The following is a 42828-nucleotide window of genomic DNA, read 5'->3' as shown; positions in this document are numbered from 1 at the left end:
TGTGGCTTCTCCTCACCGCCCCTCAAAGTCAGCCGAAGGAACTCGAAGCCTGATCCCTCTCATTGTTCACGGCCGACGAAATACGTTCAAATCATTCTGTCCATGGGGGAACACCGGCCCTCGTAGGCGGCGACGAGAAGGTCGAAGTCGACTTCGCCCGCCCCGGTCCAGCCGGCATGCAAAGAACTAAACTACGCCCCCGCCCGGACGATCACCAGATTTCTCATGCCCGAGCCCTCCGGCAAAGGCCGACACTTCTGCGGCCGCTGGCGTGACTTGTCGACGGTTCAAAGGCCTCCGGGCGGATCGTAGCACCAGATCGCTCGTTTCTAGCCAGGAGATCGATCTGAGATGGCATGAATGCGTTTCAGAGCTCCCACGCCGGCGCCGCGCAGCTTGGTACGAAGCTGCGGAGAAACAACGCCTACAACTTCCAGGCAAAATCTCGCAACGAGCACTGGATCCAATATCCATGCAAGCAGATGAAACAGTGTCCTACCCAGCGGCGCTGTCCGCCTGTGCCGATAGGCAATCGCGACGAGGTGTTTTACCCGCCTCGACAATTCGAAAGCGTTCGCGGTAGAGCCGTCGGGATTCTGCCAAGCCAATCGTTCGGAGTTTGGCAATCGCACCGAGCGCGCCGGATGGTCACGGCTGTATAGTATCGCGTTGGGCGCGTGAACAAACGGCCCGAGAATGGCCATCTCGGCCAGAAGCGCACAGTCGGACCCATAATAAGGCTTATGCAATGTCGTTTTGAGCAGAGAATCTCGGCGCCAAAGGCCAAACATGGCCGCATCCCATCCGTGCGCGGCAACCACCTGCCGGAAGCGGGACGCGGGCGACGATCCTCCCATATCCGGCCGCACCCGTTCGACAGAGGAAGTTAGCTGACCGGTCTCGTCGATCCCCAGCAGTCGCGGGTAGGCAATGACGTGGCGGGCATTCGCGTCAAGCGCACGCACGCAGTCTGTCAAGAAACCACCGCTCAAGAGGTCATCGTGCGCGCACCATTTGAAATATTCGCCTGTGCTCAGCTGGAAAGCTCGATTGAAATTGGCACCGGCGCCCAAATTGCGAACGTTTCGGACATAGCGTATGCGCCTGTCCCGCTGCGCAAATTCCAGACATATATCCGCTGTCCTGTCCGTCGAAGCATTATCGGTGATGACAAGTTCGAAATCGCCGAAATCCTGCTCGAGGATCGACTGAATCGCATCGGACAGGAAATTCTCGCCGTTGTAGACGGGTAAACCAAGGGATACCTTTGGCGAATTGGAATGTTCCATTTCCAGGCTCCTTCTGGGTGGACCTCAGACCGCGACGACTTCCGGCCGCAGGTCCAGTGCAATCAAGGATTGCGCCACTTCATTCAGGTATATCGGGTTCATGACGATGACGAGATCAGGCGGAGTGTCCAACAGGTCGCCTGGCGCGATGACCGGGTGACCGGTGCCGGGCGTAAACTTGCCTTGCTTGTACGGGTTGATGTCGACTGCTGCCCAGACTTCGTCTCCAAGTTGCAAGGTCGTCAGGAACGACACTGCCTTGGAGCCGCCGCCCCACAGGACGACCCGCCGGCCGGCGGCGTATGCGGCGCGAATGCGCTCCTGCCAGGAATTCTGAGCGGCTCGCACGCGGGCGGGAAAGGTTTCCGCCAAACGGTGCATCACTTCCAGATCGTGCTCGAGCGGTAGTCTCGGGGTCGTCCGGCCGGTCGACGGCCGGGCGTACTGAACGATGTACTGGTTGTCATAGACGAGTTCCAGATCGGTAACGTCGAAACCTTCCTGGCGAAACAGGCGTGCGTGCGCGCCAGGACTGAAATAGGAGCAATGCTCGTAGTAAATGTCCCAGAACGCGCTCTCTACGAGCACACGTTTTGCATCAGGCGTTTCGAAGACGGCCCAGTCCTGGGTCCTTTTGCCGATCATCTTGCGGATCAGCTGCACGAAACTCGACACCGAGCTTACGTGTTCGAGCGTGTGGCGACAGAGGACCGTATCCGCCTGGAGATGCTGGTAGTCTGGCCCGAAATAGTCGACGATGATCTTGACGTCGCCGTACTCATCATTGCGGCCTTTGTCGGCTCGATAGGCTGGATCAATACCGAGCCCGGTGGCGCCGCCCGATATGCAAAGTTCGCGGAGAAATTCACCCTTGCCGCAGCCGATCTCCAACACGTGCTTGCCGCCTATCGCACATTTTTGTGCGATCTCGCGTGCAAGTCCCTTCGCGAAACTGTTGAAGGTGCTGGAAAAATGCTGGGATTCCTCGAAATTGGTCGAGTAACCAATAATCGTTTCGTCAAAGGCCCTGTTGAATATGAATCCGCATGCCTCGCAGAATGCGAGGTCAAGGTCGCGGCGGGGAAAGTCGTGCGCTTCTCGGGCCGAGTTCAGCAGGACGCAACTATGCACCGGGATGGATTCGACCCGGTAGATTGACCGGCTGACTGGCGCCGAGCAGCACGGGCACGCGGCCGGTCCAAGCGCTTTTTTGTTGCTTGCGATGTGAAGGTCAAATGAGTTCATTGTAGAATTGGCTCGACAAGAGAACCGGTGATATCGCGCGTCGAGCTCTCGGCTCCGACGAGTTCATTGTACTCGGTTGCGCGAGCGAGTTGGACAGACTGGGCCAGGCCAAGGGCGTCGAGTATCGCCAGGTCGAACCTTTCCTCGGAGAACCGGGTCGCGTTCATGCGACAGGCGTGCGGCGTGATGGACAGCGCATTTTTCTCGAACAGATCAATGGCCCCAGCTACGGAATCGATGGTCTGACGGTCGAAGAGCACACCTGTCGGATGGGCGCTCTCGCCAAGCGGTCGGACGATGTCGCGCGCGCCGCCGCGGCCGAAGGCGATCAATGGCGTGCCGCACGCCTGGGCCTCGGCAAGCGTTATCCCGAAATCCTCACATCCAGCGAACACCATCGCACGAGCATTGGCGATTTTTTCGACGTATTCATGCCGCGGCAGATAACCGGTGAAGACTATGTTGGGGCCGGCAAGCGATCGCAGATGCTTGGATTGTACTTCGTCGCCGACAACAACCAGGCGACGCGACGGCGTTTTGCTGAACGCCTCGATTATCAGATCCGTACGTTTGTACGGGGCGTGGAACGCAGCCGTGACGTAGTAGTCACCCTTGTTGACGACGAGTTCAAGATCCTCGATGGCGACGGGCGGATGGACCACCCGCGCGTCGCGGCCGTAAATCCGCTCGATTCGTGAGCGGACATAATTCGAGTTTGCCAGCATCAGGTCGGGACCGTGCGCCGTTCTCGTGTCCCAGGTGCGCAGCCTGTGAAGCATGTAGCGAAAGGCAAGACCCTTCGGGCCAAATCCCAAGCCGGCCTGCTGCAAATAGGAGAATTGTTCGTCCCACGCATATCGCACCGGACTGTGCACATAGCACAAATGTGGTTGGTCTGGGCGGGTCAGAACGCCTCGCGAGAATGCGGCCGAAGACGAAATTACCGCGTCATAACCTGTGACATCAAACTGTTCGATCATGAACGGACAGAGAAAAAACAGTGACCTGTAGTACTTTTTCACGAACGGAAGTCGATTCATGCCGGAAACGTGGAAAATTACGCCTCGAAAATACTCTTCCTTGATCTCTTTCGGGAGAAAATCAAACAGGGTGAAGACCTCGGCTCTCGGAAAAATCCTGCATATCCGGGCAAGGACCTGCTCCCCTCCCCGAAAGTTCGGGCACCAATCATGCACGACGGCGATGCGCGCATTGCGGTCGATGGCGGCAAATGGCGTCTTGCTGATGGACCGCAACTGTTTGGCATCACGGCCCACCATGGTGGTTGCTTTCGGCTGTCGCACATGGCGCATGCATTGCCCTCCAGGAATGTTGGCACCTTTTTCCGGAATTCTTGTTGCCCGGATGCTCAGCGACTGTGTGTCGTCCACCCCGTCCAAACAAGCTGCCTATCGGGTTAAGCGCCGCACGCTCCTGAGGCCCGATGTACTCCAACGGGGTACGCCTCCTACTTCGATGGGCCTAAGCACGCATCGACGCTAACCTTATGCGCAGGCTGTATCGGCGCGCTTGGTGGATTACGATGCTGGTGCTCCGATTTCGGAAGCCATCGTGAAAGAGTTACTTAATCTACTGGCCTGGACGGAGAGTTAACTGCCGGGAGCCACACTATGTTCGGGAATCCAGTGTAGAGGTAAAAATGCACGAACTGTCTTTTTTAGTCGAGAACGGTACTTGCTCAAGTAATCGAGCCCGCTGCGGGGATACCCTGACCAATCGGCGCGACGCCTGTCGCCTTCTCCACGTGGTTTTGTCGGCGGGGCTAGGCTTGGCCTGTATGTTGAGTACTTCGGCTGCGAATGCCAAAGAGTATGTACTCGGGCCGCAGGATAAGATCCGCATCAAGGTCTACGAATGGCGGGCATCGCGCGACACGATTTTTGCCTGGGCTGCTCTCAACGACGTCTACACGGTCGGTCCCAACGGCTCCGTTTCGCTGCCGCTGGTCGGCGAAATCAAGGCTGTCGGTCTCACGGCCGGACAAGTTGCGAATTCGATCGGCGACAACCTTATGAAAAGCGTCGGCCTTGCCCGAAAACCGAACACCGCTGTTGAAATCGTCCAGTTCCGACCGTTCTATGTTGTCGGCAAGGTGACGCAGTCGGGAGAATTCGCATACCGGCCTGGTCTGACCGTCTTGCAGGCATTGAGTATCGCGGGCGGGTTGCGGACTCGAGAGGACAGGGATGCCAGGTTCGAGCGCGAAGTGATCCAGGGCCAAGGCGATGTGAGCCTGCTTAGACTGAGCGAGGCCAGTCTCCTCGCTCGCAAGGCACGACTCGAGGCGGAACTCTCGCATGCCAGCGACATCCAGTTTCCGGCCCAATTGACATCGCGCATTCAGGACGACGTCTTTGCCGTGCTCTTGAAGCAGGAACGCTTGATCTTCCAAGCGCGCAGCGAGGGACTGGACACTCAGGTCAAGGCGCTTCGTGGTCTGCGCGAATTCCTCGAGAAGGAACTTGCCTCGCTGGAAGCGCAACTCGTTTTCCTCGACAAGCAAATCGGCTCAATCCAGAAAGAATTGACAGCGGTTTCGGCGCTTGTCGCCAAAGGTCTTGCGGCGGCGCCGCGCGAGTTTTCTCTGGAGCGGGCCCTTGCCCAGGCGCAGAGCGAGAGATTGTCGGCGGAAACCAGTCTGCTGCGCGGGCGTCAGGAAATCAGTAAAACTGACATATCAATTCTCGAGCTCCAGGACGGGCGCAAAAATGAGGTAACGATCGACCTGCGTCAAACGCAAGCTGAGCTCGATGCTCTCGAAAGCAAGACAGAGACGACAAGGCGGCTATTGTACGAGTCCGCGGTATCTGCCCCGACCCTTCTTGCCCGCCGAGCTGACGCGGAGCTGGCTGCGCCGATCTACACGATTTTCCGGGCGTCGGCGGATGGTGCGACAGTGCAAATCCAAGCGAACGAAACGAGCGCCGTCGAGCCCGGAGACACGATCAAGGTTGAAATACCACTGGCTGCGGATGAAACGGGCGCGCTGGACCTGACATCGAGCGAGCGGCACGAGGCGCCGGGAATAGAACTCAAGGCAGAAACCGCCGGCGATACTGTAGGCATTCCGTAGCCGTGCGGACTTTGCTAGCTAGTGTCCGTCCATAAACAGTAATTTTTCGAAGTATTTATTGTGGCCGCCCATGTCGATTCGCGGTATTTCTGACTGTTTGGTGGTTCTATCTGCACGAAGCGTTAGAAGAGAAGTAGAGGTCTCTCGCCGTCCGCTAGTTGGCCCATGGTTGAACCGCCCAGCTGGGCGCCGGGTAGGCTTTTGCGAAGTCGGCGGTGGGTCAGTTCGACTTGATGCGGGCGAAGAGGGCGAGATTGTAGGCCACCACCGAGGACCGGACATAGGTCTTGAAGTGGTCGAGCCCGCGCCAGGTGCAGCGGTCCAGGCCAAAAGCGCGCTTCAAACATGAGACGCCGGCCTCGATGCCGGCACGGAAGTTGCGCAGCTTGCGATACACCCAGCGGCTCTTGGCTGGGCAGAGTCCCCGATTATGCGCCCACTCCCGTACTTGGCGGCGCTTGACTCCGGGGACGTTCGCGAGGGGATTCGCATGACCGCCGCCGACCCGCCCGTGGGCGTGTTCCTCCATGTCGCCACCCTGGGTCGCTACCAGGAAGTGGCGGACGAGGTGCTGAGCGCGGTGAGGGACTCGGGCCTGCTCGATCGGGCGGCTTTCATCGAAGTAAGCGTCGTGGGGACGGGGCCGGTGACCGTGCCGATCAACGACCCCAAGCTGCGCGTCGAGCGCCGAGCCGAGGACGTGACCGTGTTCGAGCACCCCACCCTCGACTCGATCCGGGCCCATTGCCTGGAGCGACCGGACCTGCGAGTCCTCTATCTCAACTGCCTGGGCGGCCGGCACGTCGGGCCGCAATGGACGTTGCGCGCGGAATGGCGACGGCTTGTCCACCTGCTGCTGGTGGAGGGCGCCCCGCGCTGCCTGGAACTGCTCGAAAGCCACGACGTGGTCGGCGTCGACTGGAGCGAACGCCCCATGCCGCACATGACCAGCAACAACTGGTGGGCGCGCGCGGACTACGTGGCCGGCCTGCCGACGCTGGCCGAGGCGACCGAGCAGGTGAGGACGGCGGACCTGTCCGCCTACCGCCACCTGTGGCGCGACGAGGCGATGAAGCTGCGCCACACGGGCGAGTTCTGGATCGGCATGGGCGCGCCGCGGGCGTTCGCCCTCTTCCCGCTCGGTGCGCTGGGCCTGCCCGTAGGCGAGACGGGCTCCGTCCCCTGGTGGGGGCTGCCCGGCGTCGAGTGGAGCTATCTCGCGCGGCGCGCGGCGGGCGGGCCGCGCAATTGGCGAAGCGAGCTGGCGTTCCTGCGCCGCCGCGCCTTCGCCAATGCACTGTTCTTCGCGCGCGGCCTGAAGAAGCGCCTGCGTGGCTGAGCGAGGCCGCGACGGCGGGAACATCACCCAGCCGTAATCAGCGTTCCGCAGACGCCACGGACAAAAGCTGGCGGACCTCCTCCGAGAACCGTGCGGGCGAGCAGATCTCCGCCACACGGGCCAGAGCCGCCGCCCGAACCGATCCCCAGAGGCCCGCGTCGCCGTAGAGGCGCGCGCACTGGCGGGCGAAGGTCTCGGCGTCGTCGGCTGCAAGCACCTCGCGCATCAATGCGCAACTCATCGACGCGGCCACCAACTCCCACATCTGGGGCGACCGCTTCGATCGCGACCTCGCCGATGTCTTCGCCCTCCAAGATGAGATTGTCGCAAGAATCGTCGAGGCTCTTTCTGGGGCATTGCCGGGTGCGAGACAGATCACCCATCGACGCACGGCCAGCCTGGAGGCTTATGACCTGTTCATCCGCGGCAAGGCCCAAATTGCCCAAGCGTCTGAGAGCACGGCGACCGGTCGCGACCTCCTGCTCGGTGCCATCCGCCTCGACCCGTCATTTGCAGATGCCTATGCATGGCTCGCGCACGCTCTTCGTGTCGCCTGGATTTACGGTGGTGAGCCGGAAGCCGCGCTCCGTCCTAAGGCACGCGATGCGGCGCAACGGGCCCACCTCGTCTGACTGGTTGAAGGTGTGCTTGAGGATCGCCCGCCCCGGGGAGAGTGGTGCGGCATCCTTGCCGCGCTTGCCATTAGCAGCGATGTCGGCGAGCACGAAGAACTTGCGATGTGCATGCACCCAGCACAGCGCCTGGGTCAACGGACCGGGGCCACGACGTGATCACTTCGATCTGATGCTTCGTCACAGGCTACTCCTAATGCCTGCGCTAGGATTGGCAGCCGTCAGCCTAGCTCAGCGAGCCGGCCGTCACCGTGGGGATATGGCGCCCGAGTATCGCGGCTGTCTTCAACAACCAGGACCCGGCTGACAAGAACGACAGCAAGGGGAACCAAGAAGATAATACCGGGGTCGGCGCTGCCACCTGTCAGCGACCCCGCGACAAGCGTCGACAAGGCGCAAGCCCGAACACTCGAAGCAATTGCGTCGACCTCTCGATCGACGGGACCTCGCCCCGACAGCCCCCGCACCAGCATTGCCAACAGGATCGCCATCATTGCGGTGCCGAATAGCCCCAACTGGGAAAGCAGCGCTATCGGCCAACTCGAGGCCCGCGAACTCCCCAGTCCGATCCCCAGCCCGCCCGTATCGAAGAAGGACTGCAGACTTTTATAATTCCAGTAGCTGCGCTCCTGACCTGACGCTGACGTAGCTTTGTTGATCACCGTGCTGTCGACAAGCTGCAATACAGGATCGAAGACATGAGGGTAAAACAGAATTGCGGCCAGCCCGGAGAGGAGCAGCAGCGGTAGAAACGCGACAAGCAGTGCCTCCTCCGATCTCAGCCGACCTGAAGCGAGCGACTTCACGATGGAAATGACTACAGGCACGCTCACGATCGCAAGACCGACGTAGGCGGTCGATGACGTCGACAGCAGCAGTAGAATAAACAGGGACGTTGCTAGTGCCAATGCAAGCTTTGATCCGGTCTTTCGCCAATAGGTAAAAGTAAACGCGAGTCCCCCAAGCGATACTCCGCCAAACGCCGATGCCTCCGAAAAAGCCCCTGCAATCCGCCAAAACCCGGCTTCCGTAACATGGGTCAGCATGCTGTAGTTGGCGGTGCGGATCGGGGCAAGGATGTCACTGGCGCCACTCATCTTGCCTAGCAAATCCAACATGCCCATTGATGCGTGCAATGTGAACCAAAGAAAGAACCCCCGCTTGATATCAGCCAGCGTGCCGCTGCGCAGGAGCACCAGGCAGACCGCCAGGAAGGTGAGCCCTCCGAGAATGAAATATCCCGTTTGGGAGATATTGGCGGACACCGGCGCCAAGGCCGCTTCGTAGACGCCCCTGCCCGTGCGGGACGAGATGAAGGCGCTCGTCTGCCCTGCAAAGAGCCTCGGAAACAACAGCGCTCCGATGCAGACATAGATCATCAGCGCGCAGACGATCCATGCGGCACCTATACGAACAAAGACCGCTCCTATTTCCCTCCAGATTCCCCGTCGAGCCAGCGCGGCTGGTATCACGAGCATAGCAAAGACGGTAAAGATAAGCGGTGATGAACCGCCAAGCGAGGTTATTGTCCCGATTGCCGTCGCACCAAACGCCAGAGAGGCAATCAGCGCAGTGATCATCGACCAGCGCATATAGATGACGAGGGCCAGAATTCCCGTGCAAATCAGTGCCCCAACGACGGAAACCTGCATTTCACACTCCGACGATCAATGATCCAGACCCTGACTGCGCCGCCGGAACCGCCGAGCTAAGGTTAGGCTTCACAAAAACGAGCGACTCTGATTTCCTTGGGACAGGGTTCGTCTGCGCGGTGTCGATTGACCCTGGGAGGAGGTCGCCGTGTTGCTTGCCATTGTCGGCGTTGCCGGTCTTGCCCTGGCAATAGGGTTTACGCTGCGCGCGCCGGCGCTGATCGTGGCGACCTTGGTGGTGATCGTCGGCAGCGTCGCTGTAGGCAGTTTTCTTCACCTGTCTGTTCCAAACACCATCCGCTCGACGTTTTATCTTGTTGTCGTCACCCAAATTGCCTACCTGGTCGGCCTCGCAGTTGCTGTGCTGCGTCATCGCCCAAGGCGACAATAGAGTGGGACGACAATCCCTTGTGGGCGACAATCGCTTGAGCCCGTTTCCGCGCCCTGACATAGCCAAGGTCAGGAGGTCTGGTCGAACTTCATCATGGCCGGTATCGTCCGCATCAGGATCGAAAGATCGCGGCGTAGAGACCATGTCCGAACGTATTGCGTATCCAGCAATACGCGATGCGAATATACGGTCGTGTTTCTCCCGTTTATCTGCCAGAGGCCGGTCAGTCCTGGCCGTGTCTTCAAATATTCATGCGATGCGGCGCCATAACGTTGCAATTCGTCGGCAACGACAGGACGCGGGCCGACGCAACTCATGTCGCCCCGCAAAATGTTGAACAACTGCGGCAGCTCATCCAGGCTCGATTTGCGAAGCATCTTTCCGAAAAACAGGATACGCGGATCGCAGCTCAGCTTCTGATTGGCCGCCCACTCCTGGGCGGCTTGTGGATTGCAGCTCAGATGCTGTTCGAGCACCTCCTCGGCATTCGGCACCATGGTGCGGAACTTGTAGCAGTCGAAGGCCTTTCCATTGAATCCAATGCGCCGGTGAACGAACAGCACCGGACCGCTTGTGGTCGCCTTGATCAGAAGCGGGATTAGAACCAGGATCGGACCGGCCAGGATGAGCGCTGTCGAGGCTATCATCAGATCCAGCAGCCTCTTGGCCCAACCGCCGAGCGGCTGTCGGCTTTCGCTCCGCGCATCGTCGTCAATGCTAGCCGTGCCTATATCCGGCTCAAACGGAACGGCGCCATGGTCATGGCTTGCGTTGAGTTGAGGCGACGACAGGTCTGGCGTATTCGATCTCGCGGCCGCGTCGCTTTCACGCCGAAGAAGCGAAGTCGCGGCGGGCCTGGCTCCGACCGGTAGAGCCCAGCCTTCAATAGCCAGGTCTTCGCACTGCCGCAGGTTGCTTTCGATCACGTTGGACATCTTCCGAATTTTCAACTTGTCGTTTGCATCTTGTCGACGACGGATGATCTCCGGCAAGCAAGGAAAAGGTGGTAGATCGGGGGTGTTTGGCAGCGTGGGCTACCCCTTAGTTGCTAGGCCGGGTTCGGACGAATGGCTGCTCCGTCCAATGCCTGGCACGATATCGGAATCGATTGTTCTACTCGCGACGCCCTGAAGGGGCGCGGAGTCACTTTGACAGGCAAGTGTCGGATTGACGGAGCGGTGTCGAGACTTGCCGCTGGGCTCTAAAGCGCGTCGCGTATGAACGGATGCATGCGACGCGCTTTAAGTTCTTGTTTTGATGAATGTCGTCATCGCAAAACCGCTGCGCACCCTCGGTTCAAGCCTTGGATCAGGCCCGAGGGCATGCTTTTGCGCGACATGCATTAGCTCGACGCCACCGCGAGGAGGACGTCGACGTCAGCGCGGCGCCTGACCTGCGCGCTTCCGGTAACGCCGAGCCGAAACAGTACGAACACGTGTCATCAACACGCCAAGGACGGAGGAATTGGTGGTTTTGAGTGTCTGCGTCAGGTCTTCCAGTTGATCAAGCGACGTCACGCCCCACTGCGCCACCACAATCACGCCATCAAGAAGCGGGCAGAGAGCAAGCCCTTCGGCTCCTGAACTAAACGGTGGGAGTTCAACAATGACGAAACTGTAACCACCAACCTCGCCCAGCAATTTCTCCATATTATCGGGAACAAGCAAATTCACCGAATTCGACGCATCGTTCTTCAGGTAATAAAACGATGTCTTTTCAATGAATCGGATTTGCTTGCCGATGTCTTTGGGGCTGCCGGAATCCCGATCGATCATATTGAAATCGGCGGAAAAGAGACATTCGTTGGTCAGTGCCGACTTATCGTCGGCGTTGATCACGAGGGTCGCAGTGCCCGCTCTCCCACACAGCGCCGCCAGATTGCTTACGACTGTGCTCTTTCCGTCACCGGGGGACACGGATGTAATTCCGATGCGACGCCTTGAAGGGGTGGCCCCGGCCAGGCCCATGATCGCCTTGACGCTCCTGAGGCTGCCGCTGAATGAAGAGTCCGGATTCCTGAGCACCTCGTCAAGCCGCCCAAAACCACCCCGCCTGAAACTGACCGGCGGCAATTCTCCAATACAGGCCAGGCCCAGTTCGCGACGGATCTGACGCGGGGTCCTCACGTTCCGATCGAGCCCGCGTCGCGCCACGGCGAACCCGATGCCAGCCGCCATTCCGGCAAGTGCGCCAAAGGCGAGGATCAGCGTCTTGCGCGGCCGACTTGCGTTCTTGGGGCTCGTGGCGGACGTGATGACGCGAGCATCGGCGATCAGATGAGGCTGTTGGTCGACCGAGTTTGTATATGCCGCGAGCAGGCTCTCGTACATCTTTCTATAAGTGTCGGCGGTAACCTCCAACTGCTCCAGCGTAATCTGGTGTGTTGGCTGTCCTTCGCTGTGTGCGAGGTCCTGTCCGGCGACGGACGTCTCGTCCTGACCGATGCTGTAGTCGTGTTTTGCGCGAAACTGCTGGGCGACCCGGGTCGCCCGGTTCATCTGATCACCGACCTCCCGCATCCGCCTTTCCAACCATGCGATGCCTTGTCTAGCCGTTGCTGTTGTTGTTTCCACTTGCTCGCGCACGAACGCTTCCGCCGTGGCGTTCGCGATGCGTGCCGCCAATGCCGGATCCTGAGACTTGAATGTAATGTCCATTGCATAGGAGACACCGACACGCTGGACATCCAGGCCATCGCTGAACATCTCCACCGCGTGACGCCAACGTTCGGATTCCAGTTGCGGGCTGTTCGCCTCCATTCGATCCGGCCAGGGCAGCACGCGATGGAAGAAATCCGTCAGCGCAGTATTGCCGGCATGGAGTCCGCCGGCATCAACGATGCTCATCCAGGCTCTGCGAAATCTCTCGCCGATGGTCGGACCGCCCAAACCCCTGAAGGTTGGATTGTCCATGAGTCCAAGGTCATCGATCACCATCATCGCGATCTTCTGGGAGCGCAGAACTGCAAGTTGGCTCTCGACCTGAGCGGTATCGAGCGACAGGGTCACTTCGGCTGGTTGCTGCTGAAGGTTTCTGGGTATCTTCGGTTCGATCAGGATCTGGGTGCGCGCCGAATAAACAGGATCCGAGGTAGCAAAGTAGAACGTGGCGCAAACGATACCGGCGACGACGAACGCAAGAATCGAGAAAAGATACTGCCTAGCAAACGAGACAACGTCAGCGAGGCTGATAAAGTCCTGCGGTGCATCCGCCTCGAGCCATGGCTTGTGAGCAATTGCCACCGACGGTCGGTCTAGCATGGCTTCAATCCATATCTGCAACAAAAAGAGCGGCGGCGGACTGCAACGGTCGAGCAGCATCGCCACCGATGGACCCCGGTTCGAGCATGCAGCCGCACCACTGGTATGATGACAACCGTTTAGCTCGATCGGCCCAACAGATGGGCGCCAGGAAACATCTCATTGAGCTTGTAGACGACCTCCGTCCTGTTCGTCGCCTTCAGCTTTTTCATGATGTTGCGGATATGGACCTTGACCGTGCTCTCTCGAAGGTTGAGCTCATGAGCGATTATCTTGTTCGCCTTCCCACGCCTGAGAGCCTGGACGACCTCTTCTTGCCGCTCCGTGAAGACACTCGCCATCGGCCTTGTCAACTCGACGGTTGTGTCGATTGCCTTGTGCTGGGCAATCACGCTGCTTGCAGGGACAAATGTGCCACCGGCAAGGACAAGATTTACGGCTTCAACACAGATCTCGAACCGGATCGATGAAGGGATGTAGGCTTTTGCGCCATAATTCAACGCCTTCAGAATCTGCTCCAGATCGTCGGTATCGGCCAAAATCACCACCGGAACCGGGTGGGCCTCATTCACAAGATCGGCAATTTCGCTGCCGGTCCTTGCATCTGTCACCTTTCGGCTGCCCACGTTCAGCAGAATGGCCGATATCGACAGTGCATTCTCTTGATGCCGCCACTCTTCGATCGAACCGAACGACAGGATTTCCTTCCCGATGCCATAGGCGGTCAGGCATTGCGCAAGACATTGTCGGTCAAGCACTCGCTCGTCCAGCAGAGCCAGGCAGGATTCGGTCAAGCCATGTCTATGAAGATGTATTCCATTCCCGGCCTTGCGCGATACGAATTCCAGTGCACCGGGTGATTTGCTATCCAGTTGAATTGTCGGAACCATGAACTTACTCCCCAAACTCTACCCAACGTTTCGAGATCAGTACGATATGTACTGCAGGCAAATACAATTTCCCGCAAACGATGCTCTGTTCGCGTCGCCTTCACTATAACTTCGGGATTTTCCCAAGCCCCAACTTGGACAGCACTACCCCGTCAATAATGTTTATCGCCTAAAAGGTGTGCCTTCACTAATTTAGGTTAATAAAACGTAAAAAATTTTTACTCCTTCACTTGGCCCTAGCAATTTGGTCTAGGAGGGAGGGTAGCCAGAGAGCACACCGACTGGAACCTGGGCCTCGCGTTGTTTGCCTGGGGCGGGTGGTCCGCCGCTAAAGACAGCCGGCGTCGCCGATGGCAGTGCGGCTTCAAGGCGCGTCGCGCCGCCTTTGCATCGAGCGCCAAAGTGAGTGTCAACCATCGATATACTTGTCATCGAACTCGGCAAACTTCGTTACGCCCAGCCGATCCAGCACGCGGACATGACCTTGGCGGAACTCCAGAAACCCGCGTTCCCGTAACTCCCGCAGCATTCGATTGACATGGACCGGCGTCAGGCCGAGCGCGTCCGCAAGGTCGTACTGGGTGAGAGGGCATGCAAAGCCAGTGCGGCTGGCAGCGCCGACGCGCTCCAAGCGCGCTCTCAGTTCGAGCAGCAAGTGCGCTGTACGCGCCAAGGCGCTGCGTCGGCCTATATTGGTGAGATGTTGGGCAACAAGCGCTCGCTGGCGCGCGAGCGTTTCAAGAAAAAGCGAGGCTATGTGGGGCGACTTCGCTGCTCCAAGAGCAAGCGTCTTGGCCGAGGCTTCCAGCACCGCAAGGTCGGTTTGAGCCACAAATGTCTGGAGAGCAGCGCCCGTGTACGTCTGCGGCAGGACAATGTCGCCCTTCAGGGCAAAGTCCAAAATCTGTCGCTGTCCACCGGCAAGGTCATGAGAAATGCAACCCCAGCCAGACTCGATTATGAAGACGCGATCGCCGTCCTCCCCCTGATTGACGATAGAGGTCTCCGCCGCATATCGCTTCGGCACGAAGCCTAGCGCCTTGATATACGCCTTATCGTCGCTTTTGACTGCGACTGAGGTCGGACGGTTTTCATTCTCACTCAATGAAAGGCTTGTAGCATACGTCATTCGAACCCCGCCAATCCTCCCCTGATACCCTCCCTACGCAAAAAACGTACTCCAGCTTTGATGTGTTGAGTACCCTGCACGGGCTACAACCATTGGGTGATATTGCACTGCACTCTCACAAAAAAGCAAGGATCACGCCTGATCGAGCGCAGTGGCACCCGAATTCATCATAAGGTTCGACCGCCCTTCTGCACCATCCATTCGAATGGCGAGGTCTCCGGCGGTCGGAAGCGCTTGGCGACACCCTGCAACTTTCGAACACGCCACCCTTCCGGATCGCTTACGGCTTTCGGCGTGACTGGCTAGCCTACCGACAGCAAGGCCAGGCATTGCTGCTGGCTTGCGATCGCGCTGACGTTGTCGGGGGCGAACCGGCGGTCGTTCAAAATCGGGCGGAACGTGCCGCTACCCCCATCCATGCAACCTTCTGATTTCACTCGCAGATTGCACCTCGGGGTTCCGCCAGATCGAGCAGCACCGGGTCACTCAAGTGCAACCGCCGCAGGCCAGATGCGTCACAAAACCGGCAGGTCATTGCGGTGACGAGGTTTGAACGGACAAGAGCGTTCGTTCACAGGTTCGGCGACTCGATGAGTAACCTTCGCTGCAGTTCCAGGACCGGAACAGGTCGATTGACAGTCCCTCTTCGAGCCAAATTGTCTCCGGGTGCAGCCGCGACACAGGCGCGAGGTATACTCCATTCGCGTTAGCCCCGATCGCCTCGCACTGCGAAGAGACCGCCCGCCACGTTGGCGGGTATGTCTGAGTGCCGCTGCGAGCGGCCGCTTTCAACCGCACTGGATTGCTCGGCGCCTTGACATGTTGAGCAGCGTTGCGTCCGATCGTTGCCATTGACGAAGAATGCTACGCGCCGTCTTCAAGGTGACCGCATGGCTGTTGCTCATCGCCGTCTTGGCCGCGACCTCGCAAGGGATAGCTGGTTGAGACGGTGGATGGCGGTGAGGCTCCTACGGCTCCACCCGCTCTGCTCTACTCCTAATTGGTGTCGCCCTCCTAAATGATGCCGTGCTAATGTTCTAGCCGGCTTGGGAGGTTCCAATCGACCTCATTGCGAATGTTTTCGCCGGCACGTGGGCTGCCGGGGTGCTTGCCGCCATCTGGTATGTCTGGAGGCGGCCCTCGCTGCCCGTTGCCGAAAACAAGCAGGACCGCGATTTGCGGGAATGGCTGGACGGGCAGATGTAGAGGGCGCTTTTGCCGGGGCGAAGCAGCGCCCGACCCTGGTCGAAACGATACGGGCCGTCCCGGCGCCCGCGAAGAGCGCGCCCAACCCGGTGTTCGGCGAGGTCGTGCCGCAGCACGGCGCGAAGACCGGCCGTCAGCGCGGGAATCCCAAGCGGCGTTAGGCATCGCCACCGCCAGCCGCTGGGGCTTTTTGGCTGGGCTACCGGCTCGCCGAGCGCGAAAGAGCAGCCTCTGCTTGATCGGCACTGCTCAGGAATTCGTCGCGTTCGGCTATCCACAGATCCGCATAGTCGACATTCTGCCACTCGGCAAACCACGGACCGCCACTTGTATAGTGGACCGCCTTGGGTGTGCCATGCGCCGGCTTTTCGTTCCAACCTTCAAGCCAGTTCCACTCTACCGGCAGCGAGCCCAAATCCTCATCGGCGACCCACTGCATTCGGTGGAGGTAGGCGCCGCTTTCGCGGTTCACAACCTCCGGCGTAAGCGATTTAACCGCAGGATGCGCGCAATTGAACAGCATCAGCGAGGACCAGTTTTTTCGAGGGTAGGATGTCTGGACAACGCCATCCATCTTGGTGGTGGCCTTCGGCGTGTAGTCGTGCTGGACACAATAGACCGCCTTGTTCGACTTCGTGTATTCTAGCAAACCTGCGACGTCACCGAGCCACAGGAAGTCGCAATCGCAGAACAAAGCCCAGCCCGTATAGTCGGCGAGAAAAGGCGTGAGAAACCGCGTATAAGTGAACTCTGTTGACGCGAGCGGATCTTTCTCCCTCCAATACAGTTCACGGGCACGCAGCTCGTCCTGCTTGATTGGAATGACGGAGACAGGCACCGAAGCGTTTTTGAGCAAAGAGTGCCGCGCCACGTCGTAGGCGATCGGCTCACGGCTGTCCCATCCAACGAATACCCTAAACGCATCAGTCATATTCAGTACTTGGCTCCAATTTCAAAACGGGCACACACTAACTGTCTGGCAACAACTCGGCAACAATGGCGCGGAAATTAGCCAGGGCGATTTCTGAAACCCGCGGATTTGCCGTTCGCCCCGGCCCGGCTTTCCTCGGCGCACCTCGACTTGCCACCCAACGCGACAAGCGCCCATTTCTGATAGGTGTAGCCGGCCGAATAAGCGGCGACCATCGCACCGGTCGAACCGTCCAGAAACCCCAGCCTGAAGACATAGCTGTTCATATAAGCCCAGACCGAGCGCAAAACCGCCTTGTTGATCGAGCTTTTTTTCCCCTCGGCAAGCATCCGCGCGGCGGACGCTTGCGCGTATCTGCCGATCTTGTCATGCGCGTCCGCCAGGTCGGCGATGGAGTCATGCTCCAGGGGGTGGGACAGTCGCGAGACCTTGCCATTCACCACCACCTTCTCATGCACGGTGTCGTTGCTGAAGCGGCCGGACTGGCGACGGAAAAGCCTAAGCACCAGATCGGGCGACCAGCCGCCATGGCGGACAATACGCCCGCAAAAACGCGATCGTCTTGGTATTTCGAAGCCGTCACAGCCTTTCGGGTTGGCGATTGCGGCCCTGATTTCCGCTGCCAGCGGCGGCTCGACCCATTCGTCGGCATCAAGCGAAAAGACCCAATCGCCTGTCGCCGCGGCGAGGGCGCGGTTTTTTTGCGCGCCGAAGCCCGGCCAATCGAGGGTGATCAGCACCTTGGCCCCGAGCCCCCTGGCGATGTCCCTGGTCTGATCAGTACTGTTATTGTCGAGGACGACGATTTCGTCGGCAAAAAGTACCGAGCGAAGGCAACGTGCAATGCACGCTTCCTCATTGCGGCTGATTATGACGACTGAGAGCGCCGGCACAGTCAGACGGTTCCGGCATCAAAACTGCGACTGTTGTTCAAATGAAACTGTCCCCCCGGCCGGTTGGCACTCCGGTGATCCTAACGGATTCAAAAAATATGTCGAAAATTATTTCAGGTCGAGATTTTCGTACAGATCTATCATTCTCCGGATCATGACGTTGAAATCGTAGTGTTCGGCTGCCGCCCTGACCTTGGCCGCAGTCTCGGGCCGTGACGACAGCAGCAAGGCGCGGGTAAGCCCGGCGGCGAGGTCGTTTACGCTGGCTGCGTCGCAAACAAGCGTCGGCTCGAAGCGATCGACAAGCTCGCGCGCCCCACACCCGGTGCTGACGACGGCGGGCAAGCCGCTGGCCATGGCTTCGATCACCACTGTGCCGAATGGATCATAGATGGAAGGCAGCACCGCAATGTCGGCGGCGCCGTACCATGGCAGCGTATCTTTTTGCGGCCCCAGCATGCGGAGCCTTGCACCAAGACCAAGCCTGTCACCGGCCCGCTGGAAGGTATCGGCGCGCGAATCGTGGCCAATGACCCATAACTCCGGCTCACCATCGAGCATTGCGACAGACTTCATCAAGGCAAGAAGTCCTTTTCGCGCAAAACCCGAGCCTACGAAGAGAACGACCGGCCTGTCATCGTTGACGCCAAGCCGTGAGCGGACCACGGCCCGATGCTGTCGGCGCAACTTAGGGTTGAAGCGCTCCAGGTCGACGCCGTTGGGAATATGGTGCACGCGTTTGGCCGGATAGTCGTAGTGACGGACAATGTCCTCCGCCACCATTTTCGAAATGGCAATCACCGCTTTAAGCCGTGGGCTGCCATAGGTCGCGCGCTCGAGGCGCAGCGTCTGGCGGTGAAACGGGCTCAGCGCCATCGCTGCCGTGCCAAGCCGCGTCTCGAAACGCCGTCGCTCGGCAAGATAGGCGGCATGAACGCCTTCCCCGGCCCGGAAGACGTCGCAGCACGGAAGGCGATCGTTGCTCTGCACCAGGGCCGGCGGCATTTCGGCGATCTTGCGGCAGGCGGCTCGAGCAAAGGACGTCGCCCGCAGGGAGCGGGGAAAGCGGCGGCCGGCGCACTGGATGAACTCTATGCCTTCGTGTCGCGGCCAGTCGCCTGACAGCACGGCCACCGGCCGTTGACGCGCGGCGAACGCCGCCATGATATTTTCCAGCATGATCTCGCCTCCGCCAAAGGGCGCGTAACGCTGACGCACGAACAGGATAGGCTCTTTCGGGTCAGCTTGAACCCGTTGATCATGCCGTGACAAATCCATGCGACCTCGCTACGCCCTTTTGCACCCCGATCAAGCTTTCGAACTTGGCGGGACTTTGCTCGCAGTCTATTAAGCGTGGCAAGCCGGTCCTGGATAGGGGCGCTGGCGTATAGTTCCGCGTGGTTGCGGCTATGCCACGACGGTAGACTGCTTTCAAGGCGAGGGTTTTTGCCGATGACCACCAGCCATGTCTCGCCCGCCGACAAGACCGTCTCGGGCAAACGCAAAGTCGGCGTGGTCCGCCGCTTGGAGCGCTCGTTGCGACCGGGGCTGCGAAATCTCCGCGGTCTGGTCAAGGAGCCGTTTCTAGCCTGGGCGCATCCGGAAGCTCTGGCTTTCTACCGCAGAGCGATGCAAACCGCTTATCTGCCGGACGACCTGATCGACGTCGTCCCGCAACTCAAGATCCTGTATCTCGCCACGCCGAAGGCGGCGAGCAGCCGCATTCGCAGCAACCTTGCAGCCATGATTGGCAATGACACCGTGTCGGAGTGGCGCAGCGACCAGAACTGGAAGGTGCACAACCGAAAGGCGTCGAGCTTGCAGGCGCCTCGCCATGGCATTGTGCAGTTCCATCGCATGGCCACAAGTCCCGAAGTCTTGCGGTTCACCTTCGTTCGCAATCCCTATACAAGGCTGTTGTCGTGCTGGGCCGACCAGTATCGCGACCGCCCCCTTGTGCCGGGCTATGGCAGGGTGGAGGTCTATCTGGCCCATCGCGAAAGGGCGGATCCATCGCTGCCTGTCGGTGCTGACAAGAGTCTGTCGTTTGCTGATTTCGTCGCCTTTGCCTGCACGACCTCGACATGGCGCATCGACAAGCATTGGCAGAGGCAAAGCGACATCGTCGACCTTCCAGGCGTTGTGTTCGACCTCATCGGCAAAACCGAGACTTTCGCACGAGATTTCGAACAGGTTCTCGATCATGTCGGTGCAAGCGAGGAAATGCGACGCGCGGCGATGCCACCTCTGCACACCTCCTCGCGCCGCAGGCTTGCCGACTATTTCACGCCAGAACTGGCCGATACCATTTACCGCGCCTATGAGCGCGACTTCGATCAGTTTGGCTATCCGCGCGCGCTTCCAGAGTGAACAATCCGCGCGACGGAACCCTCAAACATACCCGAACGCCTGCATCAGCGGTTTGCCGCGCCCCTCGGTAAGCTCCTTCAATTCCATTTGACCCAGTTCGGTCTTCCAGCGGCCGCGGCCATCATAGATCGGCTTGTTGACCTGCTGGTTGCGGAGCGCGGCATGTTGCGTCTCAACCTCGGCTTCGGCCGGCTTGAACCATTGCTGTGGGTTCCTGTGGTAGTCGAGCAGGTCCGAACTGAAGGACAGATCGAGAAAGCCGCAGATGCGCTCGACGATCCTGGCCGGATCCTCGACCAGATCCTCATAGCGGTAGATCAGCACATCCGGCGCTTCCTGTTCGGCAAGAACGAGCGCATTGTCGTCGATCCAGCGGTCGAGCGCCTCCGCTGGATCGCCGAGACGTCTGGCCAGCGACGCCACGACGTCGCGCCCGTCGCGCACCGGCATCACGAAACGCGCGCCAGGCACGAGCCGGCGGATCCGGCCGACGCGACGGATATGCCGCGGCGTCTTTTCGAGCAGAAAGGTCTTTCCGGCGCCAAGCGCGGCGCGCTTCAGCTTCCAGTAGCGGAACACCGCCAGTGGGGTCCATTTGAAGAAAACGTTGGTTTCCTGGAAAGGCAGGTAGACGTCGGGATGGGAGGCGAGAATTGTCGCAATCAGGGTTGTGCCGCTATGCCCGCAGCCGCATACGAAGCCGGTCCGCATCACCATCTCGGCAGTGTTCCTAACCTGAGGCGACCCGAGTACGGTATTGAGGCGCGCATAGGATAAGCCGTCCTTGCTAAAGCTTTTGTCCAGCTTCTCCCGATATTCGAACTTAGCCAGTTGCTCCTCACAATACGACCGTCCAGCATGACACGCAGCCAGGTGCGCCCTGATTTTGGAAAGGATAGGATAAGGGAAGAGGCGGCGCTTTGGCCTGCAACAATTTTAGAAAGAACAAGGGAGACGGCCTCCTTTAGATTGTCAGAGTTGGCGCGCCCGGATCGCTGCGGGTTGAGAAAACCTGCCATGCTGTAACGGAAACGTTCCACGCCGCCCCTTAGTTGCGATGATAAGCCAGAACTGTACTCCCGCGGGGCGACCTGCTGCGATGAGACATGGTGAATCCAGCGCCCTCGATTAGAGATTGAAGACAGGTGTCTTCTTCGTCGGGAACGCGCGCTACTACGGTCTGGGCGCGGTTGATGATGTCGGTGAAGATGAGATCGGCCTTTTCCTGGCCCACCCCCCTGCGGACATGCTGGTACACAGCGAGGAGAAGAACGATGTCGTAGCGGTCGCGTAGAACAGACGGGAGCTTGCGGCTCCCCAGGTTCATGGCGTCAAATCGACTTTCGACGTCTGACCCGAGAAAGATCGACCGCGCCACGCCGATATGTGGTTTCAGGATGTCGATACCGTGGATGTAGGCCGGTCTATGTTTAGAAATTTCATAAGCGACAATGCCCATATTGCACCCAACATCCAGGATTGTCTTGTCTGAGTAATTTACCCCGCACGAAAATAGTCCTTCGAGACGATCCTCCCATGTTCCCGCGAATTTCTTGTGAAATTTCCAAAACAGCATGAATCACCTTTCGTGGCCGGGCAAAGCCGGGATGGAGGCGAGAATTGTCGCAGTCAGGGTTGTGCCGCTATGCCCGCAGCCGCAGACAAAGCCGGTGCATCGGATCAATTCACACCCGGTCGCCGGAATAAGACACGCCATGCCGTTGAAAGGCGTCATCGAGCCGCTTCCAGTAATCGAGCCGGGCAAGCACGTCGTCACAGAAGGCTACGTCATCCGCGCTGAGGTAGTCCAAATAACCACCGACCTTACCCTTTCGAACCTTGAAGCTTTCCGGGTCGTCAGGATCGCGTGGCTGTAATCTTCCGCCATAGCGCGCACCCAGTTCTCCTGAGATTTCAGATTGCTGCATTCGTTTGAACGATCTGCTGACAGCAACATCGGCAAGCTGGGATTCGTCAAAGGATTTTCCCAAAAATTTCCCGATGCTGCGCAATGCATCGTTTGTATCCCGCTGCACATCTTCATAGCGCAGAAGCGCAACCTTTCGCATGTGAGTTGCGGCTGCGAACCACTGCAGATTGAAAAGCGCGATCTTCTCGACACCGTGTTTGGGGCTTTTTATGCAATCGCCGATCGGACCTGCTTCCAGCCCATGGCGTTTGTTGACCTGGAAATATCCTGACACCGCAGTGTCGCGGGGGTCTCGCGTCAGGAACAGAATCTGTTGCCGTTTATAGCGGGATTTGTCGGCGCTGATCTGCGTAATGTCACGCAGATCCTTGTGGTCGGAACCGTCATGCGTGTAGGCCGCATCAACGCCCAGGTCGTCAAGCATGACGCGCAGCCAGGTCCGCCCGGACTTGGGAAATGAGACGACAAGCAGCGACGGCTTTCTTGCAAAAAAGTTGGACAACAAACTCAACGTGAGAACTCCGATTGCGGGCACTTTGATCGAGCAGATCAGCGATTGTAGATATCGATTAGGGCATTGGCGATCCGTTGCGAAGCCGGCACCTCTGGATCGATCGACAGATTGGCATTGAGGAAGTCCCGGCTTTGCTCAAAATAGGTCGGCCTTGACCTGACCGCTGCGCGGATATTCTCGACGAGGTCATGCTCCGACAATGTTGCTTTGAAGGCGCCCATGGGCCTGTCGAACTCGACCATGGGCGAAACGAGCGGAAACAGCACCACCGGAATGCCGCAGGCGACTGCTTCGTAAACAGTCGTGCTTGGGCGCGTTACGAGCGCCAGAGCGTCCGGGAGCAGTTGTGCGAAATCCAGGGGCGATTTGTTCGGCATATCGACTTTTGCGAACATCGTGGGGTGGACGCTAACGACGTGGGCAAGGCCGAGTTTTGCACATGCGGCTGCCACGGCTTCAATCGCCTGGCGATCCGCGGGGTCCTCGATATCCCCCTTGAAGTTCACCAGCACAAAAAGCCCTTCGTCGTGCCTGGCGCCAGCGCTTCCGACGGCACGCTCAATGACCGGGGAGCCAACAACATATGTCGGCTGTCGCCTTTGCTGCAGCGCCGCTGGTCCCATCGACAGGATGTAATCAGCTCTCACAAATCGATGCGGCTGCAGCAGTCGCGCACCTCCGATGAGGCCGACCACACGGACCATGCCGAAGTTGATGGAGTCGATGAACCGCCTAAAAAATTGCGGCGCATAGTCATTTCCAGTCACCAGCATGTCGCCGGGTCTGATCATCCGCTCGAGCTCGGCAAAGCCGATATGCGATATTCCCCGGGCGTTGAGCTCAGGTTGCGCTACGCCGCCGCGTTTCAATCCATCGAGATGCGCAAATACGCAGCGGATGCCGCGGTCAACCAGAATTTCTGCCGCGTCGGCCAGCAGCCGAACATTGTTGCGGTTGTGTGGGACGAAATAGACAGTCCTCGTCGCTGCCCTGCCGCGAACGTAGATATGCCCGCGCTTGAACAGATTTCCTGGATGCACAAGCCGATACGCCGCGAGGAGCCGCTGCACAAAGCCTTCGCTGACAGGAGAAGCCGCCTTGGTTCTCGACCTACCCAAAGATATGCATCGCCTCTTGCCCGTGAAATTTAGAACGGCCGCCCCGCCGGGTAGTTTACAATGCTCTTGCCGTCAAGAAAGGCGCTTGACTACTTCGCCGGCGTGACCTGCCTGGCACCTCGCGATGCCTTGCGTGGTGGATTCAAGTAGCGCTGATGAGTGAGCCCATGTGGTTTTGTGCGTCTTCCATCACCGCGGCCCACGGCCTTTCCCGTTTCGAGACCAGCACGGCGGAGGGATAGTAGGGCGTGCGATCGCCCTCGACCGGCCAGGAACGTTTGAAACCATCGCCAAGAATAAAGACCGACGGGATGCCGAGCGCGCCCGCAAGATGCGCCCCAGTATTGCTGATGGTTACCACGGCGTCCATCGCGGCAATCTGCGCCGCGAAAAGATCCATGTCGACGAGTTGATCCACCAAGACGTCATGCAAGATGCGCGCCGGATCACCATCGGTCAAGATTTTCAGGTCGGGCTCGATCCGGCCATATTGCAGCGAAACGAACTGCAGGTCCTGTCGACCGAGCAGGCCGCGCCATGCCGTAAGTGGCGGCAGGTCCTTGCCAGGGTTGGAGCTGCCCCATGCGATGCCGACCAACGGCCGCCCATCATTCCGATAGCGAGCGCGAAGTTCAGCGACCCGCGCCGGGTCCGGCTTCAGCGGGACGAAATGCTCCCTGATCGTGGTCTCATCTGTCTCGAACACGGCAGTCAGATGCTGAATGCCCGCAAAGGCTTGGGCCTCGCGATAGGCGGCCTTGTTCCCCGGACCAACAGCTCGCACATCGGCAGCGGGAAATGTCCGCTGAAAGAGCGGCACCAAGCGGTGCTCGACCAGAACGATCAAACGAGCGGCCCGGGCGAGCGTGCGGCCGACGGAACTCGCATGGTGGATCGCGGTGGCCAGACCCTGCTTTTCGGTTTCCATCAGATCGACGAGCAGGACCTGGTCCGAGATATCCTGGCCGAGCCATTCGCCGTTGACGCGGCCCTCAACGATGTGGCGCCGGGCGATCTTGAGTTCGGCCGCCGGGCCGTAGGCGCCCATACGCATCAGCGCCTTGCTAAGCTCGTCGAGCAGGCGAACCTCGCCCCTCGACTTCGCAATCGAACCCAGAGCCAGGGCTTTCGGCAGCGCTGCCGGCCAATCGCGCGCCTCCACGCACCGCCGATAATCCGCCATCTGATCGGCAATGTCGCCATCACGCCAGCGCAGGAAAAGCTGCCGCCGGTGGCGACGGAACCAGACCTTGTAGTTGTAGCCTGCAAGCGCGACACCGCGGCGGAACCGGCGAAGGAGTTGGCTACCGGCCATCACCAACTCCATCGATGATTTGCATAACCCGTCCACCTGCTTCCTGCATTGCAGACGCCCATGCCTGGCCACCCTTTCGGACCAGCCGAACGTTTGGATATGTGGCTACCGTCTCGCCAAAGGCAGGCCACGACAGCCGAAATCCATCGTCGAGCATGACTACGGTCGGCACGCCAAGCGCTCCCGCCAGATTGGCACCGGTATTGCTGATCGTCACCACCGCGTCGAGGGCGGCGATTTGCGCGGCGAAGCGGTCCATATCCGACAATTGGTCCACGGACGCGTCATGGATGATGCGTCCCGGCGCCCAGCGCTCGAATTCGGCGAGCGCCGGCCCGACATCGCCATATTGCATGCTGACAAAACGGCCCGGCAGACTGCCGAGCAGCGCCCGCCAGTCGTCCAGGGCCGGCAGGTCCTTGCTCTTGTTCAGACTTCCCCAGGCAAAGCCGATCAGGGGACCCGGGCCATGTTCGAGATAGGCGCCGCGCAAATCGGCGACAAGCCGGCGGTCCGGCTCCAACGGAACGAAGGGCGCACGCGTCGTCGGCTCATCCGGCCAGAAGTGCCTCGCCAGTGTCTCGAAGCAGGCGAAGACATCGGCGTCGACCGCCGCCGCCGCTTCCGCCTCTGGCCTGACATCGAGCGCGGGATATGTTCTGCGATAAAGTGGCGCCAGCCGCGGCTCGACCCGGACGGTGCATCGGTCGGCGGTCGCGACCACCGGGCCAAGCAGCGACGCGAACTGGAGGAAGATTGCAAGATCGCCTTCGCGCCGCTCGACGGCAAGGCTGCGACCTGCAAGATCACTGCCATCCCATTCGGGCCGGCCGGGCACTTGCTTGCTCAACGCGATCAACTGCCACGCGCGGTTGCCGCCGCCGAGGCGTCTCAGTCCACGCCCGGCTTTTTTGACAAGCCCGCGATCGCCAAGCTGCTCACCGAGCAGGCCGAGTTCCAGCGCATGATCCCGGGCCGCCTGCCAGTCACGCCGCTCGACACTCTGCGCCATCAGGCTCATATGCCGTTCGACGCTTTCGTCAGCATGGCGCGAGGGACGCCTAAAGAACCTCCTCGCCCGATCGAGAACATTCTGCAGCCGCTTGCCGTCAACACCTTGCGGTCGCAGGTCGGCAGCTTTTGCCTTCTCAAGGATGGATCGTCTGCTCTCCACGGCGACCCTCAATTATCGCTCGACAGCGTCGAACGCGCCGTCAGAATCGACGAGAGCCGCCGACCGACTTCGTCTAGCACCACCGACCATGCGCGCCCTTCCTTGTGTATGACGATGCCCTTTGGATACCAGGGCGTTCGATCGCCAATCACTGGCCACGCTGTCTGAAAATTGTCATCGATCAGGAAAACAGTCGGCACGCCGAGTGCTCCGGACAGATGCGCCGCCGTATTGCTGATCGTCACCACGGCATCGAGCGCGGCGATCTGCGCGGCGAAACGGTCCATATCGGCCATTTGATCGACGCTTTCGTCATAGATAAGACGGTCATTATTGCCATCGCGCAGGCGCCGCAGCGCCGGCTTGATCTGTCCGTACTGCAGGGAAACGAATGTCGCCTGCGTCTGGGCGATGAACCGTGCCCATTCGGGGAAATCAGGCACGTCCTTGCTATGGGATTTGCTGCCCCAGGACAGACCGACCAATGGCTGATCGGTCATCGAGCGATAGCGCTTGCGGAAGGTCTCGACGAGCTCAGGATTTGCCCGCAGCGGCACGAAATCGGCGGCAAGCTTTTCGGCATCGCGTCCGAATACCCAGGCGAGATTTTCGAAGGTCGCAAATTTGTCACCGACGACATTCTGCTGCGCTGGGACCACGGTCGCATTCGGGAACGTCCGCTGTACAAGCGATACGAGGCGCGGCTCGACCCGAATCGTTGCGCCTTGCGCACATGCAGCAGCGGCGCCGGCCAGTCGCGCATGGCGGATAACCCGGCCAAGACTGCGAGGGTCATCCTCCACAAGATCGATCAGCAGTGTATCCGAACCGAGGTCTTCCCCAGTCCACTCGTTGCCACCTTTCCCTTTTCGTTGCCGGCGAGCGGAAAGCCGAAGCTCGGCCGCCCGGCCGAAGTTGCCCAGCCGTTCGAACGCCTGGCCTGCCTTTTGCATCATTTCAGGGTCGCGGGCACGAACGGCCATGATGGCCATTTCATTGGTACTTGCTTCAAGCCCTGTCCAGTCCCTGCGCCCGATCAGCGCGTCGGCCCTGGCCTGCTGCTCAAGAACGGAACGAGGTTTGGAGCCGGTAAACAGCCTCCGCAAGGCCTTTGTGTATCGGCGCAGCTGCAGGCCCAATCCGCCAATCACGTACCGGATATAGGAACCGTGGTAAAAGCTGGTCATCGGCCTTCAGCGCGATACGCTCTGCCGCAGCGTTTTGCCGCCTTCGACGATCGGAGCGGACGCTTCCAGATGGAAGATCGAGCGATAGATTTCGCTGCGCCCGGCAAGCTCGTCATGAGTCCCGGAGTCTGCGAGCAAGCCTGCGTCGAATACGAGGATGCGATCGGCCGCCTTGATGGTTGAAAGCCTGTGCGCAATGCAGATCACCGTGCGCTGAAATGCATCGTCGAAGGCTGCCTCCATGACCGCCCGCTCGTTTTCGCCGTCGAGCGCCGATGTTGCTTCATCATACACAATCACGGGAGCATTTTTGAGCAGGGCGCGTGCGATGGCAACGCGTTGTTTCTGCCCGCCCGACAGATTGGTACCGCTCGGCCCGACAAGCGTATCGAGCCCGTTTTCCAGGTTAGAGGCAAAGCTGGTGACCCGGGCGAGGTCCGCCGCGGCCTCGATCTCCCGATCGGTGGCGTTCGGGCGTCCGTCACGAATGTTGTCACGGATCGAGCCTTCGAACAGGAAGACGTCCTGTGACACCAGTGCGATATTGTCGCGAACGTCGGCCAGGCTGATCTTCGAAATATCCTTTCCGTCGAGGAGAATCCTGCCCTTGTCCGGCTCCATCAGGCGCAGGACAAGATTGACGATGGTTGTCTTTCCGGCGCCGGAGCGGCCGACGATCGCCAGCTTCTCACGAGGTCGCACCTCGAAGGAAACACCGTGCAGTGCCGGGCTGTTGCCGCCATAGGTGAAGGCGACATCTTCAAAACGGATGCTTCCCTCGACATCGGTGAGATGCTCGCCCGCGGTTGCGAGTTGTCGCTGTTCGGGCGTGTCGATCAAATCATACATCTGCTCCACGGCCACCATTTGCTTCTGGATGTCGACATTGACCCGGGCGAGCCGCTTGACGGGCTCATAGGCCAGCATAAAGGCGGTTATGAAGCCCATGAATTCGCCCGGAGTCTTGCCGTTGCCGAGGGTCTGCCAACTGGCATACATAACGAAAAGGCCGATAATGAAACCGCCGCCGGTCTCCATCAATGGACTCATCAACGCCGATGTGCGGTTGATCTGGATGCCGCGCCTTTCCATCTTGCCGACGGCCTTTGCGAAGCTGGCGGCTGCCTTGTCTTCGAGTTGGAAGGACTTGATGGTGCGGATGCCTTCGACGGCTTCCGTGCCGATCGACTGGACCAGTGCAGCCAACTCCGTCTCACCCCTTGCCAGCGCCTTGAGCTTTCTTGTCAGGGCGCCCACCGATAGGAACAGCAGCGGCAGAACTGTCACGGATATCAGCGACATCACCGGATCCTGCTTGACCATGACGCTTGCCAGGGCAATCATTTTCAGCACATCGGAGACAGAGCTGCTTGTGAGGGTGAGAATAACGGCGGCCCCGGCGCGCGCGTTGAACATGATCTTGGAGACGAATTTCGCCGGATGCTGGTTGGCGAACCGGCCGATGTCGAAACGCACCATTCGGGAAAACTGGCGGTTTTGAAGGTCTGAAACGATAGCCCGGCGAATCTTCCCCGTTGTGATAGTCTGGCAGTAGTCGGCGATCCCCTTGACCAGGAAAATGCCGATAATTACGAGGCTGATACCCCATGCGGCGGCAGCATTGCGATCCACATAAATCGTATTGACCATGACACTCATGATCCAAGCCGTTGCGCCGGTCGCCGCCGCAGCGGCGATCGAACACAGCAAACCTGTCACATACAGCGTCTTATGCGGTGGCAAGTTTTCGACGATCAGGCGCTTGACCGGCGGATACGTCAGGGCCGCTGAAATTCGTTTCTTTGCGCTCATTCCGTTTCCCGATGCGATGTATCGTTTTTGTGACGACCCTCGCTCCTGCCGATCCATGAAATTCTCTCGACGCTGTCACACATGCGCCAAACTGGTACCTGACGTCTGACTTCGTTCGAAGTTATAGTCAATCTTGAATCCTCCTGATTGCGGCTGGCGGCGAAGCGGACTAAATGTCGGGCATTGCTGTCGGCGGCCAGCTATGAAGATCATGGAGCTATTGTGACATTACTAGAGCGCATTCGACGAAAGTACCTTCGGCTTCGCCACCAACTCGGATACATTAAACCTATCCGCTTGATGGCATCGACCAAATCAACCACGAAGTACGACGACTTTGTCAGTTCTGGCGCCATTACAATCCGCAAAACCTCAATATTCACTTCTGACGATATTTTCTTCACAATGGGGAGTTGCTTCGCACAGGAAATTCGACGTGGATTGACAAGCAGACAGATCGCATGCGTTCCGTCTTATAGAAATATCAGCTTCGACCCGGCAGAGGCCATTGTAGATGAATTGCCTCGGCAGGAGCATATGAACTTCTACAACACTTTCACAGTTCGCCTTCAGATCGAGCAAATGCTCGGGTTGTGGGATCAGGCCGATGACGACTGGTGGCAGGTCAAGAAACGTGCTCCTTGGGGCCCAACCTGCTTTCAGGACCCGTACCGCCGCGGCATCTTCGCCAAATCTCCGCAAGTTCTCCGAGAGGTGATTGAGAGCATGAACCGAGAGATGCGGGTTGGCTTCGATGCATCGACGGCATTCATATTCACCTTCGGAATGACTGAGGTCTTCATCAACAAGGCCAGTGGCAAAATAGCAGCACAGAAACCGCTCTATCGTGGCGGAGGCGGGATGCAGGAAACGACGCTTCACGTCAGCAGCTTTCAGGAAAACTACGCCAACGTGATGGCCACCGTGGACATGGTCCGTCAACACAAACCCCATGCACCGATAATTCTAACCGTCTCACCGGTTGCGTTGGCTCGGACGTTTCAGGACGCGGATGTCGTCACCGCGAGCACTGAAGGCAAATCCGTTCTTCGGGCTGTGCTTGGTCAAGTCTGCCGGGAACGGGACAATGTCCATTACCTTCCCTCGTTCGAGTTTGTCACCTATGGAGGCCTTGCTCGTAGCTATAGAGAGGACTTACGGCACGTAAAGATAGCTGTCGTCGACGAGATCGTTGAACAGTTCTTCAATGCATATTTTGCTCCGTCGTAGCCGCGGCCATTCAGCACTAGCTTGCCTTTACGACAATCGCCTGCCCGGTTGGAAGTTCGATAATGCCTTCCGGGCGGTTTTCGAAGAATTGATCAAAGGCCTTTCGGGCTCCAGGACAGAGCGCGGAGCCGTAGTCATCACAGATGATCATGCCATGCGCGGCGACCCGGTCGTAGAAGAAGGTGAGCGCGTCACGCGTCGGCTCGTATAGATCGACGTCAATATGGACCAGAGCGAAACGCCGGTCGGATACGTCGGAAAAAGTCGCTGGTATCCATCCGACATGAAAAGTGGTGTTGCCGAAGCCGGAAACATTCTCCCTGGCGACGCTCTCGTCGGTGCTGAGATCGCCGGACTTCCACGGCATTCGGCCGTTTCGCTTACGATCTTCCGCGGTTGGTTCCGAGAGGCCGGCGAACGAATCGAAAAGATGGTAGTGCCGTGGCCGCAGGTCGCTCATCAGCATGAATATGGTCGAGCGGCCTTGTCTTACGCCACATTCGGCCACATCGCCGTCGATGCGCTCGATCGATCGCAAACTGCTTTGCAGGACAAAAGCGCGAGGATCTGGAATCCCGCTTATGTCCTTGACCCGCTGCAGCGCCTTTCGGAAAAATGGCTGGTCCTTCCAGACCATGTGACTGGAATAAACATAGAAGCCGTATTTGTCGGCCTTCTTCTGAGAAACCTTGTACCAAGCCACGCCTCTGCTTTTTTTCGAGATAAAAGCACGCGCCACGTCTCGCAATTTCATCCGTACCTCCAGCATTCGATATGTTCATAAAACCGGCGGAAGGGAAAGCTCCGCCGGCATCAGGCGCGCCATGATGTGAGTTCGGGGCTTGGTCGACCCTGGCTTATCGAGCGCCGCAAGGAGCGCGTCCCAATGCTCGTAATAAGCCTATGCCTGGAATGGAACTCCCATGCAGTGCGACTCAAGATCACGGGTCATGTGTCTGGGCCGGTGCGGAAACAGACGCGCAGCCGGGCATTCGTGGCCGTTCTGGCGCCAGCCATTGTCGATCCGCTAATTCGGGAGGTTCAGTCGACTGCCCCGACCAGTACATCGGGGTGTTCGATTATCGCGACCCAGCGCCCGGTATGCGTAGACGTCTGCCTTTTTATAAATCGATATCCAGTTACCGACCAAGGCTTCACATCGTCGTTGAGGTTGTCGAGCACATAGTCGCCTTTGTCGGTCTTGACGGTCAGCACCGCGTGCCCCTCGCCGTCCGGCTTCCTGACGACGGTGATCAGAAGGTTCGACAGCGATATGCCCTGCTGCCTGAGCAACTGGCGCTTGAGCAGGACATAATCCTCGCAGTCGCCGAGCGCGTGGTCAGGATAGGACCAGAATTCCATCATGCCGTGAACGTCCAGATCGCTCGCGGGCCTGACCGATCTGTTCACCAGCTTGTTGACGGAGGCGAGCTTGCCTTCCATGCCCGCGGACAGAAGGACGGGAGCGCTGATGCCTGATCGAATTGCGCACTCCGCGGCCCGCCGCCTGCAGAATTCGATGTAGCCGACAGGGACGGAGGTTGGCTGCCCGGTGGCCATGGCGCCAGGCACGACGTCGGCCGAAGCCTTCTCCATCGGCGTCGCGGACATCATCAAGCCTATCAGTAGGCCGGCACACAGCCATGCCCGCGGTACCACCAATCCCATTCGCCCCGCCCCAGAGGTAACAGCCCGAAACAATCTTTAATACCGCGTTACCATCTTTTCATAGGCGCATCAACACAGCCGCCGCACAATTTAAAGCGACGGTCGCGAACCACCTGACGGTGGGCGCCGCGCGGTCGCCCAATCAGCAAATTATGCGTTCACCCGATCAGGGGAATTGTCCCGCTTTTACGTCATCGGCGTTCTTCGGCAGCGCCGCTTACCTGGACCTGATGACGGCGCCCGACAGGTATCTGGCCGCGCAAACGCCGACAGGCGGCCAAAAAAATTGTAGCCAAATTTGTCGAAGTCCAAGAGCTGCGGGACCTCGCATGGATTCTCATACATTCGGATACACTTCGATAGCACTCGGGCAAACCTCTGCGACAGGCCCAGCGTAGTTTCATCCGTGAGCAGGAAGCCTCGTCATGATGGCGAGACAGAGAGCCGACGGGATTTCGCAAAGCAGGAGTCAATTCCGCGCGGGCCGCCGTCGGCGGGTCTGCTCATTATTGAAAGGAACAGTACGATGAACAAACTTGTAACCGCTATCGCCCTCCTCGCCCTGTCGACAGGAGTCTCGCTCGCTGCCAATCAAAACCCGGACCGCGACCCGACCCGCGGCTTCCCTACTGGCATCGACAACAGCGGAATGACCTTGGATACCAGTCACACGGCTTCCTTGCCTCAACCGGTGGTCGCTCCGCAAGAAGAACAGCCACAGCCCGGCAAGGTCCTTAGGGGTCGTGCGCCGTGGGCGGGCAGCCGTTGATACGCTGAACTTTTCCACCCATGCAAAATTGTCCAATCACCCCGCATTCCGCGGGGGTGGTTGGACCAGGGCGCCCAGGAAAATCGCGCCGTTAGGGTGAATTCACCTCAGGCGAGCGTGTCGAGGCGCCATGGCGAACAACCATGCGACAAGGCAGGCTCGGGCGACTTCTTCAGCGTCTCGGAAATGAATCTGGCAGCAGGGAAGATCAAAGCTCCGCATCAACCTGCCGAGGGCCCCGGGTCGCTGCTTCAAGGTCGATTTCGACGCCATAAGTGCTAGCGATACGCGAGCAGAACGTCGACGCCGGCCACGACCGGCTTGCCGAACCTCATAGGATTCCAGCGCGCGCTCAACCACGTCGGCGATCGAGCGGTTCTCGCGCCGAGCCAGCCTGTGCGCAAGATCACGCGCCTTTGCGCTGCGCACGGAAAGCCGCGGTTCGACCATGTGGGACTCCCTTTGCCGTTGATAGAGCTTAATGGCTTTTGCCAGCGAGACGCCAGTTGATGGCGCTCTGTTGGGGCATCCGGGATGTTGTCGTTCAAGCGATCGCCGCAAACCGGCGCCGCGCCGTTTGGTGGCACCCCCGCAATAGCGCAAGATGTATAGACAACCGGCCGCAACTGGTGTTCGTTTCCAATCCGACCGCATGGTTTTTTTTCGGGAATGCAGGAAACCGCCATGGACGCCCCTCGCCTGTTCGACCTGACGGGAAAAAAGGCGCTGGTGACGGGCGCCAGCCGCGGCATCGGCCAGGCCATGGCGGAGGCGCTCTCGGCGGCCGGCGCCGATGTGGCGGTGACCGCCCGCGACGAAAATTCCCTTCGTGAAACGGCGGACCGAATTAGCGCACATGGGCGAAGGTCGCTTTGCCGGTCCCTCGACGTGCTCGACACCGATCGCATCCGCGTGGTGGTCGACGAGGTGGCGGATGCCTTTGGTGGGCTCGACATTCTGGTCAACAACGCCGGCTACGAAAAAGTCCAGCCCTCGCTCGACGTGGACGAGGCGGTATGGGACCGCATCGTATCGACCAATCTGAAGGGCGCCTTCTTCTGCGCGCAGGCTGCGGCGCGGCGGATGGCTGACGACAACAGCGGTGGCGCGATCATCAATCTTTGCTCGCTGACCTCCTATGTCGGCATTCCGACCGCGGTACCCTACGGCTCGTCCAAGTCCGGGCTTCTAGGCATGACCCGCGCACTCGCCGCGGAATGGGCTCCGCTCGGCATCCGCGTCAACGCCATCGCCCCGGGGTATTTCCATACGGCGATGACGGACGCCTTTTATCAGGATCCCGATTGGCAGACGGCGATGCTGGCCAAGATCCCGCAGCGGCGCTTCGGCACGATGCAGGATCTGGCCGGAGGAGTCGTGTTTTTGGCGAGCGGGGCATCCGCCTATGTCACCGGGCATTGCCTCCCGGTCGACGGCGGCTATCTCGCATCCATCTGAGCGACTGAGAGGATCGTGTAGACCGAGCTTGTATATGGTTGTATATACCACCTGACACGCTGGGCGTTCTTGCATGCGACCGGCGACAAAAGGGGAACCACAATGCAGGAGCGTTTTCGGGCAGCTTCGCACGAAGCGGAAGGCGACGGGGAAATCGCCGTCACAGTCCGCAACGTCGGGATGGACTTCGATGGGGTTCAAGCCGTCAAGAATGCGTCCTTCGATCTGCCGAAGGGCCGGTTTCTCACCATTCTCGGGCCGTCTGGGTCCGGCAAGACAACCCTCCTGCGCATGATCGCCGGGTTCCAGACCCCGAGCAGCGGCGAGATCTTCATCAACGGTGAAGCGGTGAGCGCGGTGCCACCGCACAAGCGGTCGATCGGCATGGTCTTTCAGAGGCTTGCCTTGTTTCCTCATATGACGGCGGCCGAGAATGTCGCCTTCCCGCTGAAGATGCGTCGGCGCGACGCACGCACCATTCCCGACCGCGTCGAGCGATATCTCGCGCTGGTCCGGCTCGGGGGCTACGGCGGCAGGCGCATTCACGAATTGTCCGGCGGGCAGCAGCAGCGCGTCGCGATTGCGCGCGCGCTGGTGTTTGAGCCCGACCTGCTGCTTCTCGACGAGCCGCTGGCTGCGCTCGACCGCAAGCTGCGCGAGGAAATGCAGCTCGAATTCCGCCGCATCCAGCGTGAGCTCGGCGTCACCACGATCAATGTCACCCACGACCAGCGCGAGGCGCTGGTGGTTTCCGACGATATCGTCGTCATGGATCAGGGCGAGATCCAGCAGAAGGCACGGCCGATCCACACCTACCGCCAGCCCCGCAACGCCTTCGTCGCCAATTTCATCGGCGTCACCAACTTCATTGCCGGCACGGTACGGGCCGTATCGGAAATGGGCGATGTTTCCATCGTTCGGGGTGATCTGATGCTTGCCGGAAAGGTCGGCGATCCGGTCAATCCGCCTGCCGAAGGCGACAAGGCATCGGGAGCGATCCGCGCCGAACAGATCCGTCTCGCGGGCGATGCTGCGCAGCTGTCGAAGCTTGATTGCATGCTGGCCGGGACTGTGACCGACACCATCTTCGAAGGCGAGCGCATGGTCTACGAGGTCGCCTGCGCCGCAATTGGCGACGAGGTCATTCGCGTTTTCGACCATGATCCCGCCGCGCACACGCAGTTCGACATAGGCGAAAGCGTGTTCCTGGGGTGGAATGCCAGGGACATGCTTGTTTTTCGATAGAACCGGAAACCAGTCAAACCCAGAGGAGAATGCAGATGAAGCGCTTCAAGCCGAAGATATCCCATGTTTCCCGCAGAACCTTCCTTCAGGCCACCGCTGCGCTCGGCGGCGCCTCAGCGCTCGGCCTGCGCGGCGCCTATGCGCAGGAACCGGAAAAGCCGGCGGAGATCATCGTGCGCGCCTGGGGCGGCAGCTGGGTGGATAGCCTGAAGGCCGGGGTGTCCGACAGCTTCACCAAGATGACGGGGATTGCTGTCCGTCACGACCTGACCGAAGACAACGAGATTCAGCCCAAGGTCTGGGCGGCCGTGGCGCAGAAACGCGTCCCGCCGATCCATATCAACTGGGACACCACCACCAATGCCACGAAATCGGCACTGCGCGGCGTGACGGAAGACCTCTCCGACCTGCCGAACCTGGCCAATGTGACGGACCTTGCCAAGCCGGCCGGCCTGGAAGGTTTCCCGATCGTCAATACCTACGGTTATGTCTATGTGCTTGCCTATCGGCCTGCGGCATTCCCGGACGGACCGCCCAAGTCCTGGAAAGATCTGCTCGACCCGAAGTTCAAGGGTCGACTTGCCTTCTACAATGACGGCATCGGCTTCCATTTCCCCGCCCAGGTCGCCGGTGGTGGCAAGCTGGAGGACATACCGGGCAACATGCAGCCGGCATGGGATTTCATCACCAAGATGAAGGCACAGCAGCCGCTGCTCGGCGAGGATCCCGACTTCACCACCTGGTTCCAGAACGGCGAGATCGACGCCGCCTGCACCATCTCGACCAACGCCCGGGAGGCGCGCAAGAACGGCGTCAAAATCGAATGGGTGGTGCCGGAAGAGGGTGCAAAATTTGACACTGACGGTCTGTGGATCCCCAAGGGCCTGCCGGAAAACGAACTCTACTGGGCCAAGCAGTACATCAATCACGCCTTGACCAAGGAAGCCCAGCAGATCTGGTTGGACGGGCTTGGCTTGCCGGGCGTGGTGCCGGGCCTCACGCCGCCCAAGGATCTGGTGGGCGATCCGTCCTATCCGACCACTGAAGCGGATTTCCAGCGCCTTATCCGCATCTCGTCGAAGATCCAGGTCGAGAACGAGAGCGAGTGGTTTTCCAAGTTCAAGGCGATCATGCAGGGCTGACGCCGGTCGGCCGGTGCTGCGCTCGTGCAGCACCGGTTCCTTCACGACGTCGGATACGGATTCTCATGCGGGCAGCCAGGACAGCCTATCCCCTGACATGGCGCATCATGGATGCGTTGGAAGGCGTCGCCGCCGCTATCTGGCCGGCGCGGTTCAGGCGCGCTACGCCCTATCTGATGCTGCTTCCGGCGGTGCTGCTTGTCGGGCTGCTCGTGCTTGGTCTCATCCAGATCGCGGATGCCAGCCTGCGCACGCTAGACACCACCACCTTCCAGTTCTCCGACGACTATTCCATCGCCAATTTCCGCCGCGCGCTGACCGAGCCACTGTTCCTGGTCGTCGCGCAGCGCAGCCTCGTTGCCGCCCTGATCGTCACCGCGGTGACGCTCGTCTTCGCCTTTCCCTACGCCTATCTGATGGTGCGCACGCGTTCGCCAGGATTGCGCAAATTCCTGCTGATCGCGCTGTTCCTGCCGTTCTTCATCGGCCAGGTGGTGCGTGCCTATGGCTGGCTGATCATCCTCGGCAACCAGGGCATGGTGAACGAGGCGCTCGGCCTTGTCGGGGTGGCCCCGATGCGGCTCATCTATAACTACCCCGCCGTGCTGTTCGGCCTCGTCCAGTACATGCTGCCGTTTGCCGTACTGATGCTGGCGCCGGCGCTCACCGCCATTCCCGAAGAGCTGGAGGCAGCCGCTGGATCGCTCGGCGCGAACTGGGTTCGCACGTTCATCCACGTCGTGCTGCCACTCGCTCGTCCAGGCTTCGTCGGCGCCGGCGTGGTGGTGCTGACGCTTTCGCTCACCGATTTCGCAGTCCCCGCGATCCTTGGCGGCGGCTCGCAGGACTTTATCGCCAACGCCATCTACGACCAGTTCTTCCGCACCTCCGACCAGGGTCTCGGCGCGATGCTGGCGCTTATGCTGGTCGCGCTCGGGTCAATCCTTGTCGGCTTGGTGTTCGCGCTGTTTGGAGCCGGAACGCTCGCCATGGGGAGGTCGCGGACGTGATCGGCTCGCGCAGCAAATCGATTGTCCTGTGGACTCTGGTGACGATCGCCCTGGTGACCCTTTCGGCGCCGACGATCGTGGTGCTCGGCGCTTCGTTTACCGACGGCAACATCATCACGTTTCCGCCGGATGGACTGTCGCTGCGGTGGTACGCGCGTATTTCGCAGGCCTCCGACCTGCGCAATGCTTTCATGCGCACGCTCCAGGTCGCGACGGTCTGCACGATCGTTGCCATTCCAGTGGGCACGCTGGCCGGCATCGCGCTGGCGAAATATGCGGTGCGTTTTGAGAAGACGATCCAGATTTATCTGCTGCTGCCATTCACCATCCCGCTGATCGGATCGGGCATCGGCCTCATGCTGATCTTCGGCAACGCCGGCATTCTCGGCCAGCTCTGGCCAGTCGGCATCGCCTGCTGCGTCATCAACCTGCCCTTCATGATCTGGGCGGTGACGGCCAGCGCCACCGGGCTTGACCCGGACCTTGAACTGGCCGCCGCCAATTGCGGCGCGCCGCCGCTCCAGGTGTTCTTCTCCGTCACCTTGCCGGCGGTCATGCCGGGGGTGATCACCGGCTCGCTGCTGATGTTCATTCTTGCGCTCAACGAATTCCTGGTCAGCCTGCTGCTCGTGGATGCGCGTATCGTGACGCTGCCGGTGCTGATCTACAACTCCATCCGCTCGATCATCACGCCGGATCTCGCCGCGATCTCCGTAATCTTCATCGCCTGCTCGGCTGTCGCCATCTTCCTGCTCGACAGGCTGGTCGGGCTCGACATCTTCCTGAAATCGAAATGAGGAAGCCGGCTCGTCGGGCCGCAAAGGAAATCCTATGCCAAACGTATCATTCCACGATTTGAGCCAACTCGACGCCGCCGCTCGTTCGGCATTGATGCGGCGCTCAGAGACCGATCTCTCTGGCTTCATGGAGAAGGCCGCGCCGATCATCGAGGCGGTCCGAACAGAAGGCGACGCCGCGCTCGTTCGCTTCGCCCGCGACTTTGACAAGGCAGATCTCGATGCCACGCGGCTGAAGGTCAGCCCCACCGAGTTCGACGCCGCCTTCGGCATGGTCAACGAGGACGTGATCGCCGCCATTCGCTTCGGCATCGACAACATCCGGCATTTCCACGAAGAGCAGAAACCGGAAGCGATGTGGCTCAAGGAAATGCGGCCCGGCGCCTTTGCCGGCGACCGCTTCACGCCGATCCGCTCGGTGGCGCTCTATGTCCCGCGCGGCAAAGGGGCGTTCCCTTCGGTGACGATGATGACCGCAGTGCCCGCAGTGGTGGCGGGCGTCCCGGAGCTTGCCATTGTCACGCCGCCGGCGCCCGATGGTTCGGTGGACGCAGCGACGCTGGTTGCGGCGCGCCTCGCCGGCGTCGAAACGGTCTACAAATGCGGCGGCGCGCAGGCGGTGGCCGCAGTCGCCTACGGCACAGAGACGGTCAAGGCCGCGCTCAAGATCGTCGGTCCGGGCAGCCCCTGGGTGGTTGCGGCCAAGCGGCTGCTTGCCGGCGTCATCGATCCTGGCCTTCCCGCCGGCCCGTCCGAAGCGATCATCCTCGCCGACGACAGCGTGCATGGCGGGCTGGCCGCGCTCGACCTCCTCATCGAGGCGGAGCACGGACCGGACTCGTCTGCCTATCTGGTGACCCACAGCCGCCGCGTGGCGGAGGAGGCACTGGCCGCGCTGCCGGAGCACTGGGCGCGCATGAGCGAGCAACGGGTCGCGTTCTCCACCGCGGTGCTGACCGGCGCCTGTGGCGGCATCGTGCTGACGGCCTCGATCGAGGAGAGCTACCGCTTCATCAACGACTACGCACCGGAGCATCTGGAGATCCTCTCCACCGACCCGTTCGCGCATCTTGGCCACATCACCGAAGCTGCCGAGATCCTGATGGGGCCGCACACGCCGGTCTCGATCGGCAATTTCGGGCTGGGCCCCAACGCCGTGCTGCCGACCAGTCGCTGGGCCCGTACTTGTGGACCGCTCTCGGTCACGGATTTCGTCAAGCGCTCTTCGATCGGCTACGTGACGGCCGCGGCCTATCCGGAATTCGCGCGCCATGCCCGCACACTTGCCCGCTATGAAAGCTTCTCCTCGCATGAACACGCCGTCTCCGACGTGCGCGACCGATATCTGGCGCGGTAGCGGACGATGAAGGCGGCCAGACTCCATGCGGCGGGTGATTTGCGGGTTGAGGACGTGTCATTTCCCGGCGAACCAGCGCCTGGCTGGGTGCGGCTCAAGGTGACGGCCGCCGGCATTTGCGGCTCCGACCTCCACAACTTCCGCACCGGTCAGTGGATCAGCCGCGCGCCGAGCGTCGCCGGGCATGAGTTCGCCGGCGAGGTGACTGCGGTGGGGGCCGGCGTGTCCCAGTTTGCGCTCGGAGACCGGGTTGTGGCCGATTCGCGCTTCTGGTGCGGCGAATGTCCTGCTTGCCGCGCCGGCCGGCATAATGTCTGTGCCACACTGGGCTTTGTAGGCGAGGTCTGCGACGGCGGCTTCGCGGAAGAGACGCAGCTGCCGGCGCGGTTGCTCCTGCGCCATGACCCGGCGCTTGATCCCGCAATCGCCGCCATGGCGGAGCCGCTGGCGGTCGCCCTGCACGCAGTGCGGCGGCTGTCGGCGCCGGCCGGGGCGCCGGTGCTTATTGCCGGTTGCGGCCCGATCGGCGGGCTGGCGGCGCTGCTCCTGTCGCGGCGCAGCGAGAGACCGGTGCTCGTCGCCGACCGCAATGCGGCGCGTGCGGAGCTTGTGGCCAAGGTGAGCGGCGCGACCGTCGTCGACCTGGACGCCCTGCCCTGTGATCCCAATCTGCGTCATGCCCCCGATCTACGCTATGCCGTCGACGCGACGGGCAGCATCGCGGTGATGGCGCGGTTGCTCGATGTCTTGGCCGGTGGCGGCACGCTGGCGCTGGTCGGCATTTCGCATGGCCGCCTCGACCTCGATCCCAACTTGCTGGTTGAGCGCGAGATCGCGCTTGTCGGCTGCCACGCCTTCACCGACGAGCTTGCGCCGGCCGTCTCGATGCTTGGCGATCTCGCGCCCGCGCTGTCGCGCTTCGTGTCCGACGAGATCGCGATCGGCGAAATTCCCGCCGCCTACCAGCGCCTGATCGCCGGCGTGAGCGGCGGGTTGAAGACCATCGTCCGGATGGAGAGCGGACGATGATCAGGCTTACCGAAACCGCCGGGCCGCTCTACGAAAAGGTCAAGGACTACGTGCTCGGCAATATCGGCAGCGGCAACTGGCCGAAGGACCGCAGGCTGCCTTCCGAAAACGAGCTGGTCAGCACGCTAGGCGTCTCGAGGATGACGGTACACCGGGCGCTGAGGGAACTGACCTCGGAAGGCCACCTGCTGCGTATCCAGGGCGTAGGCACCTTTGTGGCGCCGCCGAAACCGCAATCGGCCCTCATCGAAATCAGGAACATCGCCGGCGAGATCGCCGCGCGCGGCGCACGCCACAGGGCCGAGGTCATCGTCCTCGAGAAGATCCGCAACCCGGCGCTGGACCTCGTCGTCGCCTTCGAGTTCACGCGCCGCAGACCGGTCGCCCATTCGATCATCGTGCATTTCGAAGACGATGTGCCCGTCCAGCTCGAGGAACGCTTTGTCAATCCGGCTCTCGCACCCGACTACCATCGGCAGGATTTCGTGGCGACCACCACCTACGACTACCTGCAGCGGGCGACGCCGCTGACGGAAGTGGAGCATGTGATCTCGGCCGTCGCCGCAGAAGAGACGGCGGCCCGCCATTTGATGATCCGACCCGGCGACCCCTGCCTGCTCCTGCATCGGCGGACCTGGTCGGGCGCGGCGGTCGCCACTGTCAACAAGCTCACCTATGTCGGCAGCCGCTATTCGCTGGGCAGCCGCTACGCGCCCTCACCCGCCGCATGAGCAGCGACAGCCCGCCAGGCAGGGCGGGCGGCGCTATCGGCCAAACGGCTGCCTTGATAGGCAATCAGCTCCGCCTGCGCCGTTTTTCTTGTTGACGCCGATCAGATCATTTCGGGTCAAGCCTAGCCGCCGGTCAAATTGCACCGGAGCGGCCAGACTGATTGGCCGACCGTTCAAACCAAACCGGGGACCACGAAAACCAGCCAGGCGATGACAGGGCCGATGATGGCGATAAGCGCGCTGTAGATCAGCAACGTCTTCAGCACGCCCTCGCGCTCTGCTTCCCGGGCATTGGCGACGACCAGCGCACCGTTGGTCGAAAACGGGCTGGTGTCGACGATGGTGGTGGAGATCGCGATCGCCGCCACCACACCTATGGCACTGATCTGTCCCTGCAGGAGGAAGGGCACGGCCAGTGGAATGATGGCTCCCAGCAATGCCGTGGACGAGGCGAATGCCGATACAATGGCGCCGGTGAAGCAGAGGAGGAGTGCAACCAGCAACGGCATGCCCAGGCTTGAAATGCCTTGGGCGACGTAGTCGATCGTGCCGATCTTCTCCATGACGCCGACATAGGTGATGATGCCGGCGATCAGGAGCACCGTCGACCAGCTGACCTTGTCGATCGCTGCCTTTTGGGTCTTCGGCGAGAGGAGCGCGAGCGCGACCGCGACAGTGATCGCCACCAGGCCGACATTGAACTTGAAGACAAGTGCGCCGACCGCGAGCGCGGTTAGGCCGACTAATGTCGTCAGCCTTTCCGTAGTCAGGCCGGAAAGCGCCGACACATTTTTTGTCTGCTCCTCAAAGACGTGATGGCTGATCGGAGTAGCCGGCGTGCCGCCGTGGCCGACGATTGACTGCGTGACGCCTTCAGGGTGGAGGTCAGGCAGCGGTCCCGACGCGACCGAATACTTACGCAGCACCTTCGAGCCGCCGAAGACGAAGAATACGAGGACGGCGATTGCCAGGTTGAAGAAGAAGCTGGAGAGAAACAGTGATGTCGGCGCGAACGGCAACC

Annotated in this window: 38 protein-coding genes and 2 pseudogenes (1 of these 40 cut by a window edge); 14 read left to right on the top strand and 26 right to left on the bottom strand. The window is 60.2% G+C overall.

All coding sequences use genetic code 11. From position 1 onward, the window contains the following. Nucleotides 1-329: 329 nt before the first annotated feature. The 3 genes from AC0L18_RS20405 to AC0L18_RS20395 all read right to left on the bottom strand — a co-directional run bounded on the left by AC0L18_RS20405 (nt 330) and on the right by AC0L18_RS20395 (nt 3814). Nucleotides 330-1289 carry a glycosyltransferase family 2 protein gene (locus AC0L18_RS20405; RefSeq protein WP_473493915.1) on the bottom strand — a complete coding sequence of 320 codons (960 nt, stop codon included), beginning with the start codon at nt 1287-1289 and terminating at the stop codon, nt 330-332. Between the two features lie 24 nt (nt 1290-1313). Next, a complete protein-coding gene (locus AC0L18_RS20400; RefSeq protein ID WP_473493922.1) occupies nt 1314-2297 on the bottom strand; it encodes a class I SAM-dependent methyltransferase in 984 nt (327 codons plus the stop codon). 233 nt (nt 2298-2530) lie between these two features. After that, a complete protein-coding gene (locus AC0L18_RS20395; RefSeq protein ID WP_473493921.1) occupies nt 2531-3814 on the bottom strand; it encodes a glycosyltransferase in 1284 nt (427 codons plus the stop codon). A gap of 518 nt (nt 3815-4332) precedes the next feature. On the opposite strand from AC0L18_RS20395, the gene AC0L18_RS20390 reads away from it, so the two are divergent. Then, the gene (locus tag AC0L18_RS20390; protein ID WP_473493914.1) at nt 4333-5628 is read left to right on the top strand and encodes a polysaccharide biosynthesis/export family protein; all 1296 of its coding nucleotides are present in this window, start codon (nt 4333-4335) and stop codon (nt 5626-5628) included. Nucleotides 5629-5848: 220 nt separating this feature from the next. Here the strand turns inward: AC0L18_RS20390 and AC0L18_RS20385 are convergent. Then, nucleotides 5849-6037 (bottom strand): annotated as a pseudogene (locus AC0L18_RS20385) (transposase); the annotation flags it as partial. Between the two features lie 81 nt (nt 6038-6118). Here AC0L18_RS20385 and AC0L18_RS20380 point away from each other — a divergent pair. After that, the gene (locus AC0L18_RS20380) at nt 6119-6967 is read left to right on the top strand and encodes a hypothetical protein (protein WP_473493913.1); all 849 of its coding nucleotides are present in this window, start codon (nt 6119-6121) and stop codon (nt 6965-6967) included. Nucleotides 6968-7004: 37 nt separating this feature from the next. On the opposite strand, the gene AC0L18_RS20375 is transcribed toward AC0L18_RS20380, so the two are convergent. From AC0L18_RS20375 to AC0L18_RS20365, 3 genes are all read right to left on the bottom strand, one after another. After that, complete coding sequence (locus AC0L18_RS20375; RefSeq protein WP_473493912.1) at nt 7005-7232, bottom strand: hypothetical protein; 228 nt, start codon at nt 7230-7232, stop codon at nt 7005-7007. 241 nt (nt 7233-7473) lie between these two features. Next, a complete protein-coding gene (locus AC0L18_RS20370; protein ID WP_473493924.1) occupies nt 7474-7737 on the bottom strand; it encodes a hypothetical protein in 264 nt (87 codons plus the stop codon). An 83-nt stretch (nt 7738-7820) separates the two neighbouring features. Beyond that, nucleotides 7821-9251 carry a hypothetical protein gene (locus AC0L18_RS20365; protein ID WP_473493911.1) on the bottom strand — a complete coding sequence of 477 codons (1431 nt, stop codon included), beginning with the start codon at nt 9249-9251 and terminating at the stop codon, nt 7821-7823. A 148-nt stretch (nt 9252-9399) separates the two neighbouring features. On the opposite strand from AC0L18_RS20365, the gene AC0L18_RS20360 reads away from it, so the two are divergent. Then, on the top strand, nt 9400-9642 hold the full coding sequence (locus tag AC0L18_RS20360; RefSeq protein WP_473493910.1) for a hypothetical protein: 243 nt from the start codon (nt 9400-9402) through the stop codon (nt 9640-9642). 68 nt (nt 9643-9710) lie between these two features. Here the strand turns inward: AC0L18_RS20360 and AC0L18_RS20355 are convergent, their stop codons facing one another. The 7 genes from AC0L18_RS20355 to AC0L18_RS20325 all read right to left on the bottom strand — a co-directional run bounded on the left by AC0L18_RS20355 (nt 9711) and on the right by AC0L18_RS20325 (nt 19229). After that, nucleotides 9711-10634 (bottom strand): sugar transferase, encoded by a 924-nt coding sequence (locus AC0L18_RS20355; RefSeq protein WP_473493909.1) that lies wholly within the window; start codon nt 10632-10634, stop codon nt 9711-9713. 384 nt (nt 10635-11018) lie between these two features. Continuing rightward, nucleotides 11019-12962 (bottom strand): GNVR domain-containing protein, encoded by a 1944-nt coding sequence (locus AC0L18_RS20350; RefSeq protein WP_473493920.1) that lies wholly within the window; start codon nt 12960-12962, stop codon nt 11019-11021. A gap of 59 nt (nt 12963-13021) precedes the next feature. Then, nucleotides 13022-13792, bottom strand: coding sequence for a response regulator transcription factor (locus AC0L18_RS20345; protein ID WP_473493908.1), 771 nt, complete (start codon nt 13790-13792; stop codon nt 13022-13024). Between the two features lie 409 nt (nt 13793-14201). Further along, nucleotides 14202-14897 (bottom strand): Crp/Fnr family transcriptional regulator, encoded by a 696-nt coding sequence (locus AC0L18_RS20340; protein WP_473493907.1) that lies wholly within the window; start codon nt 14895-14897, stop codon nt 14202-14204. A 1429-nt stretch (nt 14898-16326) separates the two neighbouring features. Then, nucleotides 16327-17058 (bottom strand): glycosyltransferase, encoded by a 732-nt coding sequence (locus tag AC0L18_RS20335; protein WP_091589996.1) that lies wholly within the window; start codon nt 17056-17058, stop codon nt 16327-16329. A gap of 77 nt (nt 17059-17135) precedes the next feature. Continuing rightward, on the bottom strand, nt 17136-17951 hold the full coding sequence (locus AC0L18_RS20330; protein WP_473493906.1) for a glycosyltransferase family 2 protein: 816 nt from the start codon (nt 17949-17951) through the stop codon (nt 17136-17138). 108 nt (nt 17952-18059) lie between these two features. After that, nucleotides 18060-19229 carry a glycosyltransferase family 4 protein gene (locus AC0L18_RS20325; protein WP_473493905.1) on the bottom strand — a complete coding sequence of 390 codons (1170 nt, stop codon included), beginning with the start codon at nt 19227-19229 and terminating at the stop codon, nt 18060-18062. A 174-nt stretch (nt 19230-19403) separates the two neighbouring features. On the opposite strand from AC0L18_RS20325, the gene AC0L18_RS20320 reads away from it, so the two are divergent. After that, nucleotides 19404-20321 carry a sulfotransferase family protein gene (locus tag AC0L18_RS20320; RefSeq protein WP_473493904.1) on the top strand — a complete coding sequence of 306 codons (918 nt, stop codon included), beginning with the start codon at nt 19404-19406 and terminating at the stop codon, nt 20319-20321. Between the two features lie 21 nt (nt 20322-20342). On the opposite strand, the gene AC0L18_RS20315 is transcribed toward AC0L18_RS20320, so the two are convergent. The 8 genes from AC0L18_RS20315 to AC0L18_RS20280 all read right to left on the bottom strand — a co-directional run bounded on the left by AC0L18_RS20315 (nt 20343) and on the right by AC0L18_RS20280 (nt 29371). Beyond that, nucleotides 20343-21038: a sulfotransferase family protein gene (locus AC0L18_RS20315; RefSeq protein ID WP_473493903.1), complete on the bottom strand. Its 696-nt coding sequence runs from the start codon at nt 21036-21038 to the stop codon at nt 20343-20345. Between the two features lie 331 nt (nt 21039-21369). After that, complete coding sequence (locus tag AC0L18_RS20310) at nt 21370-21897, bottom strand: class I SAM-dependent methyltransferase (protein ID WP_287244749.1); 528 nt, start codon at nt 21895-21897, stop codon at nt 21370-21372. Nucleotides 21898-22006: 109 nt separating this feature from the next. After that, on the bottom strand, nt 22007-22762 hold the full coding sequence (locus AC0L18_RS20305) for a sulfotransferase domain-containing protein (RefSeq protein WP_473493902.1): 756 nt from the start codon (nt 22760-22762) through the stop codon (nt 22007-22009). Nucleotides 22763-22800: 38 nt separating this feature from the next. Then, nucleotides 22801-23835, bottom strand: a complete 1035-nt coding sequence (locus AC0L18_RS20300) for a hypothetical protein (RefSeq protein WP_473493901.1) — start codon at nt 23833-23835, stop codon at nt 22801-22803. 190 nt (nt 23836-24025) lie between these two features. After that, nucleotides 24026-25270 (bottom strand): glycosyltransferase family 9 protein, encoded by a 1245-nt coding sequence (locus AC0L18_RS20295; protein WP_473493900.1) that lies wholly within the window; start codon nt 25268-25270, stop codon nt 24026-24028. Further along, nucleotides 25188-26372 (bottom strand): glycosyltransferase family 9 protein, encoded by a 1185-nt coding sequence (locus tag AC0L18_RS20290; RefSeq protein WP_473493899.1) that lies wholly within the window; start codon nt 26370-26372, stop codon nt 25188-25190. Before AC0L18_RS20290 ends, AC0L18_RS20295 begins: the two co-directional genes overlap by 83 nt. Nucleotides 26373-26380: 8 nt before the next feature. Further along, nucleotides 26381-27559, bottom strand: a complete 1179-nt coding sequence (locus AC0L18_RS20285; RefSeq protein WP_473493898.1) for a glycosyltransferase family 9 protein — start codon at nt 27557-27559, stop codon at nt 26381-26383. Between the two features lie 6 nt (nt 27560-27565). After that, nucleotides 27566-29371 (bottom strand): ABC transporter ATP-binding protein, encoded by a 1806-nt coding sequence (locus AC0L18_RS20280; RefSeq protein ID WP_473493897.1) that lies wholly within the window; start codon nt 29369-29371, stop codon nt 27566-27568. Between the two features lie 147 nt (nt 29372-29518). Here AC0L18_RS20280 and AC0L18_RS20275 point away from each other — a divergent pair, with 147 nt between their 5' ends. Beyond that, nucleotides 29519-30601, top strand: coding sequence for a GSCFA domain-containing protein (locus AC0L18_RS20275; RefSeq protein ID WP_473493896.1), 1083 nt, complete (start codon nt 29519-29521; stop codon nt 30599-30601). A 16-nt stretch (nt 30602-30617) separates the two neighbouring features. On the opposite strand, the gene AC0L18_RS20270 is transcribed toward AC0L18_RS20275, so the two are convergent. Together AC0L18_RS20270 and AC0L18_RS20265 are read right to left on the bottom strand one after the other, a co-directional pair. Continuing rightward, on the bottom strand, nt 30618-31355 hold the full coding sequence (locus tag AC0L18_RS20270; RefSeq protein WP_473493895.1) for a TylF/MycF/NovP-related O-methyltransferase: 738 nt from the start codon (nt 31353-31355) through the stop codon (nt 30618-30620). Nucleotides 31356-31642: 287 nt separating this feature from the next. Further along, a complete protein-coding gene (locus AC0L18_RS20265) occupies nt 31643-32269 on the bottom strand; it encodes a transglutaminase-like cysteine peptidase (protein WP_473493894.1) in 627 nt (208 codons plus the stop codon). A gap of 526 nt (nt 32270-32795) precedes the next feature. Here AC0L18_RS20265 and AC0L18_RS20260 point away from each other — a divergent pair. Continuing rightward, nucleotides 32796-33038, top strand: coding sequence for a hypothetical protein (locus AC0L18_RS20260; protein WP_473493893.1), 243 nt, complete (start codon nt 32796-32798; stop codon nt 33036-33038). 208 nt (nt 33039-33246) lie between these two features. Here AC0L18_RS20260 and AC0L18_RS20255 read toward each other — a convergent pair. Further along, nucleotides 33247-33488 (bottom strand): annotated as a pseudogene (locus AC0L18_RS20255) (plasmid stabilization protein). A 234-nt stretch (nt 33489-33722) separates the two neighbouring features. On the opposite strand from AC0L18_RS20255, the gene AC0L18_RS20250 reads away from it, so the two are divergent. From AC0L18_RS20250 to hutC, 8 genes are all read left to right on the top strand, one after another. After that, the gene (locus tag AC0L18_RS20250) at nt 33723-34496 is read left to right on the top strand and encodes an SDR family NAD(P)-dependent oxidoreductase (RefSeq protein ID WP_473493892.1); all 774 of its coding nucleotides are present in this window, start codon (nt 33723-33725) and stop codon (nt 34494-34496) included. A 102-nt stretch (nt 34497-34598) separates the two neighbouring features. Next, complete coding sequence (locus AC0L18_RS20245; RefSeq protein ID WP_473493891.1) at nt 34599-35741, top strand: ABC transporter ATP-binding protein; 1143 nt, start codon at nt 34599-34601, stop codon at nt 35739-35741. 35 nt (nt 35742-35776) lie between these two features. Beyond that, complete coding sequence (locus AC0L18_RS20240; protein WP_027156434.1) at nt 35777-36883, top strand: ABC transporter substrate-binding protein; 1107 nt, start codon at nt 35777-35779, stop codon at nt 36881-36883. Nucleotides 36884-36948: 65 nt separating this feature from the next. Then, on the top strand, nt 36949-37893 hold the full coding sequence (locus tag AC0L18_RS20235; RefSeq protein ID WP_091589968.1) for an ABC transporter permease: 945 nt from the start codon (nt 36949-36951) through the stop codon (nt 37891-37893). Continuing rightward, entirely contained in the window at nt 37890-38690 is an 801-nt protein-coding gene (locus AC0L18_RS20230; RefSeq protein ID WP_473493890.1) for an ABC transporter permease, read from the top strand. Before AC0L18_RS20235 ends, AC0L18_RS20230 begins: the two co-directional genes overlap by 4 nt. A 34-nt stretch (nt 38691-38724) precedes the next feature. Then, complete coding sequence (gene hisD, locus AC0L18_RS20225) at nt 38725-40047, top strand: histidinol dehydrogenase (RefSeq protein WP_473493889.1); 1323 nt, start codon at nt 38725-38727, stop codon at nt 40045-40047. Nucleotides 40048-40053: 6 nt separating this feature from the next. Beyond that, on the top strand, nt 40054-41076 hold the full coding sequence (locus AC0L18_RS20220; RefSeq protein WP_473493888.1) for a zinc-dependent alcohol dehydrogenase: 1023 nt from the start codon (nt 40054-40056) through the stop codon (nt 41074-41076). Beyond that, nucleotides 41073-41807: a histidine utilization repressor gene (gene hutC / locus AC0L18_RS20215; protein WP_473493887.1), complete on the top strand. Its 735-nt coding sequence runs from the start codon at nt 41073-41075 to the stop codon at nt 41805-41807. Before AC0L18_RS20220 ends, hutC begins: the two co-directional genes overlap by 4 nt. 173 nt (nt 41808-41980) lie before the next feature. On the opposite strand, the gene AC0L18_RS20210 is transcribed toward hutC, so the two are convergent. Then, nucleotides 41981-42828, bottom strand: partial view of an SLC13 family permease gene (locus tag AC0L18_RS20210; protein ID WP_091589963.1) — the 3' portion only. The gene runs 502 nt beyond the window's last position; the window shows 848 of its 1350 coding nt (coding positions 503-1350); its start codon lies beyond the right edge, outside the window — the gene reads right to left on this strand; its stop codon occupies nt 41981-41983.

It is taken from the genome of Mesorhizobium sp. WSM4819 (assembly GCF_055811215.1).
Note: the sequence above shows the minus strand (reverse complement) of the source record. Positions and strands in the feature narration are given on the sequence as shown.

Excerpts from the sequence above, each read along its gene's own strand:
- AC0L18_RS20405 (WP_473493915.1), bottom strand. The coding sequence starts at position 1,289 with ATGGAACATTCCAATTCGCCAAAGGTATCCCTTGGTTTACCCGTCTAC.
- AC0L18_RS20395 (WP_473493921.1), bottom strand. The coding sequence starts at position 3,814 with ATGGTGGGCCGTGATGCCAAACAGTTGCGGTCCATCAGCAAGACGCCA.
- AC0L18_RS20390 (WP_473493914.1), top strand. The coding sequence starts at position 4,333 with ATGTTGAGTACTTCGGCTGCGAATGCCAAAGAGTATGTACTCGGGCCG.
- AC0L18_RS20380 (WP_473493913.1), top strand. The coding sequence starts at position 6,119 with ATGACCGCCGCCGACCCGCCCGTGGGCGTGTTCCTCCATGTCGCCACC.
- AC0L18_RS20375 (WP_473493912.1), bottom strand. The coding sequence starts at position 7,232 with ATGTGGGAGTTGGTGGCCGCGTCGATGAGTTGCGCATTGATGCGCGAG.
- AC0L18_RS20365 (WP_473493911.1), bottom strand. The coding sequence starts at position 9,251 with ATGCAGGTTTCCGTCGTTGGGGCACTGATTTGCACGGGAATTCTGGCC.
- AC0L18_RS20350 (WP_473493920.1), bottom strand. The coding sequence starts at position 12,962 with ATGCTGCTCGACCGTTGCAGTCCGCCGCCGCTCTTTTTGTTGCAGATA.
- AC0L18_RS20345 (WP_473493908.1), bottom strand. The coding sequence starts at position 13,792 with ATGGTTCCGACAATTCAACTGGATAGCAAATCACCCGGTGCACTGGAA.
- AC0L18_RS20335 (WP_091589996.1), bottom strand. The coding sequence starts at position 17,058 with ATGACTGATGCGTTTAGGGTATTCGTTGGATGGGACAGCCGTGAGCCG.
- AC0L18_RS20325 (WP_473493905.1), bottom strand. The coding sequence starts at position 19,229 with ATGGATTTGTCACGGCATGATCAACGGGTTCAAGCTGACCCGAAAGAG.
- AC0L18_RS20320 (WP_473493904.1), top strand. The coding sequence starts at position 19,404 with ATGACCACCAGCCATGTCTCGCCCGCCGACAAGACCGTCTCGGGCAAA.
- AC0L18_RS20315 (WP_473493903.1), bottom strand. The coding sequence starts at position 21,038 with ATGGTGATGCGGACCGGCTTCGTATGCGGCTGCGGGCATAGCGGCACA.
- AC0L18_RS20310 (WP_287244749.1), bottom strand. The coding sequence starts at position 21,897 with ATGCTGTTTTGGAAATTTCACAAGAAATTCGCGGGAACATGGGAGGAT.
- AC0L18_RS20285 (WP_473493898.1), bottom strand. The coding sequence starts at position 27,559 with ATGACCAGCTTTTACCACGGTTCCTATATCCGGTACGTGATTGGCGGA.
- AC0L18_RS20280 (WP_473493897.1), bottom strand. The coding sequence starts at position 29,371 with ATGAGCGCAAAGAAACGAATTTCAGCGGCCCTGACGTATCCGCCGGTC.
- AC0L18_RS20270 (WP_473493895.1), bottom strand. The coding sequence starts at position 31,355 with ATGAAATTGCGAGACGTGGCGCGTGCTTTTATCTCGAAAAAAAGCAGA.
- AC0L18_RS20265 (WP_473493894.1), bottom strand. The coding sequence starts at position 32,269 with ATGGGATTGGTGGTACCGCGGGCATGGCTGTGTGCCGGCCTACTGATA.
- AC0L18_RS20260 (WP_473493893.1), top strand. The coding sequence starts at position 32,796 with ATGAACAAACTTGTAACCGCTATCGCCCTCCTCGCCCTGTCGACAGGA.
- AC0L18_RS20250 (WP_473493892.1), top strand. The coding sequence starts at position 33,723 with ATGGACGCCCCTCGCCTGTTCGACCTGACGGGAAAAAAGGCGCTGGTG.
- AC0L18_RS20245 (WP_473493891.1), top strand. The coding sequence starts at position 34,599 with ATGCAGGAGCGTTTTCGGGCAGCTTCGCACGAAGCGGAAGGCGACGGG.
- AC0L18_RS20240 (WP_027156434.1), top strand. The coding sequence starts at position 35,777 with ATGAAGCGCTTCAAGCCGAAGATATCCCATGTTTCCCGCAGAACCTTC.
- AC0L18_RS20235 (WP_091589968.1), top strand. The coding sequence starts at position 36,949 with ATGCGGGCAGCCAGGACAGCCTATCCCCTGACATGGCGCATCATGGAT.
- hisD (WP_473493889.1), top strand. The coding sequence starts at position 38,725 with ATGCCAAACGTATCATTCCACGATTTGAGCCAACTCGACGCCGCCGCT.
- AC0L18_RS20220 (WP_473493888.1), top strand. The coding sequence starts at position 40,054 with ATGAAGGCGGCCAGACTCCATGCGGCGGGTGATTTGCGGGTTGAGGAC.
- hutC (WP_473493887.1), top strand. The coding sequence starts at position 41,073 with ATGATCAGGCTTACCGAAACCGCCGGGCCGCTCTACGAAAAGGTCAAG.